At 52.3% G+C, this 57,671-nt stretch carries 34 protein-coding genes and 13 pseudogenes (2 of these 47 running past the window's edge); 26 read left to right on the forward strand and 21 right to left on the reverse strand.

What is annotated here, in order from left to right; all coding sequences use genetic code 11:
• Positions 1 to 1,333 carry the 3' portion of a malto-oligosyltrehalose trehalohydrolase gene (gene treZ / locus GTU79_RS11320; RefSeq protein ID WP_214513944.1) on the forward strand. 455 nt of this gene lie to the left of the window's left edge, so 1,333 of the gene's 1,788 nt are visible here — the last part of the coding sequence; its start codon lies beyond the left edge, outside the window; it ends in the stop codon at positions 1,331 to 1,333.
• A gap of 41 nt (positions 1,334 to 1,374) precedes the next feature.
• Entirely contained in the window at positions 1,375 to 3,861 is a 2,487-nt protein-coding gene (treY, locus tag GTU79_RS11325) for a malto-oligosyltrehalose synthase (protein WP_253073647.1), read from the forward strand.
• 208 nt (positions 3,862 to 4,069) lie between these two features.
• On the opposite strand, the gene cadR is transcribed toward treY, so the two are convergent.
• Positions 4,070 to 4,501: a Cd(II)/Pb(II)-responsive transcriptional regulator gene (gene cadR / locus GTU79_RS11330; RefSeq protein ID WP_203521846.1), complete on the reverse strand. Its 432-nt coding sequence runs from the start codon at positions 4,499 to 4,501 to the stop codon at positions 4,070 to 4,072.
• Between the two features lie 227 nt (positions 4,502 to 4,728).
• Here cadR and GTU79_RS11335 point away from each other — a divergent pair.
• A pseudogene (locus GTU79_RS11335) lies at positions 4,729 to 6,870 on the forward strand (heavy metal translocating P-type ATPase).
• Positions 6,871 to 6,929: 59 nt separating this feature from the next.
• Here GTU79_RS11335 and GTU79_RS11340 read toward each other — a convergent pair.
• Positions 6,930 to 7,223: a hypothetical protein gene (locus GTU79_RS11340; protein WP_203521844.1), complete on the reverse strand. Its 294-nt coding sequence runs from the start codon at positions 7,221 to 7,223 to the stop codon at positions 6,930 to 6,932.
• A 272-nt stretch (positions 7,224 to 7,495) separates the two neighbouring features.
• Here GTU79_RS11340 and GTU79_RS11345 point away from each other — a divergent pair, with 272 nt between their 5' ends.
• A complete protein-coding gene (locus GTU79_RS11345) occupies positions 7,496 to 8,464 on the forward strand; it encodes a Gfo/Idh/MocA family protein (RefSeq protein ID WP_253073648.1) in 969 nt (322 codons plus the stop codon).
• A 125-nt stretch (positions 8,465 to 8,589) separates the two neighbouring features.
• On the opposite strand, the gene GTU79_RS11350 is transcribed toward GTU79_RS11345, so the two are convergent.
• From GTU79_RS11350 to GTU79_RS11360, 3 genes are all read right to left on the reverse strand, one after another.
• On the reverse strand, positions 8,590 to 10,044 hold the full coding sequence (locus tag GTU79_RS11350; protein ID WP_214513945.1) for an anion permease: 1,455 nt from the start codon (positions 10,042 to 10,044) through the stop codon (positions 8,590 to 8,592).
• Positions 10,045 to 10,138: 94 nt separating this feature from the next.
• Positions 10,139 to 10,768, reverse strand: coding sequence for a hypothetical protein (locus GTU79_RS11355; RefSeq protein WP_132922147.1), 630 nt, complete (start codon positions 10,766 to 10,768; stop codon positions 10,139 to 10,141).
• A 49-nt stretch (positions 10,769 to 10,817) separates the two neighbouring features.
• Positions 10,818 to 11,561 carry an indolepyruvate ferredoxin oxidoreductase subunit alpha gene (locus GTU79_RS11360; RefSeq protein ID WP_203521842.1) on the reverse strand — a complete coding sequence of 248 codons (744 nt, stop codon included), beginning with the start codon at positions 11,559 to 11,561 and terminating at the stop codon, positions 10,818 to 10,820.
• Between the two features lie 393 nt (positions 11,562 to 11,954).
• Here GTU79_RS11360 and GTU79_RS11365 point away from each other — a divergent pair.
• Both GTU79_RS11365 and GTU79_RS30230 read left to right on the forward strand, forming a co-directional pair.
• A pseudogene (locus GTU79_RS11365) lies at positions 11,955 to 13,288 on the forward strand (sigma 54-interacting transcriptional regulator); the annotation flags it as partial.
• Positions 13,289 to 13,747 (forward strand): AAA-type ATPase lid domain-containing protein, encoded by a 459-nt coding sequence (locus tag GTU79_RS30230; protein WP_253073649.1) that lies wholly within the window; start codon positions 13,289 to 13,291, stop codon positions 13,745 to 13,747. It begins immediately after the preceding pseudogene.
• A gap of 206 nt (positions 13,748 to 13,953) precedes the next feature.
• Here the strand turns inward: GTU79_RS30230 and GTU79_RS11370 are convergent, their stop codons facing one another.
• Entirely contained in the window at positions 13,954 to 14,538 is a 585-nt protein-coding gene (locus GTU79_RS11370) for a DUF308 domain-containing protein (RefSeq protein ID WP_203521840.1), read from the reverse strand.
• Between the two features lie 312 nt (positions 14,539 to 14,850).
• On the opposite strand from GTU79_RS11370, the gene GTU79_RS11375 reads away from it, so the two are divergent.
• Positions 14,851 to 15,438 carry a TetR/AcrR family transcriptional regulator gene (locus tag GTU79_RS11375; RefSeq protein WP_132922143.1) on the forward strand — a complete coding sequence of 196 codons (588 nt, stop codon included), beginning with the start codon at positions 14,851 to 14,853 and terminating at the stop codon, positions 15,436 to 15,438.
• Positions 15,439 to 15,535: 97 nt separating this feature from the next.
• On the opposite strand, the pseudogene lptG reads toward GTU79_RS11375, so the two are convergent.
• A pseudogene (gene lptG / locus GTU79_RS11380) lies at positions 15,536 to 16,622 on the reverse strand (LPS export ABC transporter permease LptG).
• Positions 16,619 to 17,689 carry an LPS export ABC transporter permease LptF gene (gene lptF / locus GTU79_RS11385; protein WP_214513946.1) on the reverse strand — a complete coding sequence of 357 codons (1,071 nt, stop codon included), beginning with the start codon at positions 17,687 to 17,689 and terminating at the stop codon, positions 16,619 to 16,621. The pseudogene lptG and the gene lptF overlap by 4 nt, the downstream one beginning before the upstream one ends.
• Before the next feature lie 396 nt (positions 17,690 to 18,085).
• On the opposite strand from lptF, the pseudogene GTU79_RS11390 reads away from it, so the two are divergent.
• Positions 18,086 to 19,421: pseudogene (locus tag GTU79_RS11390) on the forward strand (lipopolysaccharide biosynthesis protein).
• Positions 19,421 to 20,254, forward strand: coding sequence for a hypothetical protein (locus GTU79_RS11395; RefSeq protein WP_214513947.1), 834 nt, complete (start codon positions 19,421 to 19,423; stop codon positions 20,252 to 20,254). Before GTU79_RS11390 ends, GTU79_RS11395 begins: the two are co-directional and overlap by 1 nt.
• A 73-nt stretch (positions 20,255 to 20,327) precedes the next feature.
• Here GTU79_RS11395 and GTU79_RS11400 read toward each other — a convergent pair whose 3' ends face one another.
• From GTU79_RS11400 to GTU79_RS11420, 5 genes and pseudogenes are all read right to left on the reverse strand, one after another.
• Entirely contained in the window at positions 20,328 to 20,885 is a 558-nt protein-coding gene (locus tag GTU79_RS11400) for a YtfJ family protein (RefSeq protein ID WP_203521835.1), read from the reverse strand.
• A gap of 148 nt (positions 20,886 to 21,033) precedes the next feature.
• Positions 21,034 to 22,204, reverse strand: a pseudogene (spt, locus tag GTU79_RS11405) (serine palmitoyltransferase).
• Positions 22,191 to 22,451, reverse strand: coding sequence for an acyl carrier protein (locus tag GTU79_RS11410; RefSeq protein ID WP_132922136.1), 261 nt, complete (start codon positions 22,449 to 22,451; stop codon positions 22,191 to 22,193). Before GTU79_RS11410 ends, spt begins: the two are co-directional and overlap by 14 nt.
• 29 nt (positions 22,452 to 22,480) lie before the next feature.
• Positions 22,481 to 23,397, reverse strand: a pseudogene (locus tag GTU79_RS11415) (NAD-dependent epimerase/dehydratase family protein).
• 186 nt (positions 23,398 to 23,583) lie between these two features.
• A complete protein-coding gene (locus tag GTU79_RS11420; RefSeq protein WP_253073541.1) occupies positions 23,584 to 25,323 on the reverse strand; it encodes a fatty acyl-AMP ligase in 1,740 nt (579 codons plus the stop codon).
• A gap of 553 nt (positions 25,324 to 25,876) precedes the next feature.
• Here GTU79_RS11420 and GTU79_RS11425 point away from each other — a divergent pair.
• Both GTU79_RS11425 and GTU79_RS11430 read left to right on the forward strand, forming a co-directional pair.
• Positions 25,877 to 26,979, forward strand: a pseudogene (locus GTU79_RS11425) (N-acetyltransferase).
• 250 nt (positions 26,980 to 27,229) lie between these two features.
• Positions 27,230 to 27,589, forward strand: a complete 360-nt coding sequence (locus GTU79_RS11430) for a diacylglycerol kinase (RefSeq protein ID WP_203521832.1) — start codon at positions 27,230 to 27,232, stop codon at positions 27,587 to 27,589.
• A gap of 44 nt (positions 27,590 to 27,633) precedes the next feature.
• On the opposite strand, the gene GTU79_RS11435 is transcribed toward GTU79_RS11430, so the two are convergent.
• Positions 27,634 to 28,389: a nucleoside/nucleotide kinase family protein gene (locus tag GTU79_RS11435; RefSeq protein ID WP_132922131.1), complete on the reverse strand. Its 756-nt coding sequence runs from the start codon at positions 28,387 to 28,389 to the stop codon at positions 27,634 to 27,636.
• A 44-nt stretch (positions 28,390 to 28,433) separates the two neighbouring features.
• Positions 28,434 to 29,151: pseudogene (locus GTU79_RS11440) on the reverse strand (nucleoside/nucleotide kinase family protein).
• A 150-nt stretch (positions 29,152 to 29,301) separates the two neighbouring features.
• On the opposite strand from GTU79_RS11440, the gene GTU79_RS11445 reads away from it, so the two are divergent.
• Positions 29,302 to 30,027: a nucleoside/nucleotide kinase family protein gene (locus GTU79_RS11445; protein WP_132922129.1), complete on the forward strand. Its 726-nt coding sequence runs from the start codon at positions 29,302 to 29,304 to the stop codon at positions 30,025 to 30,027.
• A gap of 55 nt (positions 30,028 to 30,082) precedes the next feature.
• Here GTU79_RS11445 and GTU79_RS11450 read toward each other — a convergent pair whose 3' ends face one another.
• The gene (locus tag GTU79_RS11450; protein ID WP_203521830.1) at positions 30,083 to 30,724 is read right to left on the reverse strand and encodes an SDR family oxidoreductase; all 642 of its coding nucleotides are present in this window, start codon (positions 30,722 to 30,724) and stop codon (positions 30,083 to 30,085) included.
• Between the two features lie 411 nt (positions 30,725 to 31,135).
• Between GTU79_RS11450 and katG the strand changes: the two are divergent.
• The 5 genes and pseudogenes from katG (at position 31,136) to GTU79_RS11475 (ending at position 43,936) form a co-directional block, all read left to right on the forward strand.
• A pseudogene (gene katG / locus GTU79_RS11455) lies at positions 31,136 to 33,345 on the forward strand (catalase/peroxidase HPI).
• Positions 33,346 to 33,552: 207 nt separating this feature from the next.
• Positions 33,553 to 33,885 (forward strand): YebG family protein, encoded by a 333-nt coding sequence (locus tag GTU79_RS11460; protein ID WP_132922126.1) that lies wholly within the window; start codon positions 33,553 to 33,555, stop codon positions 33,883 to 33,885.
• A 699-nt stretch (positions 33,886 to 34,584) separates the two neighbouring features.
• Positions 34,585 to 40,602, forward strand: a pseudogene (locus tag GTU79_RS11465) (alpha-2-macroglobulin family protein).
• 57 nt (positions 40,603 to 40,659) lie between these two features.
• A pseudogene (pbpC, locus tag GTU79_RS11470) lies at positions 40,660 to 43,027 on the forward strand (penicillin-binding protein 1C).
• A 426-nt stretch (positions 43,028 to 43,453) separates the two neighbouring features.
• Positions 43,454 to 43,936 (forward strand): cold-shock protein, encoded by a 483-nt coding sequence (locus GTU79_RS11475; protein WP_203521826.1) that lies wholly within the window; start codon positions 43,454 to 43,456, stop codon positions 43,934 to 43,936.
• A 931-nt stretch (positions 43,937 to 44,867) separates the two neighbouring features.
• On the opposite strand, the gene GTU79_RS11480 is transcribed toward GTU79_RS11475, so the two are convergent.
• The 4 genes and pseudogenes from GTU79_RS11480 to GTU79_RS11495 all read right to left on the reverse strand — a co-directional run bounded on the left by GTU79_RS11480 (position 44,868) and on the right by GTU79_RS11495 (position 47,923).
• Entirely contained in the window at positions 44,868 to 45,044 is a 177-nt protein-coding gene (locus GTU79_RS11480; RefSeq protein WP_214513949.1) for a hypothetical protein, read from the reverse strand.
• Positions 45,045 to 45,520: 476 nt separating this feature from the next.
• Positions 45,521 to 47,115, reverse strand: a pseudogene (tnpC, locus tag GTU79_RS11485) (IS66 family transposase).
• Positions 47,116 to 47,145: 30 nt separating this feature from the next.
• The gene (gene tnpB / locus GTU79_RS11490; RefSeq protein WP_214513950.1) at positions 47,146 to 47,493 is read right to left on the reverse strand and encodes an IS66 family insertion sequence element accessory protein TnpB; all 348 of its coding nucleotides are present in this window, start codon (positions 47,491 to 47,493) and stop codon (positions 47,146 to 47,148) included.
• Positions 47,490 to 47,923 (reverse strand): annotated as a pseudogene (locus GTU79_RS11495) (transposase). The gene tnpB and the pseudogene GTU79_RS11495 overlap by 4 nt, the downstream one beginning before the upstream one ends.
• Positions 47,924 to 48,043: 120 nt before the next feature.
• Between GTU79_RS11495 and GTU79_RS11500 the strand changes: the two are divergent.
• The 3 genes from GTU79_RS11500 to GTU79_RS11510 are packed head-to-tail and all read left to right on the forward strand — an operon-like array spanning position 48,044 to position 50,125.
• A complete protein-coding gene (locus GTU79_RS11500; protein WP_253073650.1) occupies positions 48,044 to 48,211 on the forward strand; it encodes a hypothetical protein in 168 nt (55 codons plus the stop codon).
• Positions 48,204 to 48,821: an acyl-CoA dehydrogenase family protein gene (locus tag GTU79_RS11505; RefSeq protein WP_203521825.1), complete on the forward strand. Its 618-nt coding sequence runs from the start codon at positions 48,204 to 48,206 to the stop codon at positions 48,819 to 48,821. Before GTU79_RS11500 ends, GTU79_RS11505 begins: the two co-directional genes overlap by 8 nt.
• 23 nt (positions 48,822 to 48,844) lie before the next feature.
• Positions 48,845 to 50,125: an MATE family efflux transporter gene (locus GTU79_RS11510; protein ID WP_253073543.1), complete on the forward strand. Its 1,281-nt coding sequence runs from the start codon at positions 48,845 to 48,847 to the stop codon at positions 50,123 to 50,125.
• Between the two features lie 1,125 nt (positions 50,126 to 51,250).
• Here GTU79_RS11510 and GTU79_RS11515 read toward each other — a convergent pair.
• Complete coding sequence (locus tag GTU79_RS11515; protein WP_253073544.1) at positions 51,251 to 51,742, reverse strand: helix-turn-helix transcriptional regulator; 492 nt, start codon at positions 51,740 to 51,742, stop codon at positions 51,251 to 51,253.
• A 625-nt stretch (positions 51,743 to 52,367) separates the two neighbouring features.
• On the opposite strand from GTU79_RS11515, the gene GTU79_RS11520 reads away from it, so the two are divergent.
• The 6 genes in view from GTU79_RS11520 to GTU79_RS11535 are tightly spaced (at most 59 nt apart) and all read left to right on the forward strand, a layout consistent with a single transcriptional unit that may run on beyond the window.
• Positions 52,368 to 53,345 carry an HlyD family secretion protein gene (locus GTU79_RS11520; RefSeq protein WP_253073545.1) on the forward strand — a complete coding sequence of 326 codons (978 nt, stop codon included), beginning with the start codon at positions 52,368 to 52,370 and terminating at the stop codon, positions 53,343 to 53,345.
• Entirely contained in the window at positions 53,342 to 53,473 is a 132-nt protein-coding gene (locus GTU79_RS30985) for a hypothetical protein (protein WP_275956928.1), read from the forward strand. Before GTU79_RS11520 ends, GTU79_RS30985 begins: the two co-directional genes overlap by 4 nt.
• Positions 53,474 to 53,532: 59 nt before the next feature.
• Positions 53,533 to 54,249 (forward strand): ABC transporter ATP-binding protein, encoded by a 717-nt coding sequence (locus GTU79_RS11525; protein WP_203523096.1) that lies wholly within the window; start codon positions 53,533 to 53,535, stop codon positions 54,247 to 54,249.
• A 1-nt stretch (position 54,250) separates the two neighbouring features.
• Entirely contained in the window at positions 54,251 to 54,649 is a 399-nt protein-coding gene (locus GTU79_RS30240; RefSeq protein ID WP_253073547.1) for a hypothetical protein, read from the forward strand.
• Positions 54,650 to 54,680: 31 nt separating this feature from the next.
• Entirely contained in the window at positions 54,681 to 56,678 is a 1,998-nt protein-coding gene (locus tag GTU79_RS11530) for an FtsX-like permease family protein (protein WP_253073548.1), read from the forward strand.
• Between the two features lie 48 nt (positions 56,679 to 56,726).
• Positions 56,727 to 57,671: the 5' portion of a sigma-54-dependent transcriptional regulator gene (locus tag GTU79_RS11535; protein WP_203521820.1), read on the forward strand. The gene runs 468 nt beyond the window's last position; only the first 945 of its 1,413 coding nucleotides appear in the window; it begins with the start codon at positions 56,727 to 56,729; its stop codon lies off the right edge, out of view.

The following is a 57,671-nucleotide window of genomic DNA, read 5'->3' on the forward strand; positions in this document are numbered from 1 at the left end:
TTCGCAGTTCGGCGGCAACCGTGGCTGGGGCTATGACGGCGTGCTGCTTTACGCGCCGCATTCCGCCTATGGCGCGCCGGAGGATTTCAAGGCCTTTATCGATGCCGCCCACGGCCACGGCCTCTCGGTGGTGCTGGATATCGTGCTCAACCATTTCGGCCCGGAGGGCAATTACCTGCCGCTTCTGGCGCCCGATTTCTTCCACAAAGAGCGGATGACGCCCTGGGGCGCCGGCATCGCCTATGACGTCGATGCGGCCCGCCGTTATATCGTGGAAGCGCCGCTCTACTGGCTGGGGGAGTTCAATCTTGACGGCCTGCGCTTCGACGCGATTGATCAGATTGAGGATACCTCCCGCAAGCACGTGCTGATAGAGATAGCCGAGCGTATCAGGGCCGGGATAACCCACCGGCCGATCCATCTGACGACCGAGGACAGCCGCAACGTCATTTTCCTGCATCCGCGCGGGGAAGACGGCTCAGCGCCGCTCTTCACCGGCGAATGGAATGATGATTTCCACAATGCCGTCCATGTCTTCGCCACCGGCGAGACGCATGCCTATTACCATGATTTTGCCAAGGAACCCGAAAAACTTGTGGCCCGTGCCTTGGCGGAAGGTTTCGCCTACCAGGGCGAGGTTTCGCCGCAGACGGGCAAAAAGCGCGGCGTAAAAAGCGCCGGCCAGCCGCCGGTCGCCTTTGTGGATTTTATTCAGAACCACGACCAGGTAGGCAACCGCGCCCGGGGCGAAAGGCTGATCGGCCTGGCCGGCGTTGACCGCACCAAGGTCCTGCTCGCCGCGCTGCTCTTATCGCCGCATATTCCGCTGCTCTTCATGGGCGAGGAGTATGGCGAGAATAATCCCTTTTTGTTCTTCACCGATTTCCATGGCTCACTCGCCAAGGCCGTGCGCGAGGGCCGGGCGAAGGAATTCGAGGGCCATGCCGGCCATGAGGGCGAAAGCGTGCCCGATCCCAACGCCAGGAAGACCTTTGAGATGTCAAAGCTTGACTGGAAAAAAACGGGCGGCAGGGATGGGAAGGACTGGCTGGCGCTCACCCGAGAGCTGTTGGCGCTGCGCCGGCAGTATGTCGTGCCGTTGCTCGCCACGGCCGGCGGCAATGCCGGCAGGGTGGTGAAGACCACACAAGGCTTTCTTGCCGTCACCTGGACTTTCCCGAAAGGCATTTTATCGATGGCGCTCAATATCAGCGAAACGCCCCAGCCGCTTCCCCACCTGCCTGGCGAGACGATCTTCGTCTGGCCGAACGCGGCAAAGGAGCTGCCGCAGCATGCCATCATTGTCCGTCTCGCCGCAGGAGCCGCATCGTGAAAATCCCCACCGCCACTTACCGTATTCAGTTTCGCAACGGCATGACCTTCGACCGCGCCGCGGGGCTTGTGCCCTACCTGAAGCGGCTCGGCATCAGCCATCTTTATGCTTCGCCGGTGTTCACCGCCACCGCCGAATCGACCCACGGCTACGACGTGACCGACGCCAATGAGATAGAGCCCGCCATCGGCGGCCGGGCAGGTTTCCACCGCATGGTGGCGGCATTAAAAGGCGCGGGTCTGGGTCTGATCATTGACATTGTGCCGAACCACATGGCCGCTTCACTGGAAAATCCGTGGTGGCGCGACGTTATCGAGCATGGCGAAAACAGCCGCTACGCCCGGCATTTCGACATTCACTGGTCGCGCCGCCTGACCTTACCCTTCCTCGGGGATACCTTCGACGCCGTGCTGGAAAACGGCGAGATTGCCGTGCAGCCCGACCCGAAGACCGGCAAGCCGGCTTTCGCCTATTACGACAGCTTCTACCCCCTTGCCCCGGAAACCTGGGCGGACCGCGAGGCGGAAGTCCTGAATCTCACCGATAAGGCGAAAATCGCCGAACTGCACGACAGACAGCCCTATCGACTGATGTCTTGGCTGGAGGCGCCGCGGGATCTCTCCTACCGTCGCTTTTTCGAGATAACCGGTCTGGTGGGGGTCCGGGTCGAGGACAAGGCCGTTTTCGACGATACCCACCGGCTTATCCTCGAACTGGTTCATTCCGGGGCGGTGGACGGGCTGCGGGTGGATCATGTGGACGGGCTCGCCGACCCGAAAGCCTATCTCCATCGCCTTCGCCGGGAGGCCGGACCGGACTGCTATATCACGGTGGAAAAGATCCTTGCCGAGGGGGAGGATATTCCGGCGGACTGGCCGATTTCCGGTACAACCGGTTACGAATTCATGGCATCGCTGGCGGATGTACTGGTAGACGGCGATAAAATCGGCGCCCTGCGCAAGGCCTATCACGATGTGGTGGGCAAGCCGGTAAATATGGAATCTGAACTGCGGGCGGCCAAGCTTTTGATGGTGGATAAAAATTTCGAGGGTGAATTCACCACCCTGTTGATGCTTGCCATGGCGATCGCCAGGGGGGAAGCCGTGCGGCTTGACGAGAAAGCCGCCAGGTCGGCCCTGCGCGAGCTGCTGGTTGCTTTTCCGGTCTACCGCACCTACGGCACGGCGCAAGGGTTGCCGCCGGCGGACTATGGCCTGCTGCAAAAGGTGGCCGCCAAGGTGAGGACCGGCGTGAATGCTCCCGATCCGGAGGCGCTCGATTTCCTTATCCGCATTCTCGCCGGCGAAATCTCTGAAGACGCGTCTGGCGAGGCCGCCGTTTTCCGCACCCGATTCCAGCAGTTGACGGGTCCGCTGATGGCCAAATCGGTGGAGGACACGCTGTTCTTCCGTCAGCACATGGCGCTGGCCCTCAACGAAGTGGGCGCCGAACCGGTGCCGCGCGTCTTTCCCCTGGACCGCTTCCACGCCCAGATGAAATTGCGGCTCGAACGGCATCCCGATGCGCTTTCCGGCACCTCGACCCATGATACCAAACGCGGCGAGGACGCCCGCGCACGGCTCTACACGCTCACCGAAGCGCCGGACCTCTGGGCGGCATGCGTCGCCCGCTGGCGCCACATGAACCAATCCCACATCAAGGCCCTCAACGATGGTCCGGCGCCGGAGCCGGCTGTCGAATGGATGCTCTATCAGGCGCTGGCCGGCGTCTGGCCGACAACGCTACACCCCCATGACGTGACGGGATTACGGGCGCTTGAAGAGAGGTTTGCCGCCTATGTGGAAAAAGCGTTGCGGGAAGCGAAGCTGCGCACTAACTGGGCCGACAGCAACGACACCTATGAAAAGGCCGTACTCGACTATGCGTGCCGCCTGCTTTCGCCGGCGAACCATGACTTTCTCCTGGATTTTTTCGGCGCGCTGCAACCCTTTATCCGCGCCGGCCTGGTCAACAGCCTTACCCAGACCGTCGTCAAGCTGACGGCGCCGGGCGTGCCGGATATCTACCAGGGCAGCGAGGCGCTGGATTTCAGCCTCGCCGATCCCGACAATCGGCGTGAGCCGGATTTCGCCGCGCTCGAACGGCTGTTGCCCGAGGATGACAAGCCGGTTTCCACCACCGAAGAGGGCTGGCTGCGCGGCCGGCTCAAACAGCATGTCATCGCCAGGCTTCTGCGTTTACGCCGGCAGATGCCGACGCTGTTTCGCCAGGGCGACTATCTGCCGCTCGCCGCCGCGGGCAGGCGTGGGGAAAACGTCCTGGCTTTCGCACGGGCGGAAAATGATGATGCGCTGATTGTCATCACCCCTTGTCTGGTTTTCGGCGCGCTGAGGGACAGCCTTGCCCGGCCGCAGATGAAGTGTTGGCCGCAAACGGAAATCATCCTGCCCCATCGGCTGGCCCACCGCCGCTACCGCAACATTCTCAGCGGAGAAGAGATAGTCTTGACCGACCGCATCGACCTGGCATCAGTGGATGGCTGTTTGCCCGTCATTTTGATGAGTTGATGATTTTTATGTCATTATGGCCATCGGGGTCGCCATTCGATGGCTGTTGACCGCTATGCGGTGTTTGAAATAACACCGGCTTGGATGAATAGCATCGACGGCTCCTGGCTTACGGCGTGTCTCAGCCCCCTAGAGATCCAGACACCTATTCCCGCTTAGCTTAGTGGATTGGCCCTGGGATCGTAGACTGTAACCAATAACAACGTCGCTAACCCAGATGCGTATGCCTTTCCTGCGCAGACCCGACGTCCATCGATACGATGCCCTGCACAATGCCGCAGGCGTCCACCCGCTGTTCACTCCGGCAGCGCTTGCGCAGGCCGGTAAGCTGCTCTTTAAGCTGGGTCAGCTCCCTGATGCGCTCCTCCACATGGTCAATATGCTCCTCAAGCAGATGGTTGACCGCGCCGCATCCGGTGTCGGGCCGATCCAGCAGGCTCAGCAGCGAGCGGATTTCCCCGTGGGTCATATTCAGCACACGGCAGTTGCGGATAAACCGCAGGCGCTCCACATGGGCCGGCGTATAGCTGCGATAGTTGGCGGCAGTACGCACAGGGACGGGCAGCAGCCCCTCTTTTTCATAAAAACGCACGGTTTCCACCGTGCAGTGCGCCAGTTGCGCCACTTCACCGATTTTCATGCCGGCCTCCTTTAGGTCTTGACTCTATAGTAGCTTCAGGGTGTGCAATACGCCATAGAGAATATTAACCGGAGCAAAACATGGCCTTTCAGCGCATAACCCCTATCACCACGCCGCCCGACTGCTGCCATGCCCGCGTCCCGGGGCGGGGGAACGATATTGAAAGTCCGGCCGAGGGAAATAAACTTCACCCGCGGCCATGCTGTGGGGCGGAGGCGGCGCATCCCATGGCGCCGGGCCGCGCCGCTTTGGGCGCAACCGGTCTTCCCACCGGCGTCCGGTTAAGCAGGCTGTATATTGACCAGATGGATTGTCCCACCGAAGAAGGGATGATCCGCAAGAAGCTGGGCGGGATGTCCGCTGTGCGGGACATGGAGTTCAATCTGATGCAGCGGGTGCTGACCGTCATGCACGAAGACGATGCGCTACCCGCCGTTGAAGCCGCCATTCGGGAACTGGGCATGGATAGCCGGCCGGTGGCGGACGCGGCGGCCGGCGCGGCCGGCAATGCCCTGAGCCAGCGGCCAAGCCGTGGTGGCCGCTGGCGCTGGCGGGCGTCGCGGCGCTGGCCGCGGAGGGTCCATTGGGCGGGATGGCCGGTGTGGATCGGCGCTGCGCTGGCGCTGGCTGCCATTGCCATCGGGGGCCTGGGCACCTATAAAAAAGGCTGGATCGCGCTGCGCCACGGTAATCTCAATATCAATGCCTTGATGAGCATTGCCGTCACCGGGGCGCTGCTTATCGGCCAATGGCCCGAAGCGGCCATGGTGATGGTGCTGTTCGCCCTGGCGGAACTTATCGAGGCGAAATCCCTCGACCGCGCGCGCAACGCCATACGCGGACTGGTACAGCTTACCCCCGAACTGGCGACGGTGCGGCAGCCGGACGGCGGCTGGGCCGACGTCTTTGCCGGCGATATCGAACCGGGGCGGATCGTGCGGGAAAAACCCGGCGAACGCATTGCCCTCGACGGCATTATAACGGAGGGCCAATCCAGCGTGGACCAGGCGCCCATTACCGGCGAGAGCCTGCCGGTGGACAAAACCGCCGGCGATACGGTATTCGCCGGCACCATTAACGGGGCGGGCGCCTTTGAATTCCGGGTCACGGCCGCCGCCGCGCATTCAACGCTGGCGCGCATCATCCACGCGGTAGAGGAAGCGCAGGGCGCGCGCGCCCCCACCGCGCGGTTTATAGACCGTTTCGCCAGGATCTATACGCCGGCGGTGTTTGTCATTGCCCTGGCCGTCGCCGTACTGGCGCCGCTGTTGTCCGGCGGCGGTTGGTACGAATGGGCATACCGGGCGCTGGTCATGCTGGTTATCGCCTGCCCGTGCGCCCTGGTGATTTCGACGCCGGTGACGATTGTCAGCGGCCTGGGCGCCGCCGCGCGAAACGGTATTCTCATCAAGGGCGGCGCCTATCTGGAGGAAGGCCACAAGCTCGCCTGGCTGGCGCTGGACAAGACCGGCACCATTACCCACGGCAAACCGGCGTTAACCGATACGGTGGTATTGACGCGGGATGCAGGGTTAGACCCGGTGCTTATCGCGGTGGCCATCGCCGCCCGATCGGATCACCCGGTCTCCCGCGCGGTAGCGGTGGGGCGGCAAATGAGCGGCGCGCTGCCGGAAGTCACGGCGTTTAGCGCCCTGCCTGGCCGTGGGGTGCGCGGTACCGTGGACGGAGTTAATTACCAGTTCGGTAATCATCGGCTCATTCATGAACTCGGGGTTTGTTCCGCCGATCTGGAGGCGCGGCTCGGTGAACTGGAGGCGCAGGGCAAGACCGTGGTGTTGCTTAGCGACGGCAAACGGGTGCTGGTATTGTTCGCGGTGGCGGATACCGTTAAGGACAGCAGTCGTGCCGCCGTCCGGGCGTTGCATGCGTTGGGCATCAAAACCCTGATGCTCACCGGTGACAATATCCACACCGCCCGCGCTATCGCCGGTCAGGTCGGCATCGATGACGTCCTGGGCGATCAACTGCCGGAAGACAAGCTGCGGGCGGTGGAGGAGTATGGGCGGCGCGGCAAGGTGGGTATGGTGGGCGACGGCATTAACGATGCGCCCGCCCTGGCGAGGGCCGACATCGGATTTGCCATGGGCGCGGCGGGGACCGATACCGCCATTGAAACCGCCGATGTGGCGCTGATGGATGACGACCTGAATAAGATCGTGCGCTTCGTTCAGCTATCCCGTGCGACCCGGACGGTGCTGGTGCAGAATATCTCGCTGGCGTTGGGCATCAAGGCCGTCTTTCTGGCACTGGCCATGCTGGGCATGGCCACAATGTGGATGGCTGTCTTCGCCGACATGGGTGCCAGCCTGCTGGTGGTGGCGAACGGACTCAGGCTTACCCGCGGGTAACTCTGTGCATATCAGGTTGAGAGAGACGATTTGGGGTGTATGCTTACGCAGAAGCAAGGTTACTTATCTTCTTCAACCCCATTATCTCTTGAAAAAAGAGAGGATTGAGATTTGACACGTATTTCTAACTGATCAGCCAATCGCTTAAATTGTTCTCTTAACCGTTCATCCCGGCTTTCGTTTTGGCCCTCGAATTTCAAAGCGGCAATAGTATTGGCAAGTCTTTCTTCAGGTATTGCGAACGCCAGATATTCGAAAGCAACTCGCAATATCCCTACTTCTAAACTCAAGTGATTGATAGCCTCCAACATGTCATTAATATTTACCGTTCTCGGCTGATCTTTATCAGGCATAGATATACTCCTCTTACCCTAGAATTTTTTACCATACCACTACGGTCATAGTGATTAAAGCGATAATCAGCGTATGGAAAACTCCCGGCTAATCGCTGGATTCAGGGAATTGTTTTTGTTCTTCGGCGGCAGTCTTTGCTACTATCCGTCTTTCATCGCGACGGGGTGTTTATGGTGTTGTCGCGGCAATCATCCTCATGAACTTCCTGCCAACCTTGGCTTGTTTAAGACAACAGTATTAGAGGCAATGCATGCAAACGATTCGCTGGGGCATGATCGGCTGCGGTGATGTTACCGAGGTGAAAAGCGGGCCCGGGCTTTACAAGGCTGCGCATTCCGTCTTGCTGGGCGTGACGAACAGAACGTTAGCCAAGGCCGAGTCATATGCATTGCGCCATGGTGTGTCCAGAGTCTATCCGGATGTGGCTGCTCTGCTGGCGGATCCCGAGATTGATGCGGTGTATATTGCCACGCCGCCGGCCGAGCACAAGGCGCTGACCCTGCGCGCCGCCGCCGCCGGCAAACACGTGTACGTGGAAAAGCCGATGGCAATGAACTACGACGAATGCAAGGAAATGATGGCGGCCTGCCAAGCTGCCGGTGTTCGGCTCTATGTGGCGTTCTACCGTCGCGCCATGCCGCGTTTCCTGCAGGTGAAAGACTGGATCGACCAGGGCGCCATCGGCACTGTGTGTACAGTGAGCATTCTGCAGCGTCAGAAACCGGCGCCCGAAGAACTGTCGCCGGAGACGTTGCCCTGGCGTTTGCGGGCCGATGTGGCCGGGGGCGGAAAATTTTTGGATATGGGCGTGCATGTGCTCGATATGCTCGCGTTCTGGTTCGGCCCGGTCAGCGAAGTACATGGTCAGGCCGGCAACCGTGGCGGTGTTTACGCTGTTGAAGACACCGTCACCGCGACCTGGCGCCATGCCAATGGCGTCACTGGCGTGGGTAGCTGGTGTTATGTGGGCCACGATAATGCCGATCGCGTGGAGATCACCGGCACGCAAGGCCGCATCGAATTCGAATTTTTTGCCGATTCACCGCTACGCCTGGTCACCTTGGCAGGGGTGAAGGAAACCCTTGTCGCCAATCCCATCCATGTGCAGCAACCGTTTATCCAGAGTATTGTCGACGATCTGAATGGCATAAGCGTTTGCCCGGGCGATACGCAAGCCGCGGCGCAAACCAGTGCCGTCGCCGATAGTATCCTGGATTCGTTTCGCCGGAAATCAGACTGATTGTCCGCCGGACCCCTTCGTTAAACCACGGGAGGAGACATGCCTGTCCCGACCGGGTACATTGTCAACGAGCGCGAAGGAGACATCCCTGTCTCCTTGGAGCGGCTCATTCCATTGAGCATTCCCTAGAACTGCACCAGGCCGATAACATCCCACCATACCGGGCCGACCAGGGCGAAAATGCCGGTGAATATCACACTGAACAATAGCCCGAGCAGCCAGAATGGTTTGAGCGGAATATAGCCGGAATCAAAGAAAATGGGGGCTGAGCCGTTGCCATAATGGGTGAGACCGCTCATGAAGTTGCCGGCAAACCCCAGGCTGATGGCCGCCAGCATAGGCGGCGTACCCAGTGCGAGCAGAAGGGGCAGAAATGCCGGAACCATAGCCGCCGTGTGCGCGGTGGAACTGGCAAAGAAATGGTGCGCATACATATAGCTCAATATCACCAAAACGAACGCTGCCTGCCATCCCATGCCGCCCAGAGACGCAGACAGGTGCTGCGTCATCCAGGGAATGAATCCCATGGAGTTCAGATACTTGGCCATCATTACCAGGGCGGAAAACCACACCAGTGTGTTCCATGCGCCTTTCTCGGCGGCAAGGTCTCCCCAGGTTAACACCCGGGTAAGAAGCATGACGACGAGACCGGTCATGGCGGCTATCGTGGCATCGATATGGAACAGCTTGGCGCCAAGGGTCCACAGAAAAATCAGACCGATGAATACGCCAAGCATGATGTATTCGTCCCGTTTGACCGCCCCCAGCTCGGCGAGTTTTTGCTTTGCTATGGTAACGGCTTCAGGACTTTTTTTAATTTCAGGCGGCCAGACAAGCATGAGCACCAGGGGCAAAACCCCCAGACAGACGAGGCCGGGCACGATTGCCGCCATGAACCAGGTGCCCCAGTCAAGATGGATGCCGTGGTTAACGGCAACATTGGCGACGATGGGATTGAATGCGGCCGCCGTCAGGAACATGGCGGATACCACCAGGTTTCCCTGGAAAGCGTTCGCCATGATGAACGACCCGAGGCGCCTTTCCGTACCCTTGGCCGGATCGCTGTCATACGCCAGGGAGATGGATTGCTGCAATGGAAACAGGATACCCCCAAGGCGGGCGGTGTTGGAGGGCACCACCGGGGCGATGACGAGGTTGGTCAATGATGTTGCATAGGCGAGTCCAAGGGTGGTTTTTCCCACCTTGCTCATGAACAGGTAGGCAATACGCTGCCCCAGGCCGGTTTTACTGAAGGCCCGTGAAATAAAGAATGCCGTAACAATAAGCCAGATGGTGGGATCGCCAAAGGAGATCAAGGCCTGTTCCGCTTTGAGGGTGCCTGTCAGACCGCACATGACAATGCCTGTAAACGCAACGACGACCATGGGGTACGGCTTGATGATGAATCCGAGGATGGTTGAGAGAAAGATTGCAAATAGCTGCCAGGCTTTGGGGTCCAGACCTTCCGGCGCTGGGGAGTAATATATGGCGAGGAAAATGACTACCCAAAGGATGCGTTGCCAATTGGCGCCGAGAAAGTTTTTTTCGGTCTTTCCGACGATAGGAATAATCGCTTGCATGATATCTCCTAATAGACGCCGTCGGAAGTCTTCGCGACTTTCGACGAATGGCGTAAATAATAGTTATTGAGAACCTGTCGTTTTTATCCTTGCATTAACAACCCTGATTATTGCCGGCGAGAATACCTGCCGCCCTGTCAGGATTGAACACGCCGCACATGCAAATGCCGCCCATCTTGTTCGCTGCTTCTTCCGCCGTCATCCTTCCCTGGTCCACATCATGTTCAAGCGCCCGCACATACTTGGCCGGTATGCGTTGATGACCGCACATGGTGGTGATGGACAGGGTTTTGGGGTCGGTCAGCCTGGAGGTATTGCCAAACACGCCCAGGGACATGTTGGCATAGCAGGGCGTCACCCCGGCCTCTTTACAAATGCGGACAAGCTCGGTGATCACTCCGGAAAGAAGGATGGACTGGTTCAGCTCTTTCTTCTTTAAAATCCGAAGAAATTTTACCGCCGCCCTTGGGTTGGAAAACACGCCGCGCAGGCGCGAATTCTTTTGCAGCCTGGCTTTTATCTCCGCGGCGGGCATGGTGAGAATGGTGCCGATCTTGGTGTCGCCCCAGTTGGCAACGTCACCGCTTTCTTCCACCGCCCGAAGGAGGTGCCTGGCGGTTTCGGGAAAATTGTCGTCGTTCAGGCCCTTGGTGGAGTAAGCCAGCCAGCAGATTTCTTCACCTTGCGACTCGGGCGTTCCGGCTCTGTATAATGTGTGAGTCATATCATCATTCCTAAAATATATTATATTGCCATTGGGTACAGTCACTGCATCACAATGGGGGAAGCCTCGATAAATCGGGCGAGTACGGTTTACCTAACCCGACGTTGATTTTGGAACGCACCGGGCGGGGAATTCCCAGGTCATCAAAGCAACTCAGCACCTCTTCATTTTCGATATTCTCGTCCACAGGGAGAATAAGGCCCGGACAGAGCACAGTATCAATTTCTGTTGATACCTCCTTTAGCGCCTTGAGGATGTCGGGGAGCTTGCTCTTATGGAAATCACCTTCGGTGAGAAGACTGTGCATGTGCACATCAAGACAGTCCGGGCGAAATTTCCCGGTCGTGCGGTCGGGAATGATGGTTGCAAGAGGAAAATCGCCCTCGGCAAACTCCATGCCCGCGGCCATTAACGCCGTAATGATTTTTTCTGCGTCACGGAGATACAAGCCGACGCCAGGCCTGCCCATATCCAGGCAGATGCTGAAATAGTCGGGCTTGAGAGTGGGTTTCACATCTAGGGTTTTTATTTCTCTTCCCCCCCGGCCTGCGTTGCCGCCGGTGACGCTGGATCCTCTGGGGTCGCCAAAAGTCTGCTGAAAAATCTGCAGGTCAGTCAAATCGGTTGTGGGATGAATAGCTCCGAAAGGGCAGCTATTTTCACAGCAGCCGCAAAGTGTGCACTGTTTGGGATCTACTTTACATTTACCGTCGAGGTAGTCGATCGCATCATCAGGACAAAAGAGCAGACAGGTTTTACAACCCGTACAGAGAGATTGATCAATAAAGCTCATGATATTTACCATATCCTTTAACATGTGAGGGTAGGTTGACCCATGTTCAAATAAACATTAGGCATATCCTGTGCCAAACAATGTGAAAGAAATTATTTCGGTGAATAAGCTAATAATCCACGGCTTTATAAATCAACGAGCTGCAAGAAAATAATTCATTTATCTCATGCTAAAACCCCGAGGAAAATAAATCAAAGTTTGTTCCATGCAACATAATAAATAACCAATAAGGGGTATAACTGTTTCAAACGCATAAGACCGTTTCATGGCGCGAATTTATAGGGTTAGCAGCAGTGCGCATGATAATGATAATGATAAGGAGTCTCCTTAATGAGCAGTATTACTTTAATAGCAGCCGACAGGAATTCATTTTCTCTTGGACACAAATTAAGTATGCAATTATTTCCCGAGATTCTCGTGGTCCGGGGCGTATTGGGAGAAGGCGTGGCGGCGGCAGCGAATCAGATACGGCAGGGAACGGAGATCCTCATTAGCAGAGGGGCCACTTCCCAGGCAATCAGGGCTGCATTTCCCGCCCTGATTCATGTGACCATCCAGCGCTCAGCCTTCGACTATATTTCCGCGCTTAACCTCGCTCAAAGCGTTGGCAGCCCCATCGCCGCCATCGCCCTCCCGCATCTCGTTGATGGATTGACGGCCACCGCGCGAATTCTGAATCTGCATCTGCGTTTGTACCCCATCTTCAAAGAAGAGGAGGTGGAGCCCATTATATTGCGAGCCATTAACGAAGGGGCCTCTGTTGTTGTCGGCAGTTCCTCAACCGGTATCGCCGCGGCGCGATTGAAAGTGCCTTACGTTGTTGTGCAAAGCGGCGAAGAAAGTATTATCGCCGCCATGAACGAGGCGCAGCGTATTTATGAGACGATGCGCATAAACCGGGCGGAAAGTTCCCTCCTCCATGCTGCGGTGGATGCCGCTGATAACGGTATCGTTGCCATAGACAGAATGGGAAGAATCGTCGCGTACAACGTGATGGCTGAACGAATCATGGGGGTCGGCATCAGCGACGCCCTCAGTAAACCTTACTCAAAACTGTGGCCGAAATTCGATTTTAAAATGGCGATAAGGAATGACTCGACTCCACTGTACCTTTCGCCCGACGGGACGTCCGAGGTTGCAGGCACCGCAAGGCCCGTGAAGAGCCATGAAGAAACGGTAGGCGTCGTGGTGAGTTTTCAGGAGAAGGGCCACCAGCATAATCTGGCTTCGCCCAGCAAAAAAACGACTGGAACCGGGCACATCGCCCGTGCGCAGTTCGAGGATATCCAGGGTTCGAGTCCGGCCATGCAAAGCACCGTCGCCCTGGCAAAACGCTACGCCCAGACAGATAGCACCGTATTTATCGTCGGTGAAACCGGCACCGGAAAGGAATTGTTCGCCCAAAGTATCCATAACTTTAGCCCGCGGGCCAAGAAATCCTTCGTCGCGGTGAATTGCTCTGCGCTCCCCGGTTCACTGCTGGAAAGCGAGCTTTTCGGCTATGTCTCCGGCGCCTTCACCGGCGCCAGCAGCAAGGGTAAGGCGGGACTGTTCGAGCAGGCGGATGGCGGCACGATTTTCCTGGATGAGATCACGGAAATAGAACCGCACATCCAGACAAAATTGTTGCGCGTGCTCCAGGAAAAGCAGGTTATGCGCCTTGGTAGTGATGCCATCACCCCTTTGACGTGCGCATCATAGCGGCGAGCAATGAGGATATACCCCATTTGCTTGATGCCGGCAAGTTTCGCTCGGATCTCTATTACCGGCTCAGCGTCCTGATGCTGAACTTACCGCCGCTGCGGGAAAGACAGGAAGATATCCCTCTTTTGTGCCGCTATTTTCTCAAATTACATACCCCTAAAACGGCCCTCTCGCCAAGCTTCACGCCGGGAGCCCTGCGTCAACTCTGCGAATGGCCGTGGCGTGGCAATATTCGAGAAATGCAAAACGTTATGATCCGTGTCGCCACCACGGTGAGAGAGCACCTGGTGGAGAAGGAGACCATACGGGATTTGCTGGAAGGGACCCTGTGTCTGGGGACGGATCCTGATTTTTCCCAAGGGAGGGAAGAAAGTATCCGGCAGGCGCTCGCCAAGGCCGGGGGCAAAAAAGGCAAGGCCGCCGCCACCTTGGGCATGAGCCGTACCACCCTCTGGCGGAAAATGCGGGAAATAGAGATGTAGGCCGAAGACACCCGGCTGACCGTGCCGCCGGTTTCGTAATACAAATTAAACAGATAGCTGAGTGATGGGTCGAAAGCCTTATATCTCGGCAGGTGCGGCGCAAGCAGGAAGGTTTCGAAAAACCAGGCGGTATCAATCCAGGAAGGTATGAAAGCACGGTAAAATAGCCCCCCAGGACGTGGCGTCGGTCCGGTGGGCGGCTCTGTTCAGCGGACGAGCGCGTTTGACCGTTGGCGGATGTTCTTGACGGTCAGCCAGGTAGCCGAAATGATGAAGTACAGCGCACCGAAGCCCGCGTAGGGCGCAACGATGGACACATCCAGCGGGATGCCGCTGGCAGCCTGCTTAAACATGAAGGCACCGGCTAGCGCGGACTGCGCGCCGCTGAGGATCATCGCCCACTGGCCCCCTGACGTCTTCCAGCGGCGAACGGCGGTGGCCAGTTGCAGCAAGCCGGAGAAGATAGCCCATACGCCGAACACCTTGATCGTGGCCTCCATACTCACTGTCAGCGCCCAGCCGATAGCAATGGCGACGACGATGCTGACGATGAAGTTGAATTTTTGCGGCGGGTTGGATCCGAGGCCGCCGTTTTTACCGGCATCAAGGTAATTGGCGAATGCGTCCCAGGCCGGATACAGGACCAGCAAGGCCGCCCCGATGGCCGGGTTGTGCTTGCCGATGAGGACCGCGAGTATAATCCAGGCAACTGAAACGCCTGCCCGCAAAAAATAGTAGATCTGGAGCCACTGGTTCTGTGAGCTATCAGGGGTAGAGTTGGCACTTTTCATGACGGTTCTCCAAAAGGTTGGGTTGGCTGCTAAAACTACCTAACGACAGGTAGTTTGTCAACCCGCGACTTTGTAAATTACGGCAACGGTGATTCCGTTACGCTCTGGTTGAAGCTGATTTGGCCGATATTGGAAGCTAACCCATTAGAGGATCTGCGGGCGAGACGCTACTTGCATAGACATGTGGGGATAGGCATACGGGTCAGCATCAATTTTATGATTGCTCTTGACATTAAAACTACCTTCTAGTAGGTTTGCTTGCCCAATGGCCGACTTCCGCCAATCACTATCTCTTATTATTGGTCTTATGCCATGACTACTGAGCGTGCACACAAAGCAAACGAAATCATTTCTTATACCAGACAATTACTGACATCCGGTGGTTACCGGAGTTTCAGCTTTGCTGATATTTCAGAAAAGGTAAATATCCGTAAAGCAAGTATTTATCATCATTTTACCAGTAAGGCCGAGCTGGTCAGTACTGTCGTTGCCCAGTATCGGGAAGAGGCGCAAGCGGGAATGCAGATGCTTAACCGTAAGATCAATGACCCGGTGGCTGAACTGCAGGCATATGCGGATTACTGGTCTACCTGTATCAGGGATGGCTCTTCACCGTTTTGTATTTGTGCCATGCTGGCCGCTGAGTTACCCACGCTGCCGCCTGAAGTGGCCGCTGAAGTTTCCGGACATTTCACCGATCTTTCCCGCTGGCTGACCGCGTTGCTCAGCAGGGGAGAAAACAAAAACGTATTTAAACTTCGCGGCACGCCATCCGCCGAGGCTAATCTGTTAATGGCGACGGTACATGGTGCTATGCTGGCGGCACGTGCCTTTGATGACGTTGAGATTTTTCAGCAAATTGTGCAGCCATCAATCAATAATATCATTCTTACCGCCTGATAATTTGGATCGGTATTTGGGCGGAGCGCAAACCAAAGCCATGTGAGAGTGCCGCTCTTCGATGCTGCTTTGGTTCATTGCGATGGGGCAAATACAGTCAGTGCCGCTTATCAAATCGATACACTAATCCCATCGCTGTGAGAAGGAGCAAAATCGGCGGCGTAAGCGTCGTTAATCGGACGTTGAGGGAAAATAACAATCCCAGGTTAACGATGATTTGATAGCTGACGTACGTGAGCAGCCCAACAATGACGCCAACGGCTAAACGGCTGCCTAAACCTGGCGCGCGGGGGACGCTAAAGGTAAATGGGATTGAAAGTAAAATCATTGCCAGAATTAAAATCGGCCGTCCCAGTTTTGCCATAATGCGAGCTTAAACTCGATATTGGGCTGATCGGTACTTTTCAGGTAGCGAATATAATGATTGAGCTGCTTAATGGAAAAACTGTCACTGGGCATAGTGAGCTCTTTCAGGCTCATATTGGTGAATATGGATTGCCAAAGCAAATTATCCTGCGTTCCTGCGGTTTCTTTTCCATTTGCCCAGCTCTTTTGATTAACGCCATGCAGCGCCCACATTCCATTATCAAGAATAGAGGCTTTTCCGCATAAATATAAGACTCCAGAGAAAGGTCCGGCTTGTAGTGAAATATCTCGACGCCTATGGGTTGATTATGTTCATCCAAGGTCTTTACCGTAACAAATTCATTGTTGTGCCTGGCCCACAGAATATTCCCGGTGTTAATATTATCAGCAATATTACCGGCCTGAGCAACGGCGATTTCCTTAAGTTGTACTGCGCGTTGCTGCAGGGGAGAAGCAACCCACTCGTCGAGCACGCCTAATGACACGGTTAAAATCAAACCTGAATATAAAATGACCACGGAAATTCTCAAGATGGAAAGGCCACTGATGCGCATCGCTGTCAATTCTTGAGTTTTCGAGAGTTGTCCAAGCCCCACGATACCGCCCAGTAACGCAATAAAAGGACCCAAATCGATTAGGTATCTGGGAATTTTCATTAATACAACCACAAGGGCCTGGGTCCAACGGTATCCGTTGGCGCTTACGTCATCAAGCTCATTGATAAAGTCAAAAGTTGTAAATAGCGGAATCAATAATGCGGCAGCGGCTAAAAAACCGATAAAGACGTTAAAGATGATGTAACGACTGAAAATGTTCATCGAAATAATTTCTGCATAAATGAGTATTCACGGGCTATCAAAATCAATACCCCAAGCGACATGAGCAAGGAGACCAGCCATATCCCGGGAATGACCGGAAGGGTACTGTTGGCAACCAGCGTGCGGCAGATGTTGCCGCCATAAAAAATGACGGTAAATAATACGGCCAGGGGAAGTAGCGTCGCAAAGCGGCCTTGCCGTGGTTTGGTGCGGCTTAAGGAGGTCGCCAGCAGCGCCATTAAAACAGCATTTATTCCGCGGCTTTCCCGCCACTGCAGTTCTGCGATATCGGCAGGATCGGTGGAGCGTGATAACTCCGCTGTTGATGCCGACTTACTCTTGGCATCAATACTCTGCTTAAGGGGTTTGAGATGCAGTGCCAGATTATCATAAATCTGCTCGGTGTCTTCCGTGCCTTTATGATCCAGCTGGTAAGCCGTGCCTGAGTGCAGCATCACCGAGGGAGTGGTGGGCGATGAATCTATAACCTCCAGCGAGCGGACTCTGTATACGGAGGTTTTGTTGGCGGAGGGAGTATAAATCAGCGCATCGGACAGGCGGTTGGACGCCGGGTCGATATGCTCGGCCAAGATCATTCTGCCGTTATCATTGATATTAAACTTTTTCGGTCGCAAATGACTGACATCCAGTTCGGACTGTGATTGCTGTTTTAATTGATAAATTTGTGCATAGGCCCAAGGCCTGCCGTACATAGAAAGCACCGTTACCAGCATGCCCAGGGGAATAGCCAGGATCAGAACGGATTTATGCAGTCGCAAAGGACTTGAGCCGGTGGCGAAAATTGCGGTTATTTCAGAATCGTTATAAAGCTGGCCAAGAGCAATGGCGACTGAAACATAAAGACCAACCGGTAGCAGCATTTCCAATGCAATCAATACCTTATAGAAGACAATATCTACTACGGCTTGCAAGGCTATTATACCGTTAGCCGCATCAGTCAGGTAGCGTTGGGCTGAATAACTGGCAAAAATGAAGATGAGAAAACCCACGATGATCATCACTAACCGGCGGGTCTCGTCCATGATGTAGCGCTCAATCAAGTACATATATTACGAACACCCCACATTACCCATAAAGCATAAAGAATATCTGTTAAATTGTATTAGTCTCGACGCGCTCTGACATAATCCCTTGAAAATAGCTCGTAACCGGTTTTGATAAGGTGTCGAATCCTTAAGCTAAACACAAAAGTCAGCTCTCACGCTTCATACTAACAATCCCATCATCAAACACAAAGCCGCTTTGAGTCCGGCTCTATCAGATCTTGTAACACGTGGTGACATTCTAACCCGCAGGGACGGCTTAACGGGTTCATGTTCTTAGGCTTTTCAATGCTATCCAGGATCAAAAGCCTTTAGGTTGGCCTGGATTTGGTTTATTCTGTCATCCTGCAGAGTTATCGATAACTGAGTACGGCTTCGCTAATATGGCTGGTTTTTACCATGAAGTATTGGTTTTCCGACGGTGCATTTCGCACTATCATACGCAACTCCGCCTATTTGGGCTCCGGTAATGTGGCCAGTGCCTTACTTGGCTTACTTGCGCTTTCTTGCGCGGGTAAAGGCATGTCACCCGAGATGTTCGGGGTACTCATCGTCATTCAATCGTATACCAAAGCGATCAGTGACTTTGTCAAGTTCCAAACGTGGCAGTTCGTGGTTCAATTCGGCACGCCGGCATTGGCGAATAAAAATCCCCGGCGATTCCGCGATGTGATTTCATTTTCGTTCGGCCTGGATATTGCAAGCGGGGCCGTTGCAGTGATTGGAGGGATGCTGCTGCTGCCGCTGCTTTCTAAATCTTTAGGACTTAATGCGGAAAGCTTCTGGCTCGCAGTGCTTTATTGCACCTTAATTCCCTCCATGACATCGTCTACCCCCACCGGCATTCTGCGGGCGGTTGACCGGTTTGATTTAATTGCTGTTCAACAAGCAGCCAAACCCTTATTGATTGCGATCGGAAGCGTCATCGCTTTTTTCTGTCATTTAGGTTTTGCGGGTTTTATCATCACCTGGTATGTCTCCAACTTAATTGGCGGAACGATGTTTTGGTGGTTTGCCGCCCGTTAATTGCGCCGCTTGAATATCCATGGCGCTTTACGGCCCAGTTTATTTGAGGCGGCGCGTGGCATAAAGGGCGCCTGGAACTTTGTATGGACAACAAACATTGCACATTCTATTTGGGCAGCCCGCAATTCGTGCAGTACAGTTTTAGTGGGTATTATCTTGGGGCCGGCAGCGGCAGGGCTGTTCAAGATTGCAATGACATTTTTGATGCAACAGGAACGCCGGCCAAGTTGCTGGAAAAGAGTTTTATCCCGAGATTATGCGCTTAGACCCACGCACTAAAAGACCGTGGTTGCTGGGGCTTAAATCCGCAGTGTTGGCCGGTGGCATCGGTATACTTGTTGCGCTGGTGGTGGTGGTGGTGGGAAAACCGTTAATATCGGTTGTATTTGGCTATAAGTATCTGCAAGCCTACGATTTGATTCAGATTATGCTAAGCGCCATTGTTGTGTCCATGCTGGGCTTTCCTCAAGAGTCCTTATTGTTTATGGCGGGTAAACAGCGGGCATCTTTGATTGCGCAGGCCCTTGCTTCGGCTTTATATATCCTGCTTTTAGTCTTGCTGTCTCATGCTTTTGGTGTGCGAGGTTCTGCGTTTGCCTATTTTGCGGGCCAGTGTCTGGATGTGCTGTTTTCTCTTATACCGACTTTATGGGTTTACCGTCACCGCAATTTACTGGGGTTTAGCATACCCATAGAGAGTACCAAGTAATGCCTAGCGTCAATTGGAAAAAATTCGCTCCTGAAACTGTGCAGCTAATATTCACTGCAGTGGAAGAAGATGACATTGTTAATGACCAGACCAGCCTACCACAATCTATTGATTTACAATGCTCTCAAGAAAATATCCGGAATTATTATGCATTGTGCCTGCAGTTTTGGCAGGAAGGCTTTACCCGCTTGGAGCTACGGGGCTTAGTGCATAAGGTATTAAAAGGCGGTGAATTATCAGCGACTGAGCGAATGCAATACAAATATATTCGCTCGCGCTATAAGCATTTACGCTTTGCGCAGCGGCTTTATAGTAAAAAGCATGAATCCAGCCTTTTTTTTCGCCAAACCACCGTAGTACTTGGGCACTTTCAGGATGCTTTTCGTAACGGGAATAAAGATGCTATTAGATTTTACGGCAATATTTTACGTATTTATCTAAGCCTACCGGTTTGGATACGGGTGCATTATGCTTTACGTCATACCCGTTTGGACAGTGAGAATGGGTTTATTGTGTATCGCCAGGAGCAAATGCGAGCGCTGCGGGCGCTGGTAGCTAAGCCGCAGCTAACAGGAAGGGAATTCCACAGCGTGCGCAAATTCATCAGTCAGCAGGTGTCATATTATGACACGTTGAGATCTATTGACCCGAGCAACCAGGATGCCTACAAAATTTCCAGATTTTTAGCGAATATTAATGGCTTAATGGGCGACTGGCATGATGAGATGGTGGCGGATAAGCTGGCGGGACGAAAGGCATATGACGAACCCGCTCTGTTGGATATCAATATCCGCCAGCGTTTGGAGTTATTCCTCGCACGTTATCCAATGTAAGTTTGTCAGCCGGTCAATGGATCGCACGTTATTCAATGTGAGTTTGTCAGCCGGTCAATGGACGCCAGGATTTCTATTTATCAAGCAATGTGTGCACTAGGGTGATCACCTGATGCACCTCCTCAGGCGTCAGGGCACCGTCTTTTGCCCACTGAATGCGTCCTTCTTTATCCAACACCACAATTGCCGAACTCTCTTCATCCAGCTGCCAGGCTTTGCGGGCCAGGCCATTGCTGTCGATGATAAATTGCGCCCAAGGATAGCGCTTTTTGTTTTTCTCGATTTTGCCGCTCACGAACAGGCCGGTGCCTGGAATAGCATCGTCGGCGTTGACGATGGTGGTGGGCTGAAAGCGGTCATTGGGAAACTTCGCGTCCTCAATGGCTTGGATTAGCATCGAATTCTTCTTTTTTGCGGAGGTGCGCCCGGCGATGTGCTGCATTACGCGAACTTTTCCCTTCAGCTGAGAGCTGTTCCAGTTTTTATAGCTGAACGTATCATTATCCAGAACCAATTCTCCTCGGTCCGTAATGTCTACCGGCGCGACAGGTTGTCCGTTGACAAAGTTATGCGCAAAGGCCATCAAGGGGAACAGGAGAAGGGGAAAGGTCATTAATTTTCGTAACGTCATGATTTTTCCTGTTTTTTGCAGGCGATTTTATGATGTGGGGTGATAACTATCCTGTCACGGGAGGCCAGGTCAAGGTGGTTAAGTTCATTTGCGAGCTTTGCTGCTCATGGTTGGCCCATGAGCAGTATGGATACCGCTTTGCGCGGTATCATTGTTTGAGTTCAGCAAAGGCCTGAATAATTGTGTCGATTTGCTCTTCGCTGTGCGCCGCATTGACGCTGCAGCGCAGCAGAGTGATGCCTGCCGGCGCCGCCGGTGGCAACACGAGGTTTACATAAACACCATTTGCTATCAGGTCGCGCCACAGACGCAGACCCACTTCTTTGGAGCCAATCATGACAGGAACTACCGGGCTGATGCGTGGGCCCAGCTCGTAGCCGAGCTTGGCAAGACCATGATAAAGCCTATGCGCATTGCTCCAAAGTTTTTCGCGTAGCTCCGGGTGTTGCGCAATGGTTTTTAACGAGGAGCGCACAGAGGCGATGCTTGACGGCGATGGTGAAGCGGTGAAAATGTAAGGGCGGCTGCAATAGCGCAGAACGTCCATCGCTTTAGAGCCGACGGCAAAACCGCCGATTGAGGCCAGGCTCTTGCTAAAAGTGCCTAATACGATATCAACATCCTGCTCAACGCCCAGCTCTTGAGCAAGGCCTCGGCCGCCGGCGCCCATGACGCCGAAGGAATGAGCTTCATCTACCAATAAATAGCCGCCAAGGCGCCGTTTGATGTCGACAATTTCCACCAACGGAGCAACATCCCCCAGCATGCTATAAATACCTTCAACGATAATTATCGCATCTCGCGCACGCTCGCCAAGACGCACCATGCGGCGCTCCAGATCCTGGGCATCATTGTGGCGGAAACGAATAATTTGCGCGCCTCCCAGGGCACAAGCGTCATAGATACTTGCGTGGCAGTCCGCGTCTATCAATACGACGGCGCTAGGGTCGGCAAGCGTGCTGATGACTCCTAGGTTAGCGGTATAGCCGGTAGAGAATACGATGGCGGTAGGCCGGTCAAAAAGCAGCTAACTCATGCTCTAAGGTCAGGTGCGAGCCATAACTACCGTTAGCCATGCGTGACCCGGTGGTCCCGGTGCCCTGGGCTGCCAAAGCAGCTTGGCCGTCCGCAATGGCTTGGGCATTGAAGGTCAGGCCCAGGTAGTTATTTGTGCCTGCCAGAACTATTTTCTGTTTGCCAATGCGTCCTTCAGTTGCTGAGTAGATCTCATCAATACAAATACCAAAGGGATTCAGGCCGGATGTTTGGAATTGCTCTCGTTCGCCGGCAAGACGTGCAAATTTATCATAAAGGCCCATCGATGTTCTCCATATGTGGGAGTAGGGCATCCAACAACTGCTCAGGTGTTCTAACGTTCAACAAGATATTTATCGGGATTGAAATATCTAATTTGTCTTCTAACATCATCAAGAGGGTCATCACTTTTATGGACTCCAGACCAAGGTCATTGACGAGATCGCTGTCTGGCTTTATCTCTTGATCGCCTTCGACCATACCCTGTAAGCACTCAACGATATAATCCATCATAACTTCACGATTTAGCATAGAATTTTGACCTACCTATATCAAGATAATCAAAATAGTCCTTCACGCAGGGCGCGTTCCAAACCAATTTTGGAATCCAGTTAATATATTCTGACAAGCTTTTATTGCTTGCAGACCAGTCTTGATGTGTTAATTCACGGATTTTATTGTGGGTTAGCATCGGTTCTTTTCTTGCTAAACGGTTCGATAGCATGCTTACCTCGGCAATCAGTTTGAGCAAAGGTAAAGGAATCCCGATTAACCGCACTGGACCATTACGCACCGCAGCGCCTATTTCCTGTAGGCGCTGCCAGCTATAACCACCGGTAATACCGTCGCAGAGTTCAAAGGGATGTGCTTGCGGTTGCTCCACCATTAACCATTGGCTAACGGCTTGCGCTAAATCGCTCACATGCAGGAACGATAGCTGTGCTTCCGGCGCACCAAGTCGAAGCAGTACTCCGCGCAATAGCCAGCTAAATAAAGGTTTTAATTCTTTATCGCCCGGCCCATAAACCGCCGTCGGGCGAAAAATACCCAAAGAAATAGTCGAGGCCATGGTTATTAATTGCTGTTCGGCAACATATTTTGAATTCGCATACCAAGACAGTTCGGGATGGCGGGCGGCAAGCGAAGACATGAACAAGAAACGCTTGCAACTGCCGCTTTCCTTGGCCGCCTGCATTAGGCTTAAGCTGCCTGTCACATTACAACTGGTAAAGGTTTCTTCCGTGTGCCCGCGAACTTGACCTGCGCAATGCACGACATGGTCAGCGCCGCTAACCAGTTCTGCGAGAGAATGTTGATCTTCCAGTGCGCCTTGAACCCAGGTGAAATGGTCGTTAGTCGACGCCTTACGTGCGGTTCTGGTTAAAGCCCGCACGGTAAAGCCGTGCGAGAGCAGAGTTTCGGCAATGTGCTTACCAATAACACCTGTCACACCTGTAACTGCAACCGTTCTTGTCATTGCGCAAAACCTGCTGACCCTATCTGTGAGCTCATTACTCTCCTAAAGTAACGTTTCTTACCTTGTTGGTTGAGTCTTTACGTGCGGTTCTGGCTAAGTCCCGCACTGTAAAAAACCGTGTGAGCAGATTTTCGGCGATATGCTTACCGATAACACCTGTTACACCTGTCACTGCAGCCGCTCTCATTATTGCGCATAGCCGGTAGTCCCTATCTGCAGGTTGAGCAATTCGGTAAGGTATCGCTTCTTAGCCTCAGCGCGCGCAGGCTTCCCTGAGGAGGTCCGAGGGATGCTATGCGGCGGCAGTAATTCAATATCCACAGCAACGCCGAACTCGCTTTGAATGCGCGCTGTCAAGGTATGGATGATTTGCTTGCGACGCTCTTCAGAACTAACCCTGCACTGGATCTGCAAAATAATCTTGGCGCCCTCGTCGTGCTCTTGGGTGGCGACGAAGGCGATTGCATCCCCCGAGCGGATTTCCGGCTCCGATTCCGCAACATATTCAATATCTTGAGGCCAAATGTTACGGCCACGAATGATAATCAGATCTTTTTTACGGCCTGTTATGTAGAGATTTCCGTCAAACAGGTAACCTAAATCACCGGTATCCATCCATCCTGTCGCCTGGATTTGCTGCATTGAAGCAGCATCCCGGAAATATCCGCTCATTAAGCTGGGGCCTGAAATACAGATGTGGCCCACCTCCCGTTCTCGAAGCGGTGTACCGGTTTCGCTACGGATTTCAATACGATGGCAGGGAAGCGCCTTGCCGCAATTGACAAAAGTTGCAAAGGCACGGGTGTTTTTGGTAGGCGCTACAGCTTTACCTTCGTACTCCAAAATTTCGCGGTCGACCTCGTTGACCTGCGGGCCGGATGCCTGTTCGAAAAAGCTTACCGCAAGCGTATTTTCGGCTAAACCATAGCAGGGCATAAAAGCCTTGCTATCAAAATGGACATCGCTGAAATGTTCGCTGAACTGACGGAGCAGCTCTCCCGGAATGGGTTCAGCCCCCACACCAGCCACTCGCCAACTGGAGAGATTGAGTTCGGCCAGTTCTTTCTCGTTACTGCGGCGTAAGCATAATTCGTAGCCAAATGGCGGAGCAACGGAGATGGTCGCCCGGTTTTTACTGATCAGTTTTAGCCATTGCAGCGGACGCATTGCAAAATCTTGTGTGCGCAGGTAGTCAACGGATACCTGGGTGGCCACAGGAGTCAGTAGGCAACCTACCAGCCCCATGTCGTGATAAAAGGGTAACCAAGAGACGCAACGATCACCCGGACGTAACTTGATACCGTCATGGCTGATAACCTGCAGGTTAGCCATAACAGAACGCTGGGTTACTATCACGCCGCGGGGGAAGCGCGTGCTACCCGACGTATATTGGAGATAGGCAATGTCGTCTGGTGATGGAGGCTGCAGTTCAACATCCTTCTCTGGCAACGCATCTAAATCGTCATTGCTAAGGATATGTGCAGGCGGCGCATCGCCGCTGGCGGACCTAATCAGCGGCAGCCATTCATCACCACTGATGATAGCCGCGGGCTTACAGCTTTTTATCAGACCCTGGAGCTTATCGATATAGGAGGTACGCTGCCCCACCCCCATAGGGATGGCAAGCGGCACCGCGACTAATCCAGCATATTGGCAGGCAAAAAAAGCTTCAACGAAACCCACACTGGTTTCAGCGATAAGCGCAACACGGTCACCTTTGTTGAGATTCAGCGATAATAGGCGCTTTGCGCCCATGATCGCACGGCGTTGTAGCATTCGATATTCCAGCACAGCCACTAGCTGATTACGTCGATCGTAAAAATTCATACCTGTGCTTCCCTGAGCGGCGTAGTCTAAGGCCTCCACCAGGGATGGGAAGTCTGCAAAGCGCATGGGAAGAGAGTGGGCGGAGCTTGTTTCAAACATATACAATACAGCCTTAGATTTAAAATCAGCCAATAATACAGACAACTAATGATGTGAGAGCGGGAGTCTTTGTAAGCTTTTGTATAAGACATTGTTTTTTTATTTATCATTTTATAGTACCTAATACAAGCTCCTATTGTAGCAGTATCTTCCAATCTGCTTTAAATTGTGTTATTTCAGTGAAAAAAGCATTAAGTGGTAAAGGATGGCAATGTATATCCAGATAATGTCAAAAGGCATATAGAATGCGTTGAGAGGATCTGGCTTGCGCGGCTCTGAAACTCAATAATGCCAAGCATAATATGCCTAGCGCAAGGATAAACGTACTTGCCATCACATTTTCAGCAGGTTCGGTAGGTGGGGATCAAAATATAACAGGGATTCTTTTGACTGGGCTTCGCTAAGGTAATAATTGCTTTTTTGTCCTTACGAGCTCCTTAGGGAAGAATTAGCCATCAAGAGAGCACAGACTGGATAATATATGCCGGTTTATTGTGCTTTTTTCAGTAAATTCTAGAGATTTAAGGGTGTTTATGGTCCGCATTGAAAAATCATGGACAAGCGTGGGCTTAAGGCATTCATCGCTTTTCCTTCTTCACTATATCGCGATGATCCAAATTGGATTGAACCCTTGTATCTCGAGCGTGCAGAGCATCTTTCTCACAAAAATCCAGGTACTAAACATATCGAATGGCAAGCGTGGGTAGCTAAAAAGGGGATAAGATTGTCGGGCGGATAACCGCTCAAATCGATACCTTGCACCGCGAACTTTATGGTGAGGATACCGGGCATTTTGGGATGATTGATGCCATCGATGATCAAGAAGTATTCAGTGCGCTATTTGCTGCTGCAGAAGAATGGTTGCAGTCTAAAGGAGCACGAAAAATCACCGGGCCGTTCAGTCTTAATATTAACCAGGAAAGCGGCTTGCTGGTTGATGGGTTTGATACTCCTCCGTCTGCATTAATGACGCACGGCAAGCCTTATTATGCCGCGGGTGTGGAGCAGCAAGGATATGCGCAAGGCATTGATTTGCTGGCCTACTGGATGCAGCTTGCAAGCCTGCATTTTCCTCCTGTATTAATCAAGCTTATGGAGCAAGCGCGCAAAAAGGTGACCATCCGCCGGCTCAATCGTAAGCATTTTAGTGAGGAAATGCAGATTCTGCGTCAGATCTTCAACTCTGGCTGGCAGAACAACTGGGGATTTGTACCCTTTACCGAGCTTGAGTTTGCCACCATGGGGGAGCAACTAAAGTTCTTGGTGCCGGACGACATGATTTATATTGCCGAGATAGACGCCGTTCCTTGTGCCTTTATTGTTGGTTTGCCAAATATCAATGAGGCTATCGCAGATTTAGATGGGCGTTTACTCCCCTTTGGCTGGGCGAAGCTATTATGGCGTCTGAAAGTTCGTGGTGTACGTACCGCCAGAGTGCCCTTGATGGGGGTTCGCCAAGAGTACCAATTCAGTCGTCTGGGGCCGGTTATGGCGCTGCTGTTGATTGAGGCGCTACGTGACTCCTTTGCGAAGCGGAATATCGATGCTTTAGAGATGTCTTGGATCCTAGAGTCTAATGCCGGCATGCGGACGATATTGGAGCGGATTGGTGCGATTCCCTATAAGCGTTATCGTTTGTACGAAAAGCAGCTTTAACCCGGCGTATAGGCGTCGTCTTGTCCTTGAGGGCTTCACGTAGATGAGAAGGGCTGGCGCGTAAGGTGCCCGCCTTGCCCCTGGGAACGTCTAGCCTGGGGTGCCTTTGGCCGGTTGTAAGTCAACGCTGGCAAGTGAACGGCGATTTAATAGGTTATGTGTAATGTTTTTGTCGCTAAACATTAGCATATCTAATCGGTTGTCATGAGATAACGCCCGTTCGCTTTCGTTTTTATAAGAGCAAAAATTCATGACATTTGAGAAGAAGAAAGGCATCAAACGATTAATAAGCAGTATAAATAACTCGCTGGCTGGGTTTGCTGATGCTTTGCTAACGGAAGATGCGTTTCGCCAGTTGTTTATTATTAACTCAGTATTAGTGATCATCGCATTTTTTTTGGACGTTACAAAGATAGAGCGCTTATTCTTAATTTCCAGCTGTTTTCTTTTACTGGTGGTTGAGTTACTTAACACAGCTATCGAAACCGTGGTAGATCGTGTTTCCTTGGATTTACATCCCCTATCAAAGCGGGCAAAAGATTTGGGTGGCGCGGCGCAGTTAGTAACAGTAGTGATGACGATAATAATTTGGTTAATTATTATTTTTTGATGCTTATGGAGTCCACACTGCAGTGTACGGCAAAAGCAATGTGGTTACGCGATGGCTTTATCCCTGCGCCGAGAGGCTACGGCAACTGAAGATATGGCATCCAATGCTTTTTCCAGCACCTCGCTGTAGGGCGCTCTGGCATCCAGATCGAGTATTTTTGAGCCATTGTACCGAAGCTTGACCATGACGCCGATTTTATCCCGCAGTTCCTCGTAACTATGGTCCGGTTTACGCGAAAAGGCGGTGCCGACATCAATATCAAGGCGAATGATTAATTCGGGGCGGCATAACGCCATCTGCTGATACAATCGCCGCTCGCGAGCCGCTAAACGCGTCATCAGCCAGCCCGCTACGCGCTCCACGCCAATGCCGGGCCCATCATAATAAAACCCTGAAACCTCTGCCTGCGGATAGCGATCGCTGATAACCAACACGCCGCTCTGGGCCAGACGCTGTACCTTGCGTAGATTAGCCGCACGAAACAGTGAGAACCCGTACATGATCAACGCAGCCCAGAGCGCCGGAGACTTGCTGCTCATGTTCTGAGTCTTCCCGGACTTGGCGGCCAGGCGCCGCTCGAGCCATACGCCAATCAAAGGCAGATGTTTGATTTTATCGCCGGTCTCACCGGAGAGGAGCCCTAAGTAACGACGCTCGGTCACCCAATGTGTCCGCAGATGTTTTTCCAGGTCCGCGGTCAGTGTCGATTTACCCGTGCCGTCACAGCCCACTACCGCAACAAGCCCGGCAATATAGGCCGGGGAAGGTTCGTTTGTTGTATTCAAGCTATCTGTTTGCATTTATTTCAATATATTAAAAGGTAGTCATAAGCCGAAACCCGTGACTACGAAAGAGAGGTCCGAATCGCACGTAACGACTCGTCAAGAATTTCACTCGCCGGCGCTCGGCCATCTAAGTCAAGAATCTTCGCGCCATTAAAAGTAAGGTGCGGTATGACGGTAATCTTCTCACGTAAAACGGAGATCTTGTGATCAGGCTTGCGCGAATGCGCCGTTTGTTCATCAATATCCAGCCGAATCAATAACAGTGGCTGATAAGAGGCCATCCACCGGTAGAGTTTTTGCTCATGTTTTCTCAGCGCGCGCACCCAACCGTTACCACCAACCGTTTTTGCCAGCTGCGGACCATCAAAGCGAAACCCGGCCACTTCAGCTTGCGGGTAACGATCTGTAATCAGCAAATGCCCCTGTTGACTCTTCGCCAGCATTCGCCGGAATTTGTAGGCTCGCCAATAAGACAGTAGAAAGATCACCAGCGCCGTTACATTGCCTGGGGGTGTCGATGGATTATCATGTACCCGCTCAGACTTCGCCAGCAGATAGCGGCCAAAGGAAGCGCCAATAACGGGTAGGCTGCTGATCCATTCGCCTATGCGTCCCGACGACTGCCCAAGATAAAACAATTCCGTCGAGCTTTGGCCTTGGGAAGAGGTGGCTTACCAGACTGGCGGCTAAAGTCGATTTACCGGAACCATCACAACCCGTTATTGCTATCACTCGCAGCGGAGCATTATTGGCAGGAGGGCTAATCTGTTGACTCACATCAAAAATCCAATATCTAAAAAATCTATTGTATGCTAATCCTTCCTGGGTTCAAGATATTTGTTCCACTTGGCCGTAACAACAACTAATAGCGATTTTCCCCTTTTCAAACGATATATTCCTGGGGATTTCTAAATAAGAGAGTGTTTTATGCATTCAAAACTCCCACCGATCATAGCGGTTATTGGCAGCGATGGTTCCGGAAAATCCACTGTCTGCGAACATCTTATTGACTATGTAAAAAAATATGGGCCCGCGGCAAGGGTTCACTTGGGTAAACAAGCAGGAAATGTCGCCCGTGCGATGGTGAAGCTCCCCGTTTTAGGTAATTCCCTAGGCAAGTCTATTGAAGTTAATAAGGCCAATATAACCAAGTCTCTTCCCGGCCCGCTGCCTGCCTTGGTCATCATGTCTTTCGTGCTGCGGCGATTATTGCGCTTTCGTCGCATGCTGGCTTTTCGTCGGCGCGGGCTACTGATCTTGACCGATCGTTTTCCACAGGTGCAAATCCCGGGTGGTTATGATGGCACGGTACTTCCGGCCAATGCGCCGGGCAGCCGCTTTGTTACCTGGCTGGCGGGCCGCGAACGTGCTGCTTTTCGATGGATGGCCGGCCATAAGCCGGATTTGGTGCTAAAACTGAATGTTGATCTTGAAGTTGCCTGCGCCCGCAAGCCCGATCATCGACAAGAATCCCTTGCCAAAAAAATTGCCGTTACTCCGCTGCTGACTTTCGAAGGCGCCCAAATTGTCGATATCGACGCCAATAAGTCCCTTGATGAAGTGTTTTGCGCCGCTGAAGAGGCCGTATCGAAGTTTATGGCATCGCGTGGATATAGCTATGTTGACGAAGGTAAGCCCGCCGTCAACCCATAGCCATTATCCACTCCCGCAGGAACCGACGTTTCCATTAGGCATGATTGTGCGGCGATTAGTACCAAGACGGCTTGTCACCATCGGTGCCCGGCTTGTTAATGCCCACGGAGGCCCGCACGTCGCGCGTCGGATCTTGCGCCAGTTTCACGACAAGATCGGCAACGCTCTGGCGGGAGACTTCGGTACCCTTGAATGGCTCCCCCTTCTGGGTGAGCTCATAATCCACCTCGTCGCTGTCGGTCAGCCAGGCTGGCCGCACAATCGTGAAGTCGAGCTTCGAGGACTCGATAACCTTGGCGGCTGCGCTGTAGGGTTCGAGATAGCCGTCATCGAGCATTTCATGGTTCCACCTGCCGAATGCGCCTGGGACCTCGTCATAGATACCCAGGGTTGAGATCCAGATCAGACGCCCTACGCCCGCAGCTTCAAGCGCCTCGACCACCGATTTGGCCTGCTCCTCGATATTGTCGCCCGCCAGATTGGCGTAAACGACGTCTTGTCCTCGTGCCACTTCCTGCAAATGGCGCGTGTCCGTGACATCGCCTTCGATGACTTCAACACTATCGCCCGCAAGCTTCTGCAGACGTCCCGACTTTCGCAGATAGAGTGTAAGAATGACACCTTCCTGCCCGAGAAACTGATGGATCGCGTGCCGCGCTATCTTTCCGGCAGCACCAAGAACGAGAATCTTGCTCATGACGGGCTCCTTTTCCTCGATATCTCCCCATTGGAGAATTACGTTTAAAGGCCATCCGCCGCCGCAGCCCGTGGCCGCTTGCAACCTCAAGGAGCGTGCGCGCCAAAACGAGGAAAGATATGCGACCCAGGCTTATCGACCACTTCGGCGGCCATAAAGCCGAGATATGATCCTACCCTAACTGCGGGGTTAATGCGTACGCGGGCTTTTCTGATTTTGCGTCTCCGACAGGGAATAATTTTGTCATTAACTGGCAATATAGGGTAAAGGCGACTGCTTTCATGATTAAAACCCGGGGGATGGACGCTGAAATCCCATGGTAAGGTCTATCAAATACATAGGGTAATTCAGCTGTGACTGAGTGAAATCCGCGTATAGAGTAGCATTGAGAATACTTAAAAGGAGCATGTCATGAGCAATTCTATCGATGAAGATGCAAAAGATGCAAAGCCTATCGTTGAAGCAGATAGAGAAGCATCTGCTAGTAAATGTCCTTTTCATGAGGGAAACTCTAATAAGACGTCCGGCGGCGGGACAAGCAATCGGGACTGGTGGCCTAACCAGCTTAGAGTCGACCTCCTGACACAGCACTCAAACCGCTCCAACCCCTTGGGTGAATCGTTTGATTATCGTAAGGAATTCGCCAAGCTAGACTATTCGGCGCTCAAGGCCGATCTCAAAGCGCTGCTCACTGATTCGCAACCCTGGTGGCCCGCCGACTGGGGCAGCTATATCGGCCTTTTCATCCGCTTGGCGTGGCACAGCGCAGGGACGTATCGCTCCGTCGACGGGCGCGGTGGTTCGGGCCGCGGCCAGCAGCGCTTCGCGCCTTTGAACTCCTGGCCGGATAATGTGAGCCTCGACAAAGCGCGCCGCTTGCTGTGGCCGGTGAAGCAAAAATATGGTCAAAAATTTCCTGGGCCGACCTCTATATCCTCGCAGGCAACGTCGCTTTGGAAAATTCCGGTTTCCGTACCTTTGGCTTTGGCGCCGGGCGTGAAGACGTATGGGAACCCGATCTGGACGTGAACTGGGGCGACGAGACAACCTGGCTTGAACACCGCCATCCTGAATTGCTGGCCCAATCGCCGTTGGGCGCAACGGAAATGGGGCTGATTTACGTCAATCCCGAAGGCCCGAATCACAGTGGCGATCCTGCCTCGGCAGCCCCGGCTATCCGTGCCACCTTCGGCAATATGGGGATGAACGATGAAGAGATTGTTGCGTTAATCGCCGGTGGTCATACGCTGGGCAAAACCCATGGCGCAGGTCCCGCCACTCATGTCGGTGTCGACCCTGAAACCGCGCCTATTGAAGCGCAAGGCCTGGGCTGGGCAAGCAGTTATGGAACCGGCGCCGGGGCTGATGCCATCACTTCCGGCCTGGAAGTGGCCTGGTCTCAGACGCCAACGCAGTGGAGCCATAACTTCTTCGAAAATCTCTTCAAATTTGAATGGGTACAGACACGCAGTCCCGCCGGCGCTATCCAGTTTGAGGCCAAAGATGCGCCGGAGAGTATTCCCGACCCGTTCGATGCGGCGAAGAAGCGTAAACCTACCATGCTGGTCACCGATCTGACGCTTCGTTTCGATCCGGAGTTTGAGAAGATATCCCGTCGTTTCCATGGCGATCCGCAGTCCTTCAATGAAGCTTTCGCGCGGGCGTGGTACAAATTGACCCACAGGGACATGGGGCCAAAAGCGCGATATATCGGTCCGGAAGTGCCAAAAGAAGACTTAATCTGGCAAGACCCTCTGCCGGCCCCGGTGTATCAGCCGACGGCCGCCGATATCGAACTGCTGAAAGAAAAAATCGCTGCTTCCGGCCTTACCGTCGGTGAACTGACCTCGGTGGCGTGGGCTTCGGCTTCAACCTTTCGCGGCGGTGACAAGCGGGGCGGCGCAAACGGCGCACGGCTGGCGCTGCTGCCGCAAAGAGAATGGAGTGTAAACGCCATCGCCGCCCGCGTACTCCCCACTTTGGAATCGATACAACAATCATTCCAGAAAGCTTCTCTGGCGGATGTGATCGTCCTGTCCGGCGTGGTGGGTGTTGAACAGGCAGCGAAAGCGGTCAACGTTGAGATTGAAGTGCCTTTCACCGCCGGTCGCGTGGATGCCCGCCAGGATCAGACTGATATTGAATCGTTCGAATTCCTCAAACCAAAAGCGGATGCTTTCCGTAACTATCGCGGTGTTGCCGACGGCACATCCACTGAAAATCTCCTCATCGACAAGGCTCAGCAGCTTACGCTGACCGTGCCGGAATTAACGGTGCTTATCGGTGGACTGCGGGTGCTTGGAGCAAACTACGATGGCAGCCGGCAAGGTGTTTTCACGCACAACGTGGGCGAGCTTAACACTGACTTCTTCGTAAACCTGCTCGATATGCGCACTGAATGGAAAGCAACAGACTCCTCCGGAGAACGCTTCGAAGGACGCGATCGCCTCAGCGGAGAGGTCAAATTTACCGCAACCCGTGCCGACCTGGTATTTGGTTCGAATGCCGTATTGCGCGCTTGCGCGGAGGTTTACGCCAGCAGCGACGCCAAAGAAAAATTTGTTAAGGACTTTGTCGCGGCCTGGACGAAGGTGATGAATCTGGATCGATTCGACATCTGAGCGGCATTGACCGGTTGCAAAGACTGAAATCACCACGCAAATAGCCCGCGTCAGGGAACTGAGGCGGGCTGAGCTTGTTGACAATATGTCCCGCCTTCTTGACTCCGGGTATATTTGTCAGCAGTCTGAGCCTGCCGTTAAATGTGTAGTGGACGATGAGCGGCATTTGCTGATATACTGTTTATAATTACAGTATTGGAGGCGGTTATGGCTATTGAAATAAAATATGTGGTCGTCAGAAAGGGTGAAGAGAAAATGACATTTGCCAGTAAGAAAGAAGCTGAGGCCTACGACAAGATGCTTGATATGGCTGAAGCGTTCAGCGACTGGCTGTTGAACAGCGGGATGCAGCTGGATGAAACGCAGGCTGAAAATCTGGGTCTCTATCTGGCCGAGCATAAAGATAATGTTCAGCATATCCTGCGTACCAGCAAATTGCCGGAAGCCGCCGGCGCTCAGGCTCCTTCAGATGAACCGGAAAGCATGGATGCCGATGCTGATGCCGGCACAAAAAAGATCAGGGCGGTGAAAGCAGCCTGATCCCTTCGATAGTTACACAAGTACTGAACAGCGCCGTTAGTGAGAACCCTGGCGGCGTTGATGCATGAAAAGCAGCACATACCCGCCAGAACACACGCATACCCAGTCCGGCTTTACCGGCAAGATCCCCGCTTTACACTCGCCGATAACGATGCCTATCATATTCCCATGCCAAATATTTTCAGGTGGTAAGCGAGCGCTATGACCTCGGCCCGCCACAGGGTGGGCGCGTGTTATTTCCGGTAATAAAAACGGATAGTGGAATCATGATGTCTTACCTATTGTGTGACTTGCATCATATTTAAATAATTGTCAGCCGCGGTGTGCCCGCGTCTTAATAATGGTATTCTTCAACCTCAGCCATTAATGATGTTGCGTCGTCGATACAGGACTTTAGCCAAGAAACCAGGGCCTTAGCCAGGGAACGTTCTCGCGGGATGTTATAATTGTTTTATATACCTGTCGCGATTATTAAATGTTAAATATAACAACTGGGTGTTTATGTATAACGTCGGCGCGATTAAAAATCGGCCGAGCCTATGGCGATTCAGTTTCAGTATAGGTAAAATGACGATGTCACAATTGCTCACTGCTATAATAATTTTTCTAAATAACATTACTTCTTAGCGTATTACTTTATTTTATTTTTTTATTAAGTTGAACAAATATCCCTTAAAGGGATTAGGGATACCTCTACTAATGGATTTACTCAGATTCTTGCTACGCTTGCCCTTTACCCTGATAAAATGCGGCATTTGGGCGCTTTCCGTTATCCTGGCTCTGCTGTGCCGCGTTCTCAAGCCGATTGTCGGTAATATCGACTGGCGCGCGCCGGCCTGGTGGGTGGCGATGTCCGGCTGGCTCAGGCGCGGCTGTCAGCATGCCGACGGAGGGATGGACCGGCATCCGAAAGCCATCGGCATAACGATATTGGTCTTGGTTTGCGCCGCTGGCTCGGCCGTTTACGGCTGGCATTGGTGGCAAAACCGGCCGCAGCCGATGGTGCCGGCGCCGATGGTGTACCAAAATACCAGCATACGCGTCAGCAACCCTGAAACGGTGGATTACGCGGCGCAAAAGGCTGCGCCGCAGCGGGTCGTTTTTACTTTCAACAACTCCGCCGCACCGCTGACAGACGTAGGCAAAGTGGTGGGTAGAGGCATTTCGCTGAAACCGGCTATCGAGGGCGAGTGGCAATGGGTAAGCGGCGATACGCTAGTCTTCACGCCGAAAAATCCGTTGCCGATGGGCGCCGGCTATGAAGTGGATTTCACGCCCGGCCTCCTGCTCGCGCCGCAAAACAAGCTGAAGGTAACCGGTTATGGCTTCAGCGTACCGGAGTTCGATTATAAATTTGGCGAAGCCGAATATTACCAAGACCCGCAGGAGCCGCAGAAACGAAGCGCAATTTTCAACGTCAAATTCAATGCGCCGGTGGATGTCGCCAGTTTCGAAAAGCAAATCGCCCTCGGCCTGACCCAAGGCGGAGCCAAAACCGAATCAAAGCTCAATTATTCCGTGGTCTATGACCAGAAAAAGCTCAACGCCTGGGTGCATTCCGAACCGCTGAAATCCCTTGACCACGGCGGTTCGGTGCATATCGCCATCGGTAAGGGCGTAAAAGCTTCAGTGCCGTCGAATGCCACCACGCTGGCCCGTGAGAGCCGGGTTTCCGTACCGACGCTCTACAGCCTGAAGGTAAATGAAGCCAGCGCGCAGGTCGTCGACGCCGAGGGTGCGAAAGGCGAGCGCGCATTGATTATTGCTTTCAGCGATGCGGTTAAAGATAAAGACATTCGCCGCGCGGTGAAAGTCTGGTTGTTGCCGCAGCACAACCCCAATGATCATGAAACCGGTCAAGGCCCGGATGATTATGCCCACTGGGACGTGACGAGCGTTGAAAACAATGTATTCGCGTTATCCACGCCGCTGGATATCAAGCTTGATGAGGCGGAAAATGACGCCCAGCCGCAGTTCAGCTTCCGCTTCGATGCGCCTGCGCACCGCGCTATGCTGGTTGAAATCGATAATATATTGACCTCTTCCGGCGGCTATAAAATGCCGGAAAAGGTCTACCGTATCGTGCAGGTCCCGGATTATCCAAAATCCCTGCAATTCATGTCGCAAGGATCGCTGTTGTCGGTTAACGGCGACAAGCAAATCAGTATCGCGGCGCGTAATGTGTCGGGGCTGCGTCTCGATATCAAACGGGTGATCCCGAGCCAGCTGCAACATATCGTTTCATTCAAGAGCCGTGAATATTCATCGGCGGAATTCAACCGCCTGAATGACGAGTATTTTACCGAACACTTCAAATACCGGGCAGCGGTAAATAACGACAAACCGGGCGAGGTGAATTATCAGGGTGTCGATCTCTCGCGTTATTTATCCACCGATCCGAGCTCGCATCGCGGCGTCTTCCTGCTGACGCTCTCACCATGGGATCCGAAGGAAAAGAAAGATACCCCGGCCACCGATCATAGCTATCAATATCAGGAGGAATACTGGGGCGGAGATGAAGCGCCGGTCGGCGATTCGCGCTTTGTGGTCGTGACTGATTTGGGGATTATCGCCAAGCGTTCGCAGGATAAGACCCGCGACGTATTTGTGCAATCGATTCACAACGGTACGCCGGTCAACGGCGCCAAAGTGTCGGTTATCGCAAAAAACGGCGTCACGCTGCTGAATCAACCCCCCGGCGCCGAGGGCCATGTGCGTTTCCCGCCGCTGGATGTCTACACCAACGAGCGCCAGCCGGTCATATTCCTGGTGGAAAAAGAGGGCGATGTTTCATTTCTGCCAGCCGGTCGTAACAATGACCGCGGCCTGGACTTCTCACGTTTCGACGTCGACGGTGATGAAACGCCGGACGATCCGCGCACGCTGAGCAGTTATCTGTTCTCCGATCGTGGTGTGTACCGCCCGGGCGACACTTTTAATATCGGCCTGATTACCCGCGCTGCCGACTGGCGTACGGGATTAGCCGGCGTGCCGGTGCGCGCTGAAATTCACGACCCGCGCGACAAACTGATGAACACTATTCCACTGACGCTGGGCGACAGTGGCTTCAATGAGCTGAGCTACACCATCGACGACAATTCTCCGACGGGTGAATGGAACATCTATCTGTATCTGGTTGGCAAAAACAATGAATCGTCCACGCTGCTGGGTCATACCGCGGTGAACGTGAAAGAATTCGAGCCGGATCAACTGAAAGTGAAATTGCAATTGGTGCCGGACCGTAAGCAGGGTTGGGTCAAACCGTCGGAACTGCAGGCCAATATCGATGTCCAGAATCTGTTCGGGACGCCGGCGCAGGGCCGGCGGGCGACGTCGAAACTGACGTTGCGCCCCATGTATCCCAGCTTTGAGCAGTTCCCCGGATATGCGTTTTACGAAAACCGCCGCAACAGCGACGGGTTTTAGACCGAGCTTGAGGACCGCTCAACCGATGTCAGCGGCGCGGCGAATATACCGCTGGATCTTAAATCTTATGCTGACGCGACGTATCAGCTGCAATTGCTGTCAGAAGCCTTTGCGGCGGGCGGCGGACGTTCCGTGGCGGCCACAGCCCGCGTATTGGTGTCGCCTTATGACTATCTGGTCGGCGTGAAAGCGGATGGCGATTTAGGCTACATCAACCGCGCTGCCGTTCGGCATCTGGATATGATTGCCGTCGATCCCGCGCTTAAGCGCATTGCGTTGCCGGATTTGAAAATGGCGCTTATCGAGCAGAAATACATTTCGGTGCTGACCAAGCAGGATTCCGGCGTCTACAAATATCAGTCGAAACTGAAAGAAGTGCAGTTGTCGGAACAGCCGTTGGCGCTGAATGCGCAAAGCAATGACATAACCCTTGCAACCGATAGGCCGGGCGATTTTGTGCTGGTGATTCAAAACGCCCAGGGCAAAGTGCTGAACCGCATAGCCTATACGGTCGCCGGCGACGCCAATCTCAGCCGTTCCCTGGATCGTAATGCTGAACTTAAGCTGAAGCTGAATTTGGCGAAATACCTGCCGGGCGATGAAATCGACGTGTCTATCAACGCGCCGTATACCGGCAGTGGATTGATTACCATCGAAAGGGAAAAAGTCTACAGCTGGCAGTGGTTCCACACCGATACCACCAGTTCGGTGCAGAAGATCCGCATTCCGGCCGGCATGGAAGGCAACGGCTATATCAACGTACAGTTCGTGCGTGACGTGAATTCCAATGAAATTTTCATGAGCCCGCTGAGCTATGGCGTCATGCCGTTCAGCGTCAGCACCCAGTCTCGTCAAAACTCTTTAAAAATTGCTGCGCCTGCTGTGATTAAACCGGGGGAAAATCTTCCGATAACCGTGAATACCGATGGCCCGCAGCAGGTTGCGCTGTTTGCTGTCGACGAAGGTATTTTGCAGGTGGGGCGTTATCGCCTGAAAGATCCGCTCGAGTACTTCTTCCGCAAACGCATATTGGGGGTTGAAAGCTCACAAATCCTTGACCTGATTCTGCCGGAGTTCAGCAAGTTTATGCAGCTGGCGGCTGCGCCGGGCGGTGACGGCGGCGAAGGGCTGGATGTCAATGTGAATCCGTTCAAACGCAAGCGCGACAAGCCGGTGGCATATTGGTCCGGTATTACCGAAGTAAACGGCGAGAAGCAGTTCGACTATCCGGTCCCGGATTACTTTAATGGCAGAATTCGCGTAATGGCGATTTCCGTGACGCCGGACAAAATCGGTAAAGCGCAGACCTCGGCGACCGTGCGCGACAGCGTCATTATGACGCCGAATGTGCCGTCGATGATCGCGCCCGGCGATGAATTCGATGTCAGCGTCGGTGTCAGTAACAACCTCGAAGGTCTGAACGCCGGCACAGTGCCTATTGCGGTGCATCTGACCGCTCCACCTCAGTTGGAAGTGGTCGGGAGCGCGGATCAAACCCTGTCTTTGGCTGAAAAACGTGAAGGCGTGATCAGCTTCCGCTTGCGCGCCAAAGCCGTTCCGGGCGATGCGCCGCTGGTATTTGATGCCCGGATCCTGAATAACGAATTCAGGGACATGACCAGCCGCCGAACCCTCAGCACCTCGGTGCGTCCGGCGATGCCATTCCGTACCCAATCCATCATGGGACGCATGAGCGGCAGCAGCCAGAGCGTCGATAATCTGCGCCAGATGTTCGATGCCTACGCGGTGCGCAAGGCGGCGGTCTCCAACTCGCCCTTAGTGCTGGCCGGCGGGTTGTCGCAATATCTGGCGGATTATCCCTATTACTGTTCCGAGCAGATTGTCAGCCGATCGATTCCGTTGATCCTTGAAGGTCTGCACCCGGAACTGCAAGGCAATACAAGCCAGGCAGAAAACAGTAAGCAGCTGAAAAACATGCTTGCCGTTCTGCGCTCGCGGCAGAATGGCAGCGGTGCGATTGGCCTGTGGCGCTCATCGCCGGAAACCGATCCGTTCGTGACGACGTATGTGGTGCAGTTCCTGCTGGAAGCTAAAGCCTCGGGATATGCCCTGCCAGCCGGTATGCTGGAAGAGGCCAACGCCTCATTGCGCGGGCTGGCCGCCAATCAGAATGAAAATTTATACTCTTTGCGTCTGCGCGCGTGGGCGGTTTATCTGCTGACCCGTCAGGGGGAAATCACCACCAGCCAGCTGGCTTCGGTGCAGGATACCTTACGGCAACGCTATCCTGACCGCTGGGCGACCGATCTCAGCGCATTGTATCTGGCATCGTCCTATCGTCTGTTGAAAATGGATGATGTGGCCAACACGTTGTTGCAGCCGACCTGGAAACAACTGAGCAATGCGTATGGAAAATCCTGGTGGACGCAGAATTACTTCGACCCGCTGGTACAGGATGCCACGCGGCTGTATCTGATCGCCCGCCACTTCCCGGAAAAAGTATCCTCGATTCCGCCGCAGGTGCTGGAAAATATGATCAGTGCTCTCAAAGAGGAGCGTTATACCACCTATTCATCGGCGATGAGTATTCTGGCGCTGGAGAGTTATTCCGCTCAGGTGGCGGCGCAAGCCAATATACCGGACGCGCTGAAAATCACGCAGATCGGCAAAAACAGCAATATCGGTCCTCAGGTGATTTCCAGCCTGCAGGGACTGTTCGCCAAAGGTCGCTTTACTGCCGATGCGCAAGCAATCCGCTTTGAAAATGATAACGAAGCGCCGGCCTGGTATGTGGTGACGCAGGCCGGTTACGATCTGAGTGCGCCGAAAAAAGCCATTTCGCGCGGTCTGGAAATTACTCGTGATTATACCGACGAACAGGGCAAACCTGTTACTCAGGTCACACTGGGACAGAAGATAAACGTTCATCTGAAAATCCGCGCCAACGCGAAAGAAGGCCAAAGCAATCTGGCGATTGTCGATTTATTGCCGGGCGGTTTTGAAGTGGTGCAGCAAACGCCGCCGGAACCGGAATCTGACGACAGCGACGGTGATGCTCCGGCCTCATGGCAATCGCCGCTGGCTGCATCCGGCTCCACCTGGGCGCCGGATTACAGCGATATTCGTGAGGATCGTGTTGTTATCTATGGCAGCGCCAGCACCGATGTGCAGGAGTTTATATACCAGATTAAAGCCACCAATACCGGCAGCTTCGTGATCCCGCCGGCTTATGGCGAAGCCATGTATGACCGCGAGATTCAGGCACTGTCGGTCAGCGACCGTAAGCTGGTGGTCGTGCCTGCTGACAGCGCGGCTGTGGCTAAAAAATAATAACTCAGGTCGCGCCCTTTCAGTGGCTGCGGGGCGTGACCTGTGCCGAGTAACAAAATGAACATTTTTCACTCTGTTCTCAAAGCAATTAAATACCTGCTGCAAAATATCGCCATGGCGGTTTTTCTACTGGCGCTGATCGCGTTGGCGTGCCGTCTGTATCCTCATCCGCCGCTTTCCCGGGAGCAGCCTTTTTCGTCTGTCTATTATGACCGGCAGGGTACGCTGATGCGTATCACTCTCGCTAATGACGACCGCTACCGTTTGTGGACACCGCTGGAACAGGTAACTCCATTGATGGTTCAAGGCTTGTTGCTGCATGAAGATCGCTGGTTTTACTACAACCCCGGCTTCAACCCGTTCAGCCTGATACGGGGTTTCTGGCGCAGTTATGTTGCGAGTGGACTAAGGCAGGGTGGCTCGACCATCACCATGCAACTGGCGCGCATGCGCTGGCATCTGAACACCCGCACACCGTCGGGCAAAATAATGCAGGTGCTGCGTGCGGTGCAGCTGGAATTGGCTTATTCCAAACACGACATTCTTGAAGCCTATCTTAACTACGCGCCGTATGGCCGCAATATCGAAAGCATAGGCGCGGGCAGCTTGATTTATTTTAATAAGGCGCCGAAAGATCTGACCTTGCCGGAGGCGCTGACGCTGGCCGTGTTGCCGCAATCGCCGAGTTACCGTATTGATGTCAAAACCGGCGTGTTAAGCGCCGTGCTGGTGCAGGCGCGCAACCGGCTCTTTCAACGCTGGCAGAAGTATTACTCAGCCGACAGCAGCCAGAACGCATTGTTCAGGTTGCCCCTGGCGCTGCGTCAGCCCGAGCAGATGCCTTATATCGCGCCGCATTTCATCGAGCAGCTCCGCCGGCAAAATCGGCAGTATATAGGCACGGATACCCGCATCGACACTACGCTGGATGCTGGTTTACAACGGCTTGTCGAGCGGCAGATTAATGCCTTTATACTCCGTAACGAGAGCCGTGGTATCCATAATGCCGCTGTGCTGCTGGTGGATACCCGTGATATGGGCATACGTGCGCTGGTGGGGTCGGCCGATTATTACAATCGCGGCATTCAGGGGCAAGTAAACGGCACTACTGCCAAACGTTCGCCGGGTTCGGCGCTCAAACCCTTTATTTATGCGCTGGGGATGGAGCAGGGGGGTGCTGCATCCGATGACCATCCTGAAAGATGTGCCGTCGGCATTTGGCGCCTATGCGCCTGAGAATTTTGACCGGCGTTTTCTCGGACCGGTCACCGGGACCGATGCCCTGAACTTCAGCCGTAATATTCCCGCCGTATATGTCGCTTCGCAGCTTCGGCGGCCGACGTTCTATCAGTTCCTGCGGGTTTCCGGCATCTCCAATATGTCCAGCGAGAACCACTATGGTCTGTCGCTGGTATTGGGCGGCGGCGAGGTGACGATGCAGGAATTGGCAAAACTGTATGCTTTACTGGCGAATCGTGGCGAACTCCTACCGCTGCGGATGCAAAAAAACGATCCGACCCCAGCGCCGACAAGGTTATTGAGCGAAGAAGCCAGTTTCATGACACTCGATATGCTGCGCCAGCACCGTCGTCCCGGCGATACGCTGGTACAGCAGCCCACTGCGTTGCCGGTGTACTGGAAAACCGGTACCTCGTGGGGGTTTCGCGATGCTTGGAGCGCCGGGATTTTTGGTCCCTATGTCTTGGTGGTGTGGGAAGGGAATTTCGATAGTAAAGGCAATAATGTGTTTGTTGGTACGGATGCCGCCGCACCGCTGTTCTTCAATATTATCGATAGCATCAACGCCAGTTATCCCGCTTTGCAAGAACCGAAACATCCGTTTCCCAAACAGCTCAAGCGGGTCGAAATCTGCCTCGCCAGCGGGGATTTATCCACACCCTGGTGTCAGCAGAAAGGAATAACCTGGTTTATTCCCGGTAAGTCTCCGATCAAGGTCGACACGGTTTACCGCCCGGTGCGGTTGGATAAACTGACCGGCGAGGTAGCCTGTCGGCCTTACAATGAAGAGGAAACCCGTATCGAAGTATTCGAGTTCTGGCCGTCGGATCTGGCAAACGTATTTGCGCAGGCCGGTTTGCCAAAGCGCAAGCCACCGGTGAATCGCTGTAAAGATGACGCTGTGGACGTCAGCGGAAATCCGCCGCGCATTACGTCACCTTTGCTGAATACCACTTATACGCTGAGGCAATCACAGCAGGGGCAAGACCGGATTTCATTTAATGCGGTAACGGATGCCGACAGCCAAACGGTGTACTGGTTTGTCGATGAGATCTATCTTGGCAGCTCCGCCAATAAATCGGCAATCGATTGGCGGCCCATCAATAAGGGACGCTATCGCATCCGGGCGGTCGACGATCGCGGACGCGCCGATAGCCGGTGGGTCAATATAGAGATTGTGGATTAGGGACCGGCTCGGGTAAGCGGCTTAGCGGGATTTGTCATATTGGAGAGCTTTGCCGCATGCAGGTATCAGGGTCAATGCTCAATCCAATCGGGATGACCCTGATTTGACCTTAAAGATGGGGCAGTCAATAGAACAACAAGGAGCGGGATGCAAGGAGTAGCCATGAGCGCATTACTTCAGAACCCGCTGAGCGTTTCCACAACCCCCGCCAGCAGTCAGACCCTATACTCAGCAGCCCCGTTAACTCTTTCGCCACGTCTGGCCGCAGCGTTTCACTCGGCGTCGCTTACGCCTTTACCTGTCCATCCTCCTCGCATACCAGGCATTTATCATCCAGACTTAAACCAAAAACGTAGTTTGCGCAAACATTGTGTTTTACACTGCTCGCTGCAAAAACTGAGTAGATAAACGATTAAGTAGGCGGTAATGGCGATGAACGGAACGATCACAAAGTGGTTTAAAGATAAAGGTTTTGGATTTATCAAAGATGAAAATGGTGATAACCGTTATTTTCATGTGATTAAGGTCGCCAACCCGGAGTCGATTAAGAAAGATGCGGCGGTGACTTTCGAGGCCAGCACTAATAACAAGGGTTTGTCAGCGTATGCTGTGAAAGTCGTACCGGAAAGCAAATACATCTATATCGCAGGCGAGCGCCTTAAGCTTACGTCGATCAAGTCTTACCTGGTTTACAGCGAAGAAGTGTCTGCCGATACCCATATTGATAAAGAAAATGCGGTGCTGTCTGTGGGTGTGCTGATGAGTAGTATCAGGCCAAAATCAGCCGCGAAGCCTGGTGAAATGCGCTCGCTGAAAAAACTGGCGATCTTCACCTACCAGGGAACGACGTTAATCTTCTCGGAAGATGAGATAGACGTTGATGCCACGGCGAAACTGCTCATGGTCTGAAAAAATCCGGACTGACCCTATGCCGGAATCCTGTGCTGCATATTTCGCTGATTGCCATCGCTGATTCGGCGATTCCGATCGCGCGTTTTTTCTGTTCTTGGTTTTACTCGTCATGATCGGATTGCGCCACTTTTCTCAGTGGCTCTCCGATCAGTTCAAGTCGATGGCTGTTATGCACTAGCCGCTCAGTCAGTGCAGCCGGAAGCGTATCTGCGCCATATGCTGGCGATAATCGCGCGGATCATCCCATCAATAAGACCAAAGATCTCCTGCCATGGAACCTCAAAATCCCTGCTGAATAACTGCTCCAATCTATACCGAATTGGGGTAGGGCCACAAAGGTTTGTCTTCTTTGATACTTCATCAAACAAATCTTAAATTTTAGATTTTCTGTACTTACCCACTGCCATTGTTTTCCTCTAGGCGTGGTGAAAATTTTATTTTCGGGATCTGAAAATGGGACATTCTGGCCTGTTAAGCAATTGTAGGCAAAAGTATCTATTGTTTCTGGGATTATGTATGAAATTCATAATAAACTTAAAATAACACCTTTGAGAACATTACGATGCTGCCACTTAATTATTTATGTTGGTTGTCAGACCGTGTCTCCTTGAAACCATTAAATACACTGGAACAATCTCATAATTTAAAACCTGGCGCCTGTAAAGTTCTGGAACGCTATTACTCGTTACAATCATTGGCCATGTTTCCCAGCACCCATGTTGAGATGCTGCGGGATACGGTTTCAACGCTTGTTATCGCAAATCCTAATGTGAAAAGGCTGAAAGGGTGTCTGGTCTATGCGAAAACTCAAACGCACAATACTTTTTGACAGTCACTGGTTAGACGATATAGCGGCCTCCTGTGGAATAGGTCACTGGGATATATTGACTATTAGTCTAAACCATTGTGCGTCTGCTTTGTCGGCCATTCATTTATTAAAAACAGAATAATAAAAAGAAGAATCAATGGTCTTGTTGACGGGAGAAAAGCTTTTCATAGCGATATCAATCGACTTGATAATAGCTTGATGGCCGAAGTGCCCGCAGCCATGCTGCTTAACGCTGGGCGTGCGCGTTGGAATGTGACTCAGACTGCCGTCAGACATTTGTCGTCATTTTATGATAATCATCGGAATGTTCCTGCAGCCCGCAGGCGAGAACTTTATTCATCACTGGAGCAGGAATATCATGATTTTACCTCTATGTGTTGAACAAATTCAACATTTCAATTGAAAGTGTCGACGCTATCATACCAGGCAATATGGATATACCGATGTTGAAGAGAATGGCTGTTAAACTCAATTTTCATGGGCACTTGTTTACTGAGCATATTTCTGTCTACGGGCATGCTTATTGTTCCGACATACTTTTAATTTATCTGTGTTATTAGAAAACTTTGAAGGAAAAGAATTCTCTGTGTCGCCATGGGTATGGGGATAACCCTATCATGCGTCTTAATCGAAAAACATAGAAAACGGGGTGTTACATGTTAAATCTTCTGTCCGCAGTAAATGAAGCTATTAATGATGTTATGTCTGAGACCGTGTCTATCGTAAGCGTATATCCAGCGCCGTATTGACTGTTATTCCGCAGTAAGATCCACATTCCAGGGTAGGAGTTCTGCCACCCGGTTTATCGGCCAGTCTGCCAGAACGCTGAGGACATGACGCAGATACGCTTCAGGATCGATGCCGTTGAGTTTGCACGTGCCGATCAGGCTATACAGCATCGCACCCTGTCGCCACCATGATCTGAACCGAAGAAGAGGTAGTTCTTTCTGCCCAGGGTGACGGCTCTCAGGGTGCGCTCTGCCGCATTGTTGTCTATTTCCACCAGACCGTCTTCGCAGTAATAACACAAGGCATCCCATTGATTCAACGCGTAACCGAAGGCCTCGCCCAGCCGCGATTTTTTCGACAGCGTCAGCATCTTTTCTTGTATCCAGTCATGCAGTGAGACCAGCAACGGCTTGCTGCGCGCCTGCCGTGCCTTCAGTCGCTCCTCTGCCGCAAGTCCCCGGATTTCGGCTTCGATGATATACAGTTCACGGATACGCACCAGCGCTTCCTCCGCCGTGCCCGCACTTTTCGTTCGGATATACACGTCGTGGATTTTTCTCCGGGCATGAGCCCAGCAGGCCGCTTCCTTGAGTGGGCCGCCTTCGCGTTCATCGCTGAACAACGGGTCATAGCCGGTATACGCATCCGCCTGCAGCACGCCATAGAAGTCACGAAGATGATGCTTGGGATGTTTTCCCTGCCGGTCCGGCGAGTAGGCGAACCAGACCGCCGGCGGATCTGATGAACCGGCATTACGATCATCCCGGACGTAGGTCCATAGACGACCGGTTTTGGTCTTTTTCTTGCCTGGCGCCAGTACCGGCACCGGCGTGTCATCGGTATGAAGTTTGCCGGTGGCCATGACGTAGTGGTAAAGGGCTTCTTCCAGCGGCGCCATCAGACGGCAGCACGCATCCACCCAGTTCGCGAGCAGCGCCCGGCTCAGGTCCACACCGTGACGCGCCAGGATTTCCGTCTGGCGATACAGCGGCACATGCTCGGCATACTTCGAGGTCAGCACGCGGGCCAGCAGACCGGCACCGGCGATGCCCCGATCGATGGGGCGCGTTGGCGCTGGAGCTTCAACGATACAGTCGCACTTCACACAGGCTTTTTTCACCCGGACGGTACGGATAACTTTCAGGGCGCTGCGTATCAGCTCAAGCTGCTCCGCGCTCGTTTCACCCAGGTAGTCCAGCCGACCGCCACATTCCGGGCAACAGATTTCTGTGGGCTCCAGACGGTTTATCTCACGGGGAAGAGATTCAGGAAGCGGGCGACGGTGCCGGGAGTGACGCAACTGGCGGGGAACCTGCGGGTCATCCACCCGGCCGGTGCGCCGGTCGCTGTCCTGTTCACTCTGCTCGAGTGCCGTTTGTGCGTTGTCAACCTCACGCAGCAGCTTTTCCGAGGAGGCACCGAACAGCATCCGACGCAACTTATCCAACTGCGCGCGCAGGCGTTCGTTTTTACGTTCTTCCTCTTCTACCTTTTCCTCCGCCCGCGTCAGCGCCTGGCGCAGGAAGGCCTCAGTCTCCTCAACGAGACTGAGTTGCTGGTCTTTTTGGTGAAGCTGCCGTTCCAGTTCAGCGATACGGGCGAGATAGTCCTGACTCATGCCCCCCTTTATAATGCAGCAGTGATTTTTTTACAACATTGTCAGTGAGTTAAGGCGTGTCGTTTTAGGCTGGCGCCAGTCCAGCTTGTCCAGTAGCATAGCCAGTTGAGACCGGGTGAGCGTGATTTTGCCGTCGCGAACCGTCGGCCAGACGAACTGACCCTGCTCCAGACGTTTAATGAACAGACACAGACCGTCCGCATCCGCCCAAAGGATTTTCACCATGTCGCCACGGCGGCCACGGAAGATGAACAGGTGGCCGCAAAAAGGGTTCTCATTGAGAGCCTGCTGTATCTGTTCACCGAGACCATTAAAGGACTTTCGCATGTCGGTCACGCCGGCAACCAGCCAGATTTGGGTTCCAGAGGGTGGGATCATCCTCGGGCACTCCCGGTCAGTTCCCGAAGCACAACCGTCAACAGTTCCGGGAGAGATTTTCCAGCGTCATTTTGCCGGACCGGAACTCGATACAACAGGATGGAGCGCTGACTGCTGCGGGTAATGTTGCTCGGGAATGCCGGGTTTTATCAACAGCGGTGTCCGATGTCGGCAACTCGGGTATCACTTCAACCGGCAATAACGCCGGTTTTGATGGCGACGTCACCGTGGCCGGCAGGCGCCGGGATATACGACCTTCCTGCTGCCAAAGTCGTAACCATTTAAAGATAAGGTTACTGCCAACGCTATTCTCGCGGGCGATTTGGGAAACATTGGCACCAGGCTGGGATGCCAATTCAACCATGCGCAGTTTAAATTCATTGGAATAGACGTTACGGGGATCGTTACGCCAGTTCGCGAGATTATCCATGAATAGAGCTCTTTCTAAATGAGACGGAGCTCTAACCTACCCATCCTGGGGCCCATATAACAGACGGCGCTGGCTTTACGCTTACTGTCTATCAACAGGGAAACGGATTTTAACGAAGACCTGGATCTTGATTCGGTATTATTTGTACAGTTTTTATTAGTGCTGGAGGAAAAGATTCCTGGCTTGTTGTTTGAACCTGACCAAATCAATCAGGAGGCATTTAATACGGTCGGAAAATTGATCGATTGGATTGAGCAGCACCTCCAATTGGAGAGTTCAGATGTCTGAGAACGAGTTTAACCGGATTCACTGTCTGTTTATGAACCACGAGCCGGCAGAGGCCGTTAGGCAACTACGTGACGAATTTGCCGATCGGCTGAGTGGATTATTTAGCGGAGGACATCAACTCCAGCCGGGAAACGGGGCGGTAGATATTCGGGGGGTGAGTGAGTGGGACCGTGTGCTGGCTTATCTCGGCCTTTCTCTTCAATACAACGAAGAGGAAAGTTCGAAAGCTGACAATGCGACCCAGCTTATTGCCTCAGTTGCCGCTCGTATAGGGCTATTGATGCGCGTGCTGGAAATGAGCTGGAGGCATTTATCCACACGAAAAAGCTTTGGTATTAAAACCACAAGGCATCAATTGGTTAAGGCTGAGTTTGCCGATATCAGCAGCCAGGCGGGTTTGCTTTTATTGCAGTGGCGGATGCGACTTGCCATAGGGGACTTCGAGGGAGTGGAGGCGGATCACTGGCATATAACGGTGCTCACCAACAGGGCGGAAAAATTGATGGGTGGCCATGGTTATCTGCTTGGTGCAACCCACACACTTTCTTACCTTTCCATGATGATTTACAGCCTGTATGGCAAAACGGCGGGTCATTACGCGATGCCGTAGTGTGAGGGCGGACAGGAGGAAATATGAATACTTCATCAGAAATGGTTCTGTCACAGCGCCAGAGCATTAGCAAGGATGTCGCGGACCTCCTGAAGCTGGCCTGGCCGATGATTATTGTGGCCGTTGCGGTCTCTTTTTCGCAAAACATCCAAACGGCTATTTTCGGGCATGGTAGCGAGACTGACTCGATTTATTTGCTTTCGATGATTCAGCCCTTCAGTTTTATGTATCTGGCAATCCTGGAATGCCTGGCTATTACTAATCAGGTATTCAGTGCCAGGTCCCTGAATCTTTGGTCCAGGCAGAAGGTACTGACGGCGACATCAATACTGGCAACAATGGGTATCCTGATTGTAGCGTTGCTAAGTGGCGCAATATTCATCTCCTCCCCCCTGCTGCAGAAACTGCTCCCGGTCGCAGGAGCTGATTTTTATTCGTCAGTGCTTCCGCTCTACTTCCTGTCGATGTTACCGTTCATTCAACTTGAGATGTGTAACAGCGCACTCAGAGGCCAGGGGAACAGCGCGTTAAGCATGGTCCTGGTCATTACCTACATCGTTCTGAACGCCCTGATTTGCTACATCTGCTATCGGGTTTACGAGCTGGGTTTCTATGCCATTATCGTGGCGAATGCCTTGGCATCCGGATTGCTCATTCCCGCTGCTTTATGGCTGGTCTGGCGGATAGGTCATCGAGTGCAGGATGATCGGCCTGGCGCATTTGTACCGCGACTCACAGGGTTGCTGTTGCAGGTGGGGATGCCGATTTTCGCCTCGTTAATTGTACTTTTTTTCAGCTCGCTGCTTATATTTCCGCTGATTGGGACACTTGGTGAACAGTATGCCGCCGCCTTCTTGATAATTACAAAGATCAGGATGTTTATTGTTATCCCCGCGGTGGCCTGTGGCTCGGCCCTAGCCATATTGATTAATCAACGGTTGTCCGTCAGTACCGGCGAGGACCTAAAACGGTTACTGCATCGCGGGCTGGCATTTATCAGTCTTCTGTATATTTTATTCACATTTGGCGTCTACTTCAGTGAAGCAGTGCTGATAAGTCTTCTTTCCGGTGATGCGGTAATTCAGGCTGCCAGCAGTCATATGATAGTGAGTTTATTGCCCACCTTCTTCCTTACTTCCTTTGTTGCATCTTTACAAGCGTTGCTGGAACAGCTGGAACAAGCCCGCCGGGTGTTGGTTTTAACCGTGATTATTGAACTGATTACGGTCACGATTTTACTAGCCGGGTGGCATTATTTTTCACAATTAGAAACGATTATGAATTTCATCATCATTTTAACCTAATTTATTTTGTAGCGTTTGCCAGGGAATACTGGCGGTTGGCAAATAAAATCGGGAGCGAGAATGTTTTATAGTTTCTTTTACCCGATTCTTCTCATTTTCTCGTTGATCCACCAGAATTATCTCCGGATTTTGGTCATGATGAGGCTGCGTCCGTCCCTGTTAACGAGGGCAAGAATCAGGCCCGCTACGCATTATATCCGCGCATGTCGGTTAATCAGTTTATTCGACCTGTATTTTTTGCATGCGATTTCTTCCTATCTCTCCGCTTTGTACGCATTACGTTTATTTGAAAAAACCCGGCCTCTGCCTTATAAGAAGGGGGAAATGGAGCTGCTCAGTCACTGTCTGCAGGAGGATCTGTTCTGGCGGCGGGCTTTTGTGAAAATTTTATTTACCCGCAATCCAATCAGCATGCGGAGAAAGTACTGCTGTTACATGGGTGGGACGGCCGTAGCATTATGTTCAGGCAACTTGCGCAGCGCCTGCAAACCCAGGGATACATCGTGTTTGCGCCAGACCTGCCGGCGCACGGCATTTCCCTGGTAAAAAGTGTCTTTCTACGATCTTTCCCAAGTTGTGATGTGCATAGAACATCACTACGGACCTTTCTCAGTAGTCATTGGTCATTCAACGGGTGGGTTAATAAGTTGTATGGCAGCGTTACAGGGTTTGCTGTTTAAAGAATGATTTTAATCAGCAGCCCTGCAGCTACGGTAAAATGATGGATAGATATGTTTTCAGTAATAAACTCCCCAAACGTATTGCTGGAACAATGAAACGGCTCTATCAGTTACGTTACGGTGTCCATCCTGATGTAATTGGCCCCGAATTGATCGGGGCAATTACTAACCCTGTGCTGATATTGCATGATAAGGGAGACGTAAGTATCGATTCATCTGAGGCATTGATACTCAACCATGCCTTGAAAAAAGTGAATTAATCTTAACTGAAGGTAAGGGACACAATGGCGCCTTACGTGATTCCGTTGTATTTGGTCATATTTCTATTTTCTTAAGCAATACCGAAAAGAAAATTATTCATCTATCCAGAATCCAATTTTGAGATTGCGCCTGTTGAAAAAAATAAATCAAAAGTTTGATAAAGAACTTTATTTTATACTGTCAATTAAAAATGCCGGAGGTTGCTAATCAGCATCTTTCGTGAAAAGCTGTTTCTTTTAATGCCGAAAATAAAATCATAATCAGAAGATTCTTTCTTTATTATAGGGCTTACTGTTTTCTTCACACATTGCTTAAATTTAAGTGGTGACTCCTTATAGGTTTTAGTGAAACTTCTGGAAAAATGGGGCAGTGAGGAAAACCCACAAGCATAGCTGATATCCGTCAATGACCATTCAGGCGCCAGGTGTATAAACTCTCTGGCCAGGGCCAACCTGACCTTCCACATCCATTTTATCGGCGTGACGTCGTAAAAGAGGTTAAATATCCGACAAATATCGAATCGGGATTTTCCACAGATATTTTCCAGGTCTTCCAGTGTGATTTCCTCAGAGATATTTTCAACTATATGGTTGATGACTTTAACAATACACAAGGCTTTCTCAGTGTGGGCATGTTTACCATAGATAGCCAAATGTCGTTTATCAAGATCGTCCATTATTTCCTGTGAGAAAAAGTGTTTTCACCATGCGAAAATTTACGTTCCAGCATATTTACTCCTTCTGCGAAAGTTCATAGCGAGTAATTTTTCTTATCAATACCATATGTTTCTGGCCGTTATGAATTCAGCAATTGCTATGCCAGTTTTCTTATATCTTAACCTGTTGTTTAGCATTGCTATTTTTCGTTATCGCGATTTGGGAAAAATAAATCCCATTTTCGAAACGATTCAATGGTAGGAATTAATTTTCTGTCTCAATAGTGGGATTTTCAATCATTTGTGGGATTGAGCATGAAAAACAGGTCATACACGGGTTGTTATCCCAGTGGCAGTTCCATAAATGAGATTCATACCTTGGTTGATTAAATGCACAGCAAAAGACATCGAGAATAATTGTTTAAATTTCAATATGATAATTAATTTTCGGCGTTGGCATGAAAAGTGCTTTGTATTGAGAGGTTATCAAAAAAGGTATCATTATGGATATTTCAATCCCTCAGTCTGGGAATAAATTAACACTAAAACGGTATCGGAACGCTATCGCTGGCGGGGTGTTGCTGCTGGCACTACTGATAACCATCTATAACTATCGTTTTCACCCTATAAAATTTCGCGTGGCAGCGTGGCTATTGCGGAAGTGAAATACGGGGATTTCGCGGTAGAAGTGCGTGGCAATGGGGTACTGTTGCCACAGGATATTAATTGGGTTGCGGCCAATGTCGATGCGCGGGTGGAAGAGGTGATATATAAGCCCGGCATGAAGGTCAGTAAGGGCCAATTATTGGTAAGAATGAGTAACCCGGCGCTAGAACAGCGATTGCAGGAGAATCAGCTTGAACTTGCTGCGCGCCGGGCAGAAACCGAGGCGACCAACGCCGAGTTGCAAAATAAAATCCTTAACCAAGAAGCGTTAATATTTGATGCTAAGAGTCGGTTACTCAGTTCAACCACGCTTCTAGCCGCGCAAAAAAAATATATTGCCGCCGTTACGATGCTGGAATATGACACCACGCGTATTAATACTGAGCAGTTGCGTAATAAGTTGAGTTTTGAAGAGATACGATTGAAAACCCTTAAAATGAGTGTGGAGGCCGATATTAAAGCGAACACAATGCGCCTTAACAAATTGGAGTCCCTAGTGTCACTGAGCCAGGAAGAAGTGAATTTGCTCAATGTGACCTCTCCTATCGACGGCATTTTACAGGATGTTAAAGTCCAGGTGGGGCAGCGTGTGACAATAGGCAGTGATATTGCACGCCTGGCAAAAGAAAAAGAACTCTATGCCGAACTCAAAGTGCCCGAATTACAGTCAAGGGACCTGGCTGTCGGCCAGCCGGTTACGATTAACACCGGCCGCAGCCAGTTTTCCGGTGAGTTGTCCAGGGTAGACCCTGCAGTCACTGATGGCACGGTCAAAGTTGACGTGATCTTTACTCAACCGCTGCCACAGGAAGCACGCCCCGACCTGAGCGTTGATGGATTGATCGCGGTGACAAAATTAACCATTCGCTCTATGTTGAACGTCCGCCTTTCGCGCAGAATAACTTACCCTCTATGCTTTATAAGCTGGATGATAAAGGACGCTCTGCGACCAAAATGAAAGTTAACTTTGGACAAGGTTCAGCGGACTACATCCAGATCACCAGCGGACTGCGTGCTGGCGACAAAATTATTCTCAGTGACAGCACCGCCTGGCAGGGTGCCGACCGAATTGAGATCACAAAGTGATGCGGACGACATCTGCAAACGACACCTGCAAACGGAACAATGTCTTGGAGAAGATAATGATGGGACCCTTGGTAGAACTGAAAGATGTGAATAAAATTTTTCTGACCGATGAAATCGAAACACATGCTCTGAGCAAAATCACACTCACGATTTCAAAAGGGGAATACGTGGCAATATCAGGCCCCTCCGGCTGCGGCAAATCAACTCTGCTCTCGATTTTAGGTCTGTTGGATGTGGCTTCGACTGGCACATATCAATTAGGTGGCCACAATGTTGAAAATATCTCCAAGAAACAGCGTGCCCTGGTGCGCAACCGCGACATCGGCTTCATCTTCCAGTCCTTCAATCTGATAAGCGATTTAACAATTGAGGAGAATGTGTCTTTGCCCCTGACCTACCGCAAAGATATCACCAAAGCGCAACGGCAACAGAAGGCGACTGAAGCATTGGCTAAGGTCAATATGTCCCACCGCGCGCGCCACTTTCCTTCGCAACTCTCAGGTGGACAGCAACAGCGAGTCGCCGTGGCCCGGGCTATTGTGGGCAATCCGTCGATCATTCTTGCGGACGAACCCACAGGCAATCTGGATTCGCACAACGCGGAAGCGGTGTTGAATATTCTTGATGATTTGCATCAGGAAGGCGCCACCATCTGCATCGTTACCCATGATCCCCGCTCGGCAGAACGTGCGCAGCGCAGTATTGTGCTCTCTGACGGACAGGTTGTTGGCGATGGGGAGCTGGCGCGGGAACTCACCCTGATAAAGGAAGCCTAAGATGCTTTTTGACATTCGATATGCCTTACGTTTGTTACTGAAAAGTCCTGGTTTTACTTTTATTACCGTGATGATTCTGTCCTGCGGGCTGGCGCTAACGCTGTATATGTACTCGGTGATCAATACCATTATGTTTACTCCGCTTCCTTATCCGGACGGAAAAAATATGGTGTTAATCAATCCGACGGTCAACGGCGTCAGCCTGAGCGATTCCGGGGTAAATTTTTTGGATTATAAAGACATCAAATCCCGCAGCACCACGCTGGATGATGTCGGATATTTCTACGCTGAACGCGCTGATATCAGCGACGGCAGCAAGGCTGTTTCCTATATGGCTATCCGTAATACCCCGGAGATGTTCTCTTATGCCAAGGTACAGCCCTCCGTGGCCGGGTATTGAACAGTGAAGATGTTCAGCCGGGGCTCAACCTGTGGCGGTGATCAGCTACGGCATGTGGCAAAATTATTTTGCCTCCGATGCGCAGCTCATCGGCAGGGATGTCATCATCAATGGCATACACACGCGCATTGTCGGCATCATGCCGCAGAACTTTTCATTCCCCTTCTTCCATGACCTTTGGCTGCCTTCAAGGCTTGAACCTTCTGATTACCTGATCCGCAAGGGGGCTCCGGAAGTCTCGGTTTTCGCGCATTTAAAACCTGGTGTTACCCCTGAAAGCGCCAATGGTGATCTCAATCGCATCATGCAATCGCTGGCATCGGAGTACCCTGAAAGCAATAAAGGGCTTTCAGCTCAGGCACTCACTTTCCAGGAAAATTTTATGGGTGAAGAGACCATGCCGATATTTATCGTCATGCTTTTTGCCGTTGTTTTTGTCCTGTTGCTGGCTTGCTGCAATGTCGGCAACCTGCTGCTGGCCAGAACGACAGAGCGCTCGAAAGAGATTGCGATCCGGGTGGCTTTGGGATCCCCGGCTGGCCGGTTAGTGCTTCAAATGATGTGGGAAAGCCTGTTTATCTGCTTTTTCTCGAGCGTGGTTGCCGTTTTGCTGGCCGCATGGGGCCTTGAGATCACCAACGCCATGCTGCCGGGATTCGTGCCGAATAAAATCCCTTTCTGGTGGCATTTGTCACTCGATAATACGATGATCCTCAACGCCCTGGTTCTGGCTATCATTACCTCGGTGGTCACAAGTGCCTTGCCGGCATGGAGAATAACCCATGGTAATTTCAACGATGTACTGCGTGATGGCACTCGTGGCGCGCTGAGCCGTGGTGCGGGCCGGGTTTCCCGTATTTTGGTCACCTTTGAGGTAGGGCTCTCCTGTGCCATTCTGTGTATCAGCGCGCTGCTCGCGTTGCTGGTTTACCAGGCGACCCGGGGAGATTATGGTGTCGACACCAATAATTATCTGACTGGACAAATTAATCTTAACGCCAATCAGTATCCTGATGACGCAAGCCGTATCCTGTTTTATCAGCGCTTGCAAGCTGCCGCCAATACGGTGCCTGGGGTAGAAAAAGCAGCATTAACCACCAGTGCCGTCGGGCAATTCACCGTGCCACGCCAGGTGGATATCGACACTTCAACCAACAACCGCAATGAGCGGTGGTCTTATCCGATGATCAACGATGTGCAGGTGATGCCGGGAAGTCTATCGTCGATGGGGATCACTCCCAGGGCCGGCAGGGAATTCGCCGACAACGATAATCAAGACTCACAGCCTGTGGCAGTGGTAAGTCAGTCCTTTGCCGACCAGTTTTGGCCAGGGGCGCACGATGTTATTGGCAAACGACTGCGTTTTCGTGACACCAATGATCAACGCTGGTTCACTGTAATCGGTGTGGTACCGAATGTTATTCATGGCCGGCCATTCAGCGCATTCCGCCATCGCGCCACGGTCTACCGTTCTCTTGAACAGCAACCCGCGTCCTCGTTAATTCTGGTGCTGCGCGCCAAAAATCCTGATACGGTAGGGCCTTACCTTGTCAATGCGGTACGACAGATTGACAGTAATCTTTCGGTCAATCAGATCCAGACATTAAATCAACGGTTGGCTCGAAATACGGCCGGGCTGCATTTCATTGCCAATCTTTTCATGTTATTCGGTCTGGTGGCGGTGATACTTGCGGCAACGGGCATTTATGCGGTGATGCGCAATGTGATTAACCAACGAATCCAGGAAATAGGGGTACGCATGGCCATGGGGGCTACGGAGGGCGTTCTGCTACGTATGCTGATGCTTCAGGGAAGCAAGCAGTTATTGACTGGTTTGATCATCGGACTGCCTCTGGCGTTCATTGTCGCCCCCAAATTGACGAGTGCTTTGGGTGACGGAAAAACCCCCTTCGTGCTGCTGTTCTGTGCGGTGGCGATGATGATTTCGCTGATTGTTGTGCTAGCCGTCTGGCTTCCTTCCCGACGGGCCACCGGTATGTCGCCTGCGGACGCGATTCGTTATGAATAATCAGTCGCCGTGCCCCTGGGGTACGGCGGCACAAGTCGGATGCTTTTAATGAGCGAAAAAAAACAGATCCTTGTGATTGACGATGATGCGGGAATACTGACCAGCCTCGATATTTTACTGCGTATGGAAGGGTATGAGGTGACGCTGGAAACGCAAGCTAACCGCCTGTTGACACATTTGTCCGCCAAACCCTTTGATTTGGTGTTAATGGACATGAACTTTCAGAAAGACACCACCTCGGGCAAAGAGGGGTTGCAACTGCTGGAAGAGTTGAAAAAGTTTGATGACTGTTTGCCTGCCGTGACGATGACCGGTTGGGGAAGTGTGGGTATCATTGTCGACGCCATGCGTGCCGGGGCCGCCGATTTTATTCAAAAGCCGTGGGATAATGAGCGTTTATTGAGCATTGTTCAGCAGCAAATTGCCCTCAGCCAGTCGCGGCGGTCGGGAAATTACCTGCGGGAAGAAAATAAGCTGCTCAAGCTGGCGCTGGAAGATGACATGGACAGTGAATGGATAGTTCGTTCACAGGCGATGAAGCAGCTGCTCAGCGTGGTGGAAAAGGTGGCGGTGACGGATACCAGCATCCTGATCCTGGGAGAGAACGGCACGGGGAAAAGCCTGCTGGCGCGTTTTATTCACCAGCTTTCTCCCCGCCTCGAGCATTGCATTGTCGAGGTCAATATGGGATGTATCAACGAGCAACTGTTCGAAAGCGAAATGTTTGGCCATGTAAAAGGGGCCTTCACTGATGCGAGGGAAAATCGTATCGGGCGCTTTGAATTGGCGGATAAAGGCACCCTTTTCCTCGATGAAATCGGTAATTTGCCCTTATCTCAGCAAGTGAAATTGTTACGTGTATTGGAAGAACGGCAGTTCGAGCGTGTCGGTTCATCGCGTACCCAAACAACTAATTGCCGGATCATTGCCGCCACCAATTCCGATTTGGAAAAAGCGGTAGCCGAGGGCCGGTTCCGTCAGGACTTGCTTTAC

Origin of the sequence: Sodalis ligni (assembly GCF_016865525.2) — a bacterium.
Taxonomy (GTDB): Bacteria; Pseudomonadota; Gammaproteobacteria; order Enterobacterales; family Enterobacteriaceae; genus Acerihabitans; species Acerihabitans ligni.

Coding starts and splice junctions, on each gene's coding strand:
- treY (WP_253073647.1), top strand. CDS start 1,375: ATGACCTTCGACCGCGCCGCGGGGCTTGTGCCCTACCTGAAGCGGCTC.
- cadR (WP_203521846.1), bottom strand. CDS start 4,501: ATGAAAATCGGTGAAGTGGCGCAACTGGCGCACTGCACGGTGGAAACC.
- GTU79_RS11340 (WP_203521844.1), bottom strand. CDS start 7,223: ATGCCTGATAAAGATCAGCCGAGAACGGTAAATATTAATGACATGTTG.
- GTU79_RS11345 (WP_253073648.1), top strand. CDS start 7,496: ATGATCGGCTGCGGTGATGTTACCGAGGTGAAAAGCGGGCCCGGGCTT.
- GTU79_RS11350 (WP_214513945.1), bottom strand. CDS start 10,044: ATGCAAGCGATTATTCCTATCGTCGGAAAGACCGAAAAAAACTTTCTC.
- GTU79_RS11355 (WP_132922147.1), bottom strand. CDS start 10,768: ATGACTCACACATTATACAGAGCCGGAACGCCCGAGTCGCAAGGTGAA.
- GTU79_RS11360 (WP_203521842.1), bottom strand. CDS start 11,561: ATGAGCTTTATTGATCAATCTCTCTGTACGGGTTGTAAAACCTGTCTG.
- GTU79_RS11370 (WP_203521840.1), bottom strand. CDS start 14,538: ATGAAAAGTGCCAACTCTACCCCTGATAGCTCACAGAACCAGTGGCTC.
- GTU79_RS11375 (WP_132922143.1), top strand. CDS start 14,851: ATGACTACTGAGCGTGCACACAAAGCAAACGAAATCATTTCTTATACC.
- lptF (WP_214513946.1), bottom strand. CDS start 17,689: ATGTACTTGATTGAGCGCTACATCATGGACGAGACCCGCCGGTTAGTG.
- GTU79_RS11395 (WP_214513947.1), top strand. CDS start 19,421: ATGCCTAGCGTCAATTGGAAAAAATTCGCTCCTGAAACTGTGCAGCTA.
- GTU79_RS11400 (WP_203521835.1), bottom strand. CDS start 20,885: ATGACGTTACGAAAATTAATGACCTTTCCCCTTCTCCTGTTCCCCTTG.
- GTU79_RS11410 (WP_132922136.1), bottom strand. CDS start 22,451: ATGCTAAATCGTGAAGTTATGATGGATTATATCGTTGAGTGCTTACAG.
- GTU79_RS11420 (WP_253073541.1), bottom strand. CDS start 25,323: ATGTTTGAAACAAGCTCCGCCCACTCTCTTCCCATGCGCTTTGCAGAC.
- GTU79_RS11430 (WP_203521832.1), top strand. CDS start 27,230: ATGACATTTGAGAAGAAGAAAGGCATCAAACGATTAATAAGCAGTATA.
- GTU79_RS11435 (WP_132922131.1), bottom strand. CDS start 28,389: ATGCAAACAGATAGCTTGAATACAACAAACGAACCTTCCCCGGCCTAT.
- GTU79_RS11445 (WP_132922129.1), top strand. CDS start 29,302: ATGCATTCAAAACTCCCACCGATCATAGCGGTTATTGGCAGCGATGGT.
- GTU79_RS11450 (WP_203521830.1), bottom strand. CDS start 30,724: ATGAGCAAGATTCTCGTTCTTGGTGCTGCCGGAAAGATAGCGCGGCAC.
- GTU79_RS11460 (WP_132922126.1), top strand. CDS start 33,553: ATGGCTATTGAAATAAAATATGTGGTCGTCAGAAAGGGTGAAGAGAAA.
- GTU79_RS11475 (WP_203521826.1), top strand. CDS start 43,454: ATGGCGATGAACGGAACGATCACAAAGTGGTTTAAAGATAAAGGTTTT.
- GTU79_RS11480 (WP_214513949.1), bottom strand. CDS start 45,044: ATGTCTGACGGCAGTCTGAGTCACATTCCAACGCGCACGCCCAGCGTT.
- tnpB (WP_214513950.1), bottom strand. CDS start 47,493: ATGATCCCACCCTCTGGAACCCAAATCTGGCTGGTTGCCGGCGTGACC.
- GTU79_RS11505 (WP_203521825.1), top strand. CDS start 48,204: ATGTCTGAGAACGAGTTTAACCGGATTCACTGTCTGTTTATGAACCAC.
- GTU79_RS11510 (WP_253073543.1), top strand. CDS start 48,845: ATGAATACTTCATCAGAAATGGTTCTGTCACAGCGCCAGAGCATTAGC.
- GTU79_RS11515 (WP_253073544.1), bottom strand. CDS start 51,742: ATGGACGATCTTGATAAACGACATTTGGCTATCTATGGTAAACATGCC.
- GTU79_RS30985 (WP_275956928.1), top strand. CDS start 53,342: ATGAAAGTTAACTTTGGACAAGGTTCAGCGGACTACATCCAGATCACC.
- GTU79_RS11525 (WP_203523096.1), top strand. CDS start 53,533: ATGGGACCCTTGGTAGAACTGAAAGATGTGAATAAAATTTTTCTGACC.
- GTU79_RS30240 (WP_253073547.1), top strand. CDS start 54,251: ATGCTTTTTGACATTCGATATGCCTTACGTTTGTTACTGAAAAGTCCT.